We start from the raw sequence: 45,327 nt of genomic DNA, 5'->3' as shown, positions 1-45,327 counted from the left end.
CATGGTCATGGAGACCGACATCTCGTCCAGCGGGATGCCGTCGAAGAGGATCTTCATGTCCTCCACGGAATCGATGGCCACCCCCGCCTTGCCGACGTCGCCGACGACGCGCGGATGGTCGGAGTCATAGCCGCGGTGCGTGGCCAGATCGAAGGCGACCGAGAGCCCCTTCTGCCCGGCGGCCAGGTTGGCGCGGTAGAAGGCGTTGGAGGCCTCGGCGGTGGAAAAGCCGGCGTACTGGCGCAGGGTCCAGGGCCGCCCGGCGTACATCGTGGCCCGCGGGCCGCGGGTGAAGGGCGCGAAGCCCGGCAGGCTCCCGACCGTTTCCAGCCCCTCCAGGTCTTCCGCCGTGTAGAGCGGCTTGACGGCGATGCCCTCCGGCGTCTCCCAGGTCAGGGACTCCGCCGCGGCGCCCTTCAGCTCCTTCGCCGCCAGGGCCTGCCAGTCCGCCAGGGTCTTCTCCGGCCAATCGCTCATCGTCTCCGCCCTCGTCTCATCGCCGGCCAAGCCGGCGCAGGCTGGCCATTTCGCAGGTGCAGTATAAGCGGACGAACGGTCTGGGGCAAAGAAGACAAGCTGGCGTCCGCGCTCTGGGGTTGGACCGAACGAAGGTCACGCGGCAAAGGCGAACCGGTCTTTCTGTGGACCCGACCAACGGATTGACCGTTTCACCGCCACTTTTCCGGAGTTCCTCAATGATCAATCTCACGACCCGACCCGCCGTCAAAGCGGCGCTCTTCGCCATGGCCGCCATGGTTGCGACAGGGGGCCTCGTCACTGTCAGCGAAGCTGGCTCTCCCCAAAAACCCAGCAACCCTGCGGCCATTCAGCAACAAGACAGCAAGCCCGCTACTCCGGGTCTGAGAGGAAACGGCACCAGCGCAAGCCCCGCCGCCAAGAAGTCACAACAGGAGAGGGAAGACGAAATTTGGCTCAAGGCCTGCTTGCTTTCCGACGGCGGAATCAGCACCAACCCCGACGGTTCCACCAGCTGCACCAAGGCGGACGGAACCCGGGTCTGGTGACCTCAGCGGACCGTTTGCCGACTGCAGAAACCCGATCCCTCTTCCCACCGTGGGGAGAGGGATCTCTCATTTGTCACTCTGGGCCGTCGCCCCGCCCCAGCAGCGCCGAAACGGCGCCGTAGGTGGCGACACCGTAGGGGACGAGGTAGGTCAGCAGGGCCTTCATCAGGTCGAGGCCCTGGCCGGCGATGAGGCGGTCGCCCTGGTTGATCGCCACCAGCGCAGTGCCAACGACCAGCGCCACGGTCACCGAGCGGCGCACTACGGCCGGGCGAAGGGCAACGGCAAGCCATCGTTTCGTCATTCCTTGGTCCCCTTTGCTGCCAACATAGCGCAGTCCCCCTCACCCTCCCACTTCGTGGGCGGTATCTCCCCCTCACCTTCCCGCTGTCGCGGGTCCCTCCCTCTCCCGCGAGGGGAGAGGGTTAACTCGGCAGGTCGCCCTTCTTCATTTCCGCAAGACAGATCAAGCGGGCTTCGGATAGGTCTTGGGGCGCGCCCAGAGGCCACGAACCAGAGGCCGATGCCGAGAGAGCGCCCAAGAGAACCGCGAGCGAGGGAGCCCGCCCATGAGCCAAAGAGAGACCACACAGCAGGCCTGGCTGGGCCGCTTCGTCCGGGTGAGCGACTACATCACCGCGCATCTGGAGGAGGACCTGGACCTGGACCGCCTGGCCGAGGTGGCCTGCCTCTCGCCCTACCACTTCCACCGCTGCTGGCACGCCTTCACCGGCGAGACCCTGGCCCAGATGGTGACGCGCCTGCGCCTGCACCACGCCGCCAACGCGCTCATCAAGGACGACGACCCTGTGGAGGCCGTGGCCCGCGCGGCGGGCTACGGCTCGGCCGCCGCCTTCACCCGGGCCTTCTCCCGCGCCTTCGGGCGCAGCCCGGCGGTCTACCGCACCGAAGGGCGGCTCGACCCGCCCATCACCCTCAGCCCCCCGAAAGAAGGAAACTCCGCAATGCATGACGTCCGTATCGAAGAGGTGGAGCCGGTCACCCTGGCCGCGATCCGCCACGTCGGCCCCTACCTGGAGGTCGAGAAGCCCTTTAACCAGGTCTTCGCCTGGGCCATGGGCGCCGGCCAGATGGGGCCCGAGACCCGAGTCATCGGCATCTACCACGACGACCCGGGTGCGGTGGCGGAAGAGGACCTGCGCTCCGACGTCGGCATCTCGGTGGAACCCGGCACGGCGGTGAAGGAGCCGATCCACCTGGTGGACGTGCCCGGCGGGCGCCATGCCATCCTGCGCTTCAAAGGTGCCTATGCCGAACTGCTCGGCGCCTACAACTGGTTCTTCGGCACCTGGCTGCCGCAGAGCGGCGAGGAGCCGGGGGACGCCCCCTGCATGGAGTATTATCTCACCAACCCCCGCGAGGTGGCGCCCGCGGACAACATCACCGAGATCCACATGCCCCTGAAGGGATGCCAATGAAGGGCTGTCGCTGAAGGGATGACGTGCGGTTTCGGCAGATCGCGGTCAGGCGCGGCGCCAGTCCATGGTGAGAGCGAAGGCCACCAGCAGAGCCGCGGCGGCCACCAGGCTGGGCAGCAGGAAGGACTGGCCGAAGCCATAGGCATAGCCGGCGAAGCTGGGGCCGATCATCTGGCCGAGGCCGAAGGCCGCCGTCATCAGGGCGATGGAGCGGCGCGGGTCGCCGGCGGTGAGGCTGCGGGCGTAGACCAGGCCCAGGGCGGTGATGCCCATGAAGGTCCCGCCCAGCAGTGCCGCGGCCAGCAGCACCGATAGAGCGCCGCTGCCGAGGACGGAGAGCGCCACGCCCAGACCCTCCGCCAGGCAGGCCAGCGCGAAGCCGCGGGCCTTGCCGAGGCGCCCGGCCACCCAGGTCCAGAAGGCCACCGAGGGCACGGCAGCAAGACCCACGGTCAGCCAGACATAGGGCTCCAGCCAGCGGATCTCCGGCGTCAGGCGCACCAGGGTGGAGAGGAAGGTCGCGGTGATGACGTAGCCGAACCCGAAGAGCCCATAGGCGACGATAAGGGCGACCAGCCTGCGGCGGTCGCCGTCCTGCGCGGCCCCGCGTGGCGGCGATGAGGCGCCCTCCGGCTCCGGCGGGATCAGCTTGACCGCCGCGGCCAAGGCGAGCAGGGAGACCGCACCGCTGGCCAGCCAGAGGTCGCGCCAGTCGCTGCCCTGGGCGGCCAGAACGGCGACCAGCACGGCGGAGAGCGCGATGCCGCAGCCGACGCCGGCGAAGTGCAGCGCGGAGAACCCGGGTTTCCCCGCCGCGGCGAGACGGTCCAGAACCAGCGCCGAAGAGAACACGAGGACGAAGGCGCTGGCCACGCCGCCGGCGAAGCGCAGCACCAGGAACAGGACCAGCGATGTCTCGGCAGCCATGGCAGCGGTGGTTAGCGCTGAGACTGCCAGCGCCGCCAGAAACCAGCGCCGCCGCCCGCCGGGCAGTGCCGCCTTGGCGGCGGCCAGGGCGCCCAGCAGATAGCCGAGGAAGTTGGCCGAGGCGACGATGCCCGCCTGCGCCTGGCTGAGCCCCAGGCTCTCCACCATGAAGGGCAGGATCGGCGTGTAGACGAAGCGCCCGATGCCCATGGCAGCGGCCAGCGCGATACAGCCGCCCAGCGCCACCGCCGCCGCCCCCTGTGCCGGTATCGTCCCGCTGTCGCTGGTCATGGTTGCAAGGCTAGCACGCGGCGCTAGCGGCCGACGTGCAAATCCCGCCGGGCAGCTTCCCGCAGGCGGGAGCGCCGGCTTGGGGCGCCACAACCGTCAGGGCGCCGTGATCGTGCCCACCACCTCCGGCCGGTCGCTGCCGTTGGGCCGCAGGACGAGACCGCCGCCCGCGTCCGCCGCTTCGAGCCCGATGATGTTGAAGGCATGGGTATGGCCGACCAGCACCAGCGGCGGACCCTCGCCGGGCGCCTCCAAGGCAACGATGAAGCGGCGCAGCCCGTCGTAGACCGCATCCTTGTCGCCCATGCGCCAGTGGAAATAGTTCAGGGCGGGCTCTTCGGTGACTGTGCCGAGATCCAGCAGTTCGGCAGTCTGCAGAGCCCGGCAGTACTGGCTGCTGAGCAGGCGCAGTTCGGTAATCCCGGCGGCAAGGAAGCGTTGCTTAAGCTCCGCCGCCTGCTTGCGGCCGGCCGCGCCGACCTGCCGCTGTGTCCGGCAATCCGCCAGGTCGAGGTCGTCGGAGTCGCTGCCGCCCGCCTTCACATGACGCAGCAGCACCACGTAGCCGCCAGCTTTCAGTTTTGAAAGATCGAAGTCCGCGGCATCGGCCGGCGCGGAAACCATGACAAACGACGACACCAGAAGCAGCGCTGCCAGGACGTGCCCAAAGAAACCAGTCCCCATATCCCCCTCACTCCAGTCGTGAGCGCCTGCTCGTCAGGAGCGCCTGTCTGGCCCTTTTAGCGCCAATCCCGCAGCAGCGCCACCGCCTGACCTAAAGGCGCACCCGGCAATAGGCGACCGGCTGCTCGAAGCCCTTGAGCTGAGTGGTCTCGTGAACGCAATCCTGATCCTGGAGCAAGGCCGCGACCGCACCCTCCTCGCTGACCGACTGCGAAACGACCAGGTCGCCGCCTTCGCTCTTGCCCTGCAGGCGCGCGGCCATGTTGACCGTGCTGCCGAAGTAGTCGAGGCGGCCGTTCAGGGTGACGGCGATGCAGGGACCTTCGTGCACGCCCAGCTTGATGACCACCGGCATCTCCTCGCGGGCATTGCCCCCTTCGCGCGCGTTAAAATCCGCGACCTCGTGCTGGACAGCAAGCGCGGCTGCAACCGCATCGGCCGGCGTGGCGAAGGCGGCCATGACCGCATCGCCGATGGTTTTCACCACCGCGCCGTTGTGGCGCCGTACGATGGCGCCGAGAAAGGCAAAGTGGTCGCGCACCAGGTGATAGGCCGCGGCATCGCCGATACGCCCGTAGAGCTCCGTCGAACGCCTGAGGTCGGTGAACAGAAGGGAAATGCGCGCGACAGCCACCTCGTCGCCGGGCCGCAGGACCTGATCGGAGAAGAGGTCGCGGAAGGCCTGCAGCGCCGTCACCCGGTCAGCGGTCAGGGCATCGCGCACCCAGCGCCGTTCCTCCACGATCACGGTGAGCGGCCGGGCGGTGCGGTTGTGCAGAACAGTTCTTCCTGCCTGTCCCGCCGGGGTCGCGGTGATGCTGTCGTTGTCGAGGGTCACTTCCGGTAAAGCCGATTCCTCCGCGAGATCGACAATGCATTCCGGCCCCGGCTCCAGTGTGCGCAAGGCATAGCGGCCCGGCGGCAGATCGCAGGGTTCGGCCAGGTTTTCGCCCGGTGCCAGGGTCCGCTGCAGCCAGATGTGCGGCGTCGACATCGGCCCGAAGAGGCAGTGCTCGCCGCTGCCCAGCGGGCGGACCGCCGCTGCCGGCTGGAAGCTGAGTTCGACGTTGCGCGAGAAGTCGCGCTCATAGTCGATGTTGCAGCTGTCGCAGTGTGCGCCCTGCGGCAGGCCATCCAGCGCTTCCACCGCCGCCTTGGGAATGCGGCAGCGCGGGCAGAGCAGATCCCAGCGCATGTCGAGCAGGCCGGCGCGCACCGCCTCCAGGCAGAGCTCGATGGCGGCGCGCTCCTCCACCTGCCAGCGCCGGGCCAGCGCCAGCGGCCTGAGATGAACGAGGTCGGCCTCCTGCGCCGTCAGCAGATGCTCGGCCAGGCGCGCGGCGAGGCCATGGCCATGGGGTCCGGCCTCAATGGCGGCGACCAGCTCCGCCACCTTGGTCCGGACAGCCGGGTCGGGTGTCGGTGCCGTGAAGGTGAAGGGCTCGACCGACAGGCCCCCGGCGAAGCGGTCGGCGTCGGCGGCCAATCCGGCGAAGGTCTTGGCGGTCGATTCGAAGAACCCGGTTTTCAGCATCAGCCGGCCCAGCAGGTTGGCCGGGGTCGCGGTCAGCGTGTAGTCGCCGCGGCAGCCCCTGCCATCCGGTCCGGGCGAGAGCTCCAGGCGCGCCGTCAGGTCCTTCAGGGGGCCGTTCAGGAACTCGCGGCGATGCTCGAACCAACGCCCGGCCACCCAGTTCACCGGGATCTCGCGCCAGGCGATCGTGAAAGGACCGCGCTTCATGCGGCCCTCGTAGAGCACAGACCCGTCCGGCTGCGCCGTCTCGCTGACCTCGTAACGGGGCAGGCCGGCAGCCTCGTTGAAGCGCACGGTATCTGCCAGCAGCGGCCAGATGGCCTCTGCCGGGTTCTCGAACTCCCAGTGAAAGGTACGGCTCTGCGGCTGTGCCATCCCTTCGGTCCTCCGGGTGGCAGGGCCGTGCGAGGCCCGGCTCTACCAGCGCATGAACGGCATGACCGCGCTCGGCGCGGCGGGCGCGTCGGCGATCATGGCAGCGTAACGGTCGGGATCGATGATCCCCTCCTTATCTACGCCCAATTCCTCGCCATGGATGCCGGCAGCGACGAAAATACAGTCGATACCCGCCGCCGCTGCGCCGGCCACATCCGTCCGCAGGGAATCGCCGATGGCGGCAATCCGCTCCGGGGCGATACCGGGAAGCAGGTCGAAGCAGGTCAGGTAAACCTCCGGATGCGGCTTGCCGTGCCAGCGCACCTCGCCGCCGCGCTGCTCGAACGCGAGCGCGATGGCCCCGGCGCAGATCTCCCGCTTGCCGCCGCGGACGACCACCAGATCCGGATTGGTGCAGATCATCGGCAGGCCGAGCCCAAGGGCCTGGCCGATGAAATCGTCATAGGTCTCGACGCTGTCGAGGGGACTGAGGTTCCCGGTGTTGAGGATGAAGTCGGCCTGCTCCAGGCTTTCGACGAAGTCCAGATCCAGCCCCTCGCGCATGCCGTGGTCGCGCTCCGGCCCCAGGTGGTAGCAGCGCCGCCCCAGCGCCCGGTACCAGGGATCGCGCCGCTGGCTCAGGTGCTGCCAGGCATCCTCGCCGGAGGACATCAGGGCATCGGGCAGCTTGGGGTCGATCCCCAGTTCCGCGTTGCGCGCAACGATGACATCCACCCGCCGCGGCGCGTTGGAGAGGATGACCGAGCGCTTGCCGGCGGCCTTCAGCGCCTTCAGGGCCGCCACCGCGTCCGGGAAAGCGGCGATCCCGTCGTGCATGACGCCCCAGAGATCGACGATGAAGGCGTCATAGCGGTCGGCCAGGGCGGCAAGACCCGGGTAGAAGGACGGATGGGACATGAAAGCTCCGCGAGGCCACTAAGGCGTGTCGGCGCCCTTCTGCCACAGCGCGGGGCCCATGCAAAGGGTATTGGGCGCAAAAGAGGTTGGGCGCAAAGAGGATTGGGTGGGCTTTAGGCCGCCGGGCGGGCGAGACGCGGCTCGCCGAAGAGGTAGCCCTGGGCGCAGTCGATGCCGAGGTCGAGCACCTCCACCAGGGCATCCTCGTCCTCCACCTTCTCGGCGACCAGACGGATGCCGTAGTCCTTGAGACCGGCCTGCAGCCGCTCGCCCTTCTCGGGCTCGGCGAGCAGCGCTTCGGCGCGGACCTTGACGAAGTGAAACTCCCGCGCCGCCAGAGCGGCCGGATCGATGTCCAGGTCGATGACGCCGTCCAGCGAGAAGCGGCAGCCGAGATCGGCGAGGCGCTTCAGATAGATGCCGGCGCTGGCGTCCCAGGCGTTGTAGTCGGTCTGTGGGAACTCGAAGATCAGGTTGCGGGTCAGTTCGCGGTTGCTCTCCAGAAAGTCGACGAAATCGGCGAAGAAAACGTCGTCGCCCAGGGTCAGACTGGAGATGTTGCAGAAGAAGTCGAGCTTCTCGTTGCGCCGCTGGATCTTGCGGATGAGCTGGATGCAGCGGATCAGCAGCATGTTGTCGATCGCCGCCACCAGGCCCTCGCGCTCAGCGAGATTGATGTACTGCTCCGGCAGGATCATGAATCCGTCGGTGGTGCGCAGGCGCGAGAAGCACTCGTAGTAGCGGCGCTTGCGCTGCGGCAGCAGGACGATGGGCTGCAACACCAGATCGATGCGGTCGTCGCGCAGCGCCTGGCGCGCCACCTCCAGCACTGCCGCCTCGTCGAGGCCGAGCGCGACCGGCGGCAGGACACCGGCTTTCTTTTCTGCTTCGTTGGCGTTGGCGGGGGCGGGGGCCGGCGCAGGCGCCACCGCGTCTTCGCTGTTCGCGCGGCTTTCTGCCGGACGCGGCCGCAAGGGATGCGGCTTTGCAGGCGGTGCCGCAGTCAGTTGCTTCACCGCCGGTCCATTCGCTGCCTGCGACGCCTGGGATGCGGCAGACGGCTCTTCCGCTTCCGCAGCCTGCCGAGGCGCCTTGGAGGACTTGGCGAGCCGGGTGATCAGCGACTGCAGCACCTTGACCTCGGCAATCACCTCGTCGACCGACTTGCCGGACTTGCTGACGCCGCCTGCAGACTCCAGGGCTTCGCGCAATACCGCCAGCTCCCGGCGGGTCCAGCTCAGTTCTTCCAGGGCGTCGCCCTGGGCAACCCGCAGGGAGAGCAGCTTCTGCGCAAGAAAGGTTTCCCGGCCCAGGCGGGCGTAAACCTCGTGCAGCAGACCGCCGGCCAGGAGCACCGCCAGGGCGAGGCCGATGGCGCTGCGGGCATCAATCAGCGGATGCCAGCCGGGGCCGTAAAGCAGCACCGCCGCCGCAGCCGCGCCGTAGCAGAGGAAGATCGCCAGGTGCCTAAGCATCGCGGCGACCCGGCATCGCCGCGCACCGCCGCCAGGCGCGCAGGTTCGTGGAGAGGATAGGCCGATCCATGGCGCCTACTCTGCCGGGCCAGTCTTGAAAGAGGGTTAACGGAGTCTTGCGGCCTGCGACCGGCGGTGCCGTCCACCAAACCGCGGCAGGGGCGCTTGACGGACGCGCCCCCGCGCAGCAGAAAGCTTTCTGGCCCCGGCGAGAGCCCGGAAGGCCTACCAGGAAGCAAGGACACGGACGATGACGGTTACCCTCTATCACAATCCGCGCTGCAGCAAATCGCGCCAGACCCTGGCCCTGCTCCAGGAGCACGGCGTCGAGCCCCGGATCGTGGAATACCTGAAGACGCCGCCGGACGCGGGAACCCTGGATGCCATCCTGAAGCAGTTGGAGATGGAGCCGCGCGATCTCATGCGGCGCAAGGAAGCCCCTTACAAGGAGCTCAATCTGCAGGACGAGGGCCTCAGCCGCAGCGCGCTGATTGCGGCCATGGTGGAACACCCGATCCTGATCGAACGGCCGATCGTCACCAAGGGATCGAAGGCGGCCCTGGGCCGGCCGCCGGAAAGCGTTCTCGAGATCCTTTAGCCCGCCGATGAAAGCAGGGAACAGCGGCGATATGCTTCGAGACGTTCGCTACGCTCACTCCTCAGCATGAGGGTCGGCTGTTTCACCCTTTCGATCCTCATCCTGAGGAGCGTGCCTGAGGCGCGCGTCTCGAAGGATGGCGGTCGCTAAGCCCCTTCCTTCAGCAGCATCCTAGCCGCTGTAGCGGTGGTCGGCGCCCACGGCGGCGGCCAGGGACTCGAAACCGTCGTCCCGCAGCAGGCGGGCGAGTTCCCGCTTGATGCGCGTCACCAGGGCGGGCCCCTGATAGATCAGCGCTGTGTAGAGCTGCACCAGGGAGGCCCCGGCGCGGATCTTGCGGTAGGCATCGGCGCCGGAGGCGATGCCGCCGACCCCGATCAGCGGCAGCCTGCCTTCGGTCAGGCGGTAGAGATCCGACAGCACGGCGGTGGAGGCGGCGAACAGCGGCTGGCCGGAAAGGCCGCCGCCCTCGGCCCTGGCAGAGCCGCGCAGACTGTCCGGTCTTTCGATGGTGGTGTTGGTGGCGATGATCCCGGCAACCCCGGCGGCAAGGCAGACGGCCGCGATGTCCTGCTTGTCTTCCTCGGTGAGGTCCGGCGCGATCTTCAACAGCAGCGGCGGGGCCGGTGACGGCAGGGCGGCTGTGACACGGCCCAGCAGGTCCTCCAGTTCGCCGCGCCCCTGCAGAGCCCGCAGGCCCGGCGTGTTGGGCGAGGAGACGTTGACCACCAGATAGTCGGCCAGCGGTGCGAGGGCTGCGGCACCCTGGGCATAGTCACCTGCCGCATCGGCGCTGTCTCTGTTCTTGCCCAGGTTGATGCCGACGAGGCCCTGTCGCTCTCCCTTCGATGAGCCTGCCCGATAGGCTCTCAGCCGCTGCGCTGCCGCCTCGAGTCCGCCGCTGTTGAAGCCGAGCCGGTTGATCACCGCCGCGTCGTCGGGCAGGCGAAAGATCCGCGGCTTGGGATTGCCGCCTTGCGGGCGCGGCGTGATGCTGCCCACCTCGACGAAGCCGAAGCCGAGCGCGAGCATCGGCGCCATGACCTCGGCGTCCTTGTCGAACCCCGCGGAGAGACCCACCGGATTGGAAAAGGCGCGTCCCCAGATCCGGGTTGCCAGCAGCGGGTCGTCGGGCTCCGTGACGCGCGGCGCCAGGCCCGCGGCCAGGGCCTTCAGAGTGAGGCTGTGCGCGGTCTCCGGGTCCAGAAGCCTGAGTCCGGGGCCGATCAGCCGATCAAAGAGAAAAGACGCCACGACGCGGTCGTCCTTACCCTAGTCCACCAGCGGTGGAAAGCGATGACGGCCGTCGGTCCCCAAAGGCAGGTCGTCGACTCGGCGGACCGCCGCAAGAGGAAGCGGGCCATAGAGGTGCGGAAACAGCGCGCCTCCGCGCGAGGGCTCCCACTTCAACGCGGCGCCGAGCGCGCCCACATCGACAGCCAGCAGGAGCAAGCCGTCCTGCCCGGCGCGATGCTTGGCCGCGGACGTCTCGACCTGGGCCGCGGTGGAGAAGTGGATAAAGCCGTCGGCGCGGTCCTGGGAGGAGCCGTCGTAGTGCCCGCGCTCCTGCGCCTCGGCCCATTCGTCCTTGCGGCAGATATGAAAGATTACGGTGTCCTGCATGGCCGCCAAGGTAGTGACACAACCGCAGCTTGACCAGCCTCGCCTGAAGCGGGTCTCCAGGCCGCAATAACTTGCCAGTTTGACTACAGTTAAGACTATGTTCTTGCTGCATTAGGCGTCGATTTATAAGACAATGTTCCCATGCTCCAGCATCACAGTGTATGGCATGCGATCGACCGCCTTGCGGCGCGCTATGGCCTTTCACCCTCGGGCCTTGCCCGGCAAGCCGGCTTGGATCCGACCACCTTCAACAAGAGCAAACGGATCACCAAGGAGGGCAAGCAACGCTGGCCGAGCACGGAGTCGCTGGCAAAGGTCCTGAATGCGACCGGAGCGTCGCTCAGCGAGTTCGTCGGCCTGATCGAGGCGCAGGACGGATCTGCGGGCCAGCGCCGGCTGCCCAAGCTGCGCTTCGCGCAGGCGGCCCAACCCGGGTACTTCGACGCCGCCGGGCGCCCGCTGCGCACACAGTGGGAGGAGACCAGCTTTCCCGACATCGCCGACCCCCATGCCTATGCCCTGGAGGTGACCGGCGACGGTCTGCAGCCTGTCTACCGCCATGGCGACCTGGTGATCGTCTCGCCGGATGCCCGGGTCTCCCCGGGCGACCGCGTGGTTGTCAGAACCCAGCAGGGCGAGATGCTGATCGCCGAGTTGCAGGCGCGCAGCGAACAGGAACTGCTGCTGAGATCGCTCGGTCGCGAACAGGCCACCCGCGGTCTGGCCGCCGGCCAGGTGCAGTGGGTCTCCCGCATCGCCTGGTCGAAGTATTAGCCGGGTCGAAGCATTAGCCGGGCCGCGGCCCCAGACGGGATCCGCAAGGCATCGCCTGGCGGGCAAAAGCTTGGCGGGCAAAAACTTGGCGGGCAAAAACTTGGCGGGCAAGATCCGCCAAGACGCGGCCCTGCCGTCTGTGCTTTCCCTAATCCTGCCGAGCCGCTAGAGCAGATCCGGGTTGGATGGAATCGCGGAAGCCATCCATCAAGCCCGGTGAATCGGCTCCAACTGTTGGAAACAGAGCGGAATCACATGTTCAGACGCAAACACGAAAGTGTTTCCGTCTGAACATGATCCGCTCTAGGCTGCGCCGCAACCGCCGTCGCGTACCCAAATCAGTCGCGTACCGGGAGCAACAGAGGGAACCTTCAAGGCATGACACATCCCAAGGCCGTGCACTTTCTGGATGGCGAATGGGTCGAGGGCAATCCGCCCATCATGGGGCCGATGACCCATGCGGCCTGGATGGCCTCGGTTGTCTTCGACGGGGCCCGCGCTTTCGAAGGCGTGACCCCCGACCTGGACCTTCACTGCGAGCGTCTGGTGCAGTCCGCCGAGCGCTTCGGCCTGGGGTTCGTGCACAGCGCCGGCGAGATGCAGGAGATCGCTCAGGACGGTCTGGCAAAGTTCGACAAGGACGCAGCGCTTTATCTGAGACCGATGCTCTGGGCCGACGAAGGCTTCGTCGACTGCGATCCCGAGAGCACGCGCTTCTGCTTCACGATCTATGAGGCACCGCTGCCGCCGGGGGACGGCTTCTCCGTCTGCCTGTCGAGCTTCCGCCGGCCGATGCAGTCCATGGCGCCGACCGACGCCAAGGCCTCCTGCCTCTATCCCAATTCTGCACGGGCCCTGCGCGAAGCGAGCAAGCGGGGTTTCGAGAACGCCGTCGTGCTCGATGCCCTCGGCAACGTCGCGGAGCTGGCGACCGCCAACATCTGGATCGCCAAGGACGGCGCGGCGATCACCCCGACGCCCAACGGAACCTTTCTGAACGGCATCACCAAGCAGCGCGTGGCGAAGCTGTTGGAGCAGGCCGGCATCAAGGTCCATGAAGCCCAGGTGACCTGGCGCGACGTCATGGAGGCCGACGAGGTTTTTTCGACAGGGAACTACGGCAAGGTGCTGCCCATCACCCAGGTCGAAGACCGCAGCCTTCAGCCCGGCCCGGTCTTCAGCACAGCGCGCGAAGCCTATTGGTCCTGGGCGCACGGCAGCTGATGGCGCCGCAGCGGAGCCGCTGCACAAAACTACGTCTGCGGCCGGAAGGGCAAAGCCTGGGAGAAGATCTTTGTGGGGCGAGGTTACTTGGCGCGCAACCGGTAGCCGGCGCCGCGCACGGTCTGAAGTTCGGCGCCGTGCGTGCCAAGCTTGCGGCGCAGCCGCCCGACATAGACGTCGACGATGTTGGTCAGAGGGTCTTCGCTGGCGCCCCAGACGGAATTCAGAATGCGCTCGCGCGAGAAGACGCGGCCGGGCTTTGAGAGAAAGAGCTTCAGAATCTCGCGCTCTTTCGCGGTGAGATCCATCGGCGCCCCCTCGACGGTGGCTTCAAGGGTTTCCAGATCCAGCGCGATGACACCGGCCTGCAGCACCGCCGCCGAAGAGTCCTTGACGAACTGGCGGGAACGGCGGGCCAGCGCCTCGATGCGGGCGATCAGTTCGTCGAACTCGAAAGGCTTTACCATGTAATCGTCTGCGCCAATGCGCAGGCCCTCGACTCTTTCATCGAGGGCATCCAAGGCGGAGAGGATCAGGATGGGTGTCAGGTCTTTGCGCGCGCGGAGCTTGCGGCAGAAGTCCTGGCCCGGCAGGCCGGGCAGCATCAGATCCAGGACGATAACGTCGAAGCCTTCCTGCATCGTCAGTTCAAGACCCATGTCCGCATCGGCGGCATGCATGACGGTCCAGCCTTCCGCACGCAGACCGCGGAGAACGAAGTCGGCAACACGCGCCTCGTCTTCAACCAAGAGTATGTTCATCGGCAAAGCCCCCTCCCCGACATGCCTGCACAGAATGCCGGCCCGTCCGACAGTCTGTGGCCTCTGAAGTGCATGTCCTTGCTCCCTGTGTTTCGCGTCAACCTTCGTCAGTAGGACAACGAAACGCGGCGGCACCTATTCCTCCAAAGCTGTGACAAGATTGGGGCGGCGGAGAGAAAACTGCGCGGACTCTCCGCGGAAAGATCAGTGCCGGCAATACGGCACGGCGAGCAGCGGGCCGAAGATGCCCGCTGCACAACAAGACACAAAAGACAGACCTACCGCGTTCTCGAAAACCGGGTCAGCAGGCCACCGCGGCCAGCATCGGCTGGCTCGGAAGCGTGAAGCGCGCCTGGACACCCAGGCCGGGCTGACTTGTCAAGGCAATGCGACCACCATGCGCCTCGACGATGGCTTTGGCCATGGGCAGCCCAAGTCCGGCACCGCTGTCGTAACGGATCGCCGCGTTGGAGCCGCGGAAAAAGCGTTCGAAGACGTGTGCAAGTTCCTGGTCGGTCAGGCCCGGACCGTCATCCGACACGGTCACCGCATAGCCGTCCGGCGTCCGATCGAGCCTGACGCAAATCTCTTCCCCGCCGTAGCGCAGGGCGTTCTCGAGCAGGATGGTCATCACCTGGTGAATGCGGTTGGGGTCGGCACTCAGCTGCGCGGAGCCGACGGCAGATTCGAAGTGCACGGCCTTTACGATGTCGTCTCCATGGGCATCATCGAGAGCGCGACTGGCAATCACCGCGCGCTCGACCACCTCGGAGAGGTCCATCTCGCACGGCTGAATGCGAATCTCTCCGCTTTCCTGCCGCGCAACGAAGAGCAGGTCGTCGACGATCCTTGCGGTATGGTCGGCCGCCTCACGCGTGCGCATCAGAACTTCGCGGTACTCCTCCACGTCGCGGCGCGCGCCGCGCAGGGCCACGTCCGCCTCGCCGCGTATGATGGTCAGCGGCGTGCGCAGTTCGTGGCTGACATCGGCGAGCAGGCGCTTGCGGTTGGCTTCGGTCTGGCGCAGCGTCTGCAGAAGTTTCTCGAGTTGCGCGGTACGGCGCGAGACTTCCCGTTCCAGTTCGCCATGCGAAGCCGCCAGCAGGTCCTGACGCTCGGCCACCTTCGCGATCATGTGGTTGAAGGCCTGTGCGACACGGTCCAGTTCCGTGTCGCCGGGCACCTCGATGCGATGATCCATGTCGCCGCGTCCGACAGCCTCGGCCCCGGCCAGCAGGCGCTGCAGCGGACGCGTCAGTCCGCTGCGCAGCAGGTAGGTGCCGAAGACCGCGGTGAAGGCCGCAAACAGCGCAGCAACCACGGCGGTGCGTTGAAAGCCGGCAACCGCTGCACGCATCTCGGCCTCCGCTTCCTCGACCTCCTCCTGCTCTTCGGCGAGCGCTTCGGCAATCTTCGCCCGCAGTTCGGCGTCGATACGCTCGTCCAGGATTGCCGCCAGGCGCGCTGTGTACTCCGCTGTACCGGGTTCGAGTGTCGACGACTTCAGGCGGGCGAAGTCGCGCAGGATGTAGTCGATCTTGCGCTCGATCCGGGCAAGGAGTTCGAGTTCTTCGATCTCCTCCTCCCCGACCATCTGCACCTCTGTCCCGATCAGGCTGCGCAGCTCACTGATGTTGTTGCGGATCTTGGACATCAGCAAAGCCTCGCCAGCGCCACCATCGCGGTCGCCGATCAGCAGGGCGTCGCCGTACTGCTTGAACAGCTGGTAGGTGTGGCTTGACAGCGAGAGATACTGTTCGTGCACTTGGTGGGCCAGGCGCGACCGTTCCAACAGGAACTCGGCCGTGCGCGCCGACCAGTAGGCCACCCCGGCGCTGAGCAGCGCCATGGCCAGGAGGCCGCCGATAGCGAGGTTCAGTTTGGTCAGGTAACGCAAGGCCGCTTCCGAAACATGTTAAGCCGCCCAGCGCGGCGCGAAGAAACGCGCTGCCGGACCGGAGCCGGAGAAAACTTCCTCAGGCGGCCCAACCTCGACGACGCGGCCGTCTTCGACGAACCAGATCTCGTCCATGCGCCGCGCCAGCGCCAGGTTGTGGGTGATCATCAGCGTCGTCGCGTCGCACTTGCGGACCAGACGCTCAACCAGGGCCGGGCCGTCCACGTCCAGCGCGTCGTCCGGCTCATCCAGCAACATCAGGCGCGACCCCGACAGGGCCGCCCGCGTCAGCAGAACACGGCGGATCTCGCCGGCGGAGAGATTGCGGCCACCTTCGGCAAGGCGCCCGTCGAGTCCGCCGAGGCGCTCCATGACGTCACCCAGCCCGAAGGCTTCGGCCTTGGCCGCAACGGCATCGTCGCCCAGCTGTTCGGCGGAACCCATGGTGAGGGCGCGCCGCAGACTGCCGGCGAGAATGGGCGAGCGGGTGCCCACCAGGGCGATCATGCGGCGGCGTTCGGCGGCACTCAGGCTGCTGGGCGCGCGGCCGCCCAGACTGACCTTGCCTTTCTCCGGCTGCTCCAACCCGGCGGCCAGACTCAGCAGGGTCGACTTGCCGGCGCCGTTGCCACCGACAATGGCGATCTTGCGCCGGGCCGGCGCCTCGATCTCGACGTCCTTCAAGGCACCGGCGGAAACCCCGGTAAAGCGGAGCGGCTGCGGCGCATCGGCCAGCGGCTTGCGCGCGGCCTTGTGCCGGCGTTTCAGTGTCGGTGCGGCGAGCAGCGCATCGCACTTGTCGCGCGCGGCAACCCAGGCGCGGTGCCGGTCCCAGACACCGGCAAGATCGCGCATCGGCTGGATGATCAGGCCGACTGCGGCCATCGCGCCGGCGGCCTCGGGCGCGGCAACGCCGAGGGTCAGCGCCGCGGCAAAGAGACTGGCAGCGGCAATGCCGGAAACCGCGTCGGGCACGGCACGCAGCAGCGCAGCGCCACGGGCCCGCGCCAGGGCGGAGGCGATCAGTTTTTCGGTACGGCGCAGAAGGTGTGCCTTCTCGGTGCGGATGCGGCCCAGCAGGCGCAGCTCCGGCGCGTGGGGGATGCGCTCGCTCATGTCGGCGGCAAGCCGCGCCCGGCGCGCCCGCAGGCGCTTGTGCGCGGGGCCCAGGCGCGGACCGGCCAGGGCCATGACGGCAAGACCGACGGCGATGGGAACGGCCGCGGCGACGCCGAGCCGCGGGTCGAGCAGGAAAAGCACTGCGGTCGCTGCAGGCAGTACGATGCTTGCAGAGATCAGGCGGGCAATCCCCAGGCTGACCCAGCCGCGCACGGCCGCCAGGTCGCCGACGAAGCGCATCGCAAGGCCGCCGCTGCGACGGTCGGCGACGTCGCGCGCAGACATCTCGGTCAGATGCGCAAAAAGCTTCAGACGCAGCGAGGCGGCGTAGTTCTGCCCGACCCGCTCGGCGACAACCCGTTCGAAGACTCGGAAGAGCGCGATGGCAAGCCCGGCTGCGGCGACCATCGCCAGGGCCAGAACCGGCAGGCTGACGGCGTCGTCGCGGAAGGCGGCAAAGACGTCCCGCGTTGCGAAAGCGGCCATGCCGGCAGCGCCCGCCTGCCCCAGGGCCAGGACCGCAACCAGAGCAATGCTCCGGCCGCGGCCCTCGCCCGCCACGCGCGGAAGGCGGCTCATGCGGCGACTCCGACTTCCGAAATCGCGACAGCGGGCTGCGTCGCATCGCGACCCTCGACCAGCCGGCCCAACAGGGCGTTGGCCTGTGCCGGGTCGGCAAGCTCGTCGCGGGTGACCACGGAAACACCGGTAGCAGTCTCGGCCTCGGCGGCACCCAGCGGCGAGCAGCTCACCATGCCGGTGACGGCTGCCGGCTCGATCCCCATGCCGCGCAGCGCCGCACAGCCGCCGGCAGCGGCCAGCGCGTCGGGCGCGGCGAAGACGACACCGGCGAAGCTGTCGCGCACATGCGGCTGCTTCAGCAGATCAGCTGTCTCCTTCTGAAACACGCCGTCGGCCAGTTCGACCACCGCGACCTCGCAGCCGTGGCGGGCCGCGTGGGCCAGCAGCGTATCGAGGCCGGCTTCGATCCGGGCCAGCGGCTGGCGGTAGGTGGAGACCATGCCGGCATCGGTGAAGTCGGCGACATAGGCCGCGCCGGTATCGACGAAGGCGTTGAAGTCGCCGAATGCGCCGGTGCCCGTCGCCTTGATGGCGGCGACTTCGTAGCCTGCCCGGCTGAGGCCGTGGGCAAGACGCGCAACGGCGGTGGTCTTGCCGGAGTTCATGGAGGCGCCGACGACGCCGATCACCGTCATGCCCTGCGGGCGCTCCGCCTCGTGCAGCGCATAGCTTGCGAGGTTGATGACCTTGCCGGAACCATGGGTCAGGAGGCCGAGCGGGACAACCCGGGTCGGTGCCGACATGCGGGCATGGCGATGACGCATGCGGCCCAGGACACCGCCGCCAGCCAGCATATCGGCACCTTCGGGGTCGAGTTCCGCCAGGCCTTCGAACTGATCGGGCGCGTAGCGGTCGCCGCAGGCCAGCACCACGAGGTCGCCGACGTAGAGTTCGGAGGCACGGCCTTCGGCCAACTGGATCTTCTTGTGGGAACCGATGCGCTCCACACGGCCGAGCACCAGGTCGCCGGAGGTGGCCTCGGCCAGGTTCTCGCTGAGACGCACGGCATCCTTGCGGCGTACGCGGCGGGTAGAGAAGGCCCACTTTGCACGGGCCAGAACTTCGGGGGTGATGGGCGTCAGGGCGGTCATAGTGTGAACTCCTCGTGAATACCGTTTGTCGCTGTTGTCTTGTGCGACATGATGACTGCTGTCGTTAAAGGGCACCTGTCGCCCCCATGAATGATCGCGCAACGCGAAATGAACGGGTCATGAAGCTGCTGCGGCCTCAAAGTCCGGCCTGCAGCATCACCTCGCGACCGGAGAACCCGGACCCTGCCGCTGACCCGCGGACCACTGCGGCGTCGACAGGACCGGTTCCTGGAACAACAACGCCGTCGAGACCCCCGTATTCCACGCAATCGCGAAAATCATGGCCGCAGCCCGGCAAAGCCTTGAAGGTCACCTGGGGCGCAATGCCGCGAGCGGCGGCGGCCGCCGTGATCGCCTCGGCCCAGCGCTGCGCGCGCGTCAGGCGGTCCCTGCCCTGCTGGCGGTCGATCTCCGCGCCGCTGCGGGTGTTGGCATCCTGCAGGTTGTCTTCGGCGCCGACACAGACCTGAATGGGGAGTCTCAGAAACTGGTCGAGACCGGCGGCCAAGCGCGGCCCCCAATCGTTGCGCCGGCCGGCCCGCGCGGAGAGGCCATAGGGAAAGGCCGCGGTGTCCGGGAAGGTGTACCAGCCGGCCGACGACAGCGTGAGTCGCGCGACGAGCTGCGGATACAGCATGGCAAAGCGGTGGGCAAACTGGGCGCCGCCCGAGAAACCCGCCAGTTCAAAGCGGCGCGTATTCCAGATGCCGGTCAGGCGCAGGTCGCTCATCAGGGCGAGGAGTGCATGGTCTGCCCGGCCACTGCGCACCACCTGCTGATAGCGCGGCCAGCTACGCGCGTCGAAGATCGGCGCAATCACCGGCCTTCCAAGAGCCGCGGCACGCGCAGCGTAGGACGCGGCCTGATCCTTGGCCCGGCGCTGGATCCCGTGGACGGCCACCAGCGGCGTTGCCTTGGGGTCCATCTCAGCCGGCAGGGCCAGCCAGCAGGCCAGCGCCCCGCGGCCCTTTGCAGGACGTTTCACGAGCGTGAAGTCAGCGGCCCGCTTCGCGGCTTCGGTTTGGGCGCCACCGCCTTTGGAAACATTGCGCAACATCGTTTTCTTCCTTGGTAACGTATTGTTCCTCGAGTCAGTTTGTCCCTCGAGTCAGGCAACCTTGCTGAGGACCGCTTCGGCCTTCGCAGCAGGCAGCAGATCGAAGATCATGTGGATGCGGTCCTGATCGCCGTCGTTGAAGGCTTCGTGGACCTGCTTGTTGTCGAACCACCAGAGTTCGCCTTCCTGCATCCGCACCTCTTCATTGCCGGCCTTGAGCCAGGACCCTGTGGCGGACCGCAGCACCAGGTGGTAGCGATTGCGCACCTTGTAGTAATCGCCGCGATCGATATGCGGATAGACCCGGCGCCCCGCCGGCAGGCAGACGATCTTGGCGCGGCTGAGCAGGCTGTACTCCGCGCGGGCGATGTCCGTCAGGAACTGGCGCGCGAGGGGATAGCGCTTCGATCCGGTCGTCCAGCGGCTTTCGTGCACATCGCGGCGCTTGCGCTCGCCGATGGCGGACTTGCGCAGCCCGCGCAGCGGAATGGAAAGGGCTTCGCGCTGAACCTTGATCTTGTCCTGCCGGCCGGTCGCGGCATCCCAGGCGTCATCGATGGCGGCAATCTCGGCCAGGAACGGGGCTGGATCGACGTCGGATGTAATGCAACGAAAGTACTTCATCACGCTCTCCTCTTCAGGGCCGCAGGAACCGGCCGGGGGCCGGACTTCTCTGCCGAGTTGCTGTTTCCAGTCAGGGGGCGCTGTCCGTGGCGCCGGGACCGTTGTTCGTCTGCCAAGTAGATGGCCACGTCCGGCGACATGACAACTAACTCTTTGTTTCTTAATATTTTTATTGGTTAACGTTCATGCCCCGTTTGACTGGGTTTCATGTCGTTTTCAGCTCGTTTTCATCTTCGCGGAGTCTGGGCCGCTCAATCGACCCGGACCCAGGCCTCCTCAACGCCGTTGCGGAAATGCCTTTCGCGATAAGCGATGGGTCCTTCGCCGGGGGCATACCAGGTCGTGCGCAGCCGCCGGCTGTCGTCGCACTCCACCACATAGGCCGGCGTGGCCGCATGGCCGCGGCGCACGACTTCCACCGCGTCGGTCACCGTGCAGCGGGTCTCACGGGTATAGCTGCGGCCGGTGTGGGAGACGGCACTGCGCTGATAGCGGCCCGTGCTGCCGATCTGCAGCGGATAGAGCGAGTCCAGCTCGCGCACCTGGGCCTGGGCGGTGTGCCAGTTCTTGGAGTCTCCACAATTGGCCCAGCTGTCAGACGGCGAGAACCAGTCGCTGGAGCGGGTCCAGACGCAGCCGTCGCTCTGGCTGACACGCACGCCGTTGCCATAGGGGCGCACGGTGAAGCTCTTGGCGCCGTCACCGGTCAGGCTGGAGACGGTGATGTTCTCGCTGCCGCCGAAGTCGGGGCGGGCGACGGTCTCGATCGGACCGCTCAGCGTCTGCGTCTCAGGCCGAGTCGGATCGAGCAGGGAGGTCACGGAGGAGAACGACGGCAGCTCAAATCCATCCGTCGAACAGGCTGCCAGCGGCAGAGTGACCAGCAAGGAACAAAGGCGTTTCATCGGTTTATCTCCTGGTTTTCGGCCGACCCCATCGGCCATGTTCACCAGGAGAACGCGCCGGCCAGAGGAATATTCCGGCTGCCGATCCGATTTTCGGTTAATTCATTTTATTCAAATTTATCAATATCTTGAGAGAAATCCTCGGCACCGGCGAAGCGGCGGCGCGCTGTGGCCGGCCCAAAAGATAAAGGCCGGGGACCTGCCTGCGGCAGGCCCCCGGCCCTGGCGATGCTGCTGCGTTCAGGCCCGACGACTACGCAAAGGTGCTTCGAGGGGCCTTAACGGCAGGCAGTCATCGCCAGCCACGATCCAGAAGCTCGGTTTCCTCTGCCGGCGCAATGGCAGGCTTCGCCCCCAGCGCGTCCAACATCGCCTCCAGGGCGTCAGCGCCCGGTCCGGATGCCGGCACGAAGCCGTCCGGCCCGACCTCGCCTTTCGGCGCGGTGACGACGATCTCCACGTCCCAGCGCTGATCGCCGGTCCGGCAGGCAATCCCGAACGCCAGTTCCACCGCGTCCTCGGGAATGACTTCGAACTCGCGGCAGATCCGATCGGAGCCGTCGTAGAACGTGAGCATAGGTTGAATACCCTCATTCGATATCCGCCCGCTCGGCAAGGCCTCCAGGGCCTGATGCAGCGGACCCTCGACAGGCGCCGTGCCCACCATGGCGACCTGATCCGCAGGCTGCGGCCCACCGGGAATCATCACGGAGGTGGCGGAAACGCCAATCACCAGCGCGATGCTGGCAGCCAGGGCCATGCCGACCCACGGCCGGCGCGCCTTGCGCACCTGGGCCAGGTCCACAACCTGGCCAGGCTCCGCCGCCCCCCGGTCAGGGCTGCCGGTAGGGCCCAGTCCAGAAGAACCCAGTATCGTAGCCCTCAGGTCGGCGGAGACCGGTTCACGCATCGGCTCCTCAAAGGCCTCGCGCAGCAGCCGGCTGGCCTGTCTCACCTCTTCGGCATAGGCCCTCAGCGACTCGTCCTGTGCCAGGGCGGCGGCGACCGTCGCGGCCTCCGCCGGGTCCAGGCTGCCGTCCACATAGGCGGCAATCTGCTCTTCGCTCACCTTTTCCGGCATCATTCACTCTCCTTCAGCAACGGCAGGAGCTTGGACCTGGCGCGGGCCAGACGGCTCATTACGGTGCCCAGGGGTGTCTCCAGGGCCTCAGCGGCGGCCTTGTAGGAGTACCCCTCGATTGCCACAAGGGCGAGAACCGCCCGCTGATCCTCGGGCAGCTGGGCCATGGCCGCGCGCACCCGCTCCAGGGTCAGGCGGTCTTCCGCCGCCCGGGCACCGACTCCGTGGTCGGAGATCCGGTCCAGCGCGTCGGGATCGCCCAGTTCGCCCCGCCGCCCGCGGCTGCGGACCCGGTCGATCCAGGTGGTCTGGACGATACGGAACATCCAGCTGTCCAGCCGGGTCCCGGGCTTGAACTGGTCCAGTCTGTCCAGGGCCTTGACGCAAGCGGCCTGCACGAGATCCTCTCCTTCATCCTGCGATCCTGTGATCGCATAGGCAAAACGGCGTAAACGCGGCACCAGAGCGACCATCTCGACTTTGATATCTTCGTACATGGACGGGCGCTCGGCCTCTTTTCGGTTGGACAACGTCGGGCGAGAGTGAATATTCCAAAGGGGTAGGGAATTTTTTTTGCCCTGTGACGTTGTGCCTTTGGAAAGCGCTGTCTTCAAGGATTTCTGCCAATGCGCCTGATGGCCCTGCTGCTGGCTCTGTTTCTATTCTCCGCCGTGACCTTGCAGCCCGGCGGCGACAGCTACCTGTGGTCGGTCGCCAAGGCGGATGACGACGACGATAACGACAATGACAACGATAACGACAACGACAACGATAATGGCGGCGGCAACGATAACGGCGGCGGCAACGATAACGGTGGCGGCAACGATAACGGCGGCGGCCGCGACGGCGGCGACGACGATGATGATGATGACGATGACGACGATGACGACGATGATGACGACGACGATGATGACGATGACGACGATGATGATGACGACGACGATGACGACGATGATGAGGACGATGAGGACGAGGATGATGACGATCGCGGCCGCGATGACCGCGAGGACATCATCAACAACGAGATCGTCGGAGTCGGGCTGGACCCTCTTGATATCGCAGCGCTGAGCATCGTCGGCTTTCGCGTCGACTCCCAGTTTCCGCTGGACTCGCTCGGGATCACCGTTTCCAACCTAGACGTCCCCGCCGGCCTCGGCATGGAAGAGGCCCTCGAACTTGCGCAGAACACCCGCCCCGACGCAGTCTTTGACTTCAACCATGTCTATGCCAGCAACACCGGGGCCGGAACGGCCGCGGGCTGCGGCGCGGAGTGCTGGGGCTCGCGCCTCGTCGGCCTTGAACTGCCGACGGCGGCAACCTGCGCGGCGGGGCGGCAGATCGGCATCATCGACACCGGCATCGACGTCAGCCATCCGGCCTTGCGCGATGCCGCCATCACGACCCGCAGCTTCCTGCCCGAAAGACGCGAGGCGGCACCGAAGGATCACGGCACAGCCATCGCCACGCTGCTCGTCGGCCGAGTGGCGCCGGACACACCCGGCCTCACCCCAGGGGCAGAGCTTCTGGCCGCCGACGTGTTCTATCTGCGCCGCGGCGGTGAGATCCGAAGCGATGCCATTGCCATTCTGCGCGGTCTGGACTGGGCCATCGAGTCCGGTGCCGAAGTCATCGCGCTCAGCCTGAGCGGGCAGGCCAACCGTGTCCTCGCCGAGGGCATTCGAAGCGCCGCCCGGCGTGTCAACTTCGTTGCCGCTGCAGGCAACGGCGGGCCCGGCGCGGCGCCGGCGTTTCCCGGTGCCCTGGGCGAAGTCATGGCGGTCACCGCCATCGATGCCCGCAAACGGCCCTACCGCCAGGCCAATCGCGGCGCCTATGTCGAGCTTGCCGCCCCGGGCGTGGATGTCTGGTCCGCCGGGGCAGAGGGTGGCTATGCCGCCTGGAGCGGAACAAGCTTTGCCGTGCCCTTCGTGACAGCCGCCCTGCTGCATGCCCGCGGCCTCTCCGGCAACGACCCCTTGCGCGCCCGCGAACTGCTGACCGAAAGCGCGGAAGATCTGGGGGCGGTTGGACGGGACGACATCTTCGGCTGGGGCCTGCTGCGCACGCCCCAGGGTCGCTGCCCCTGAAGGAATATGGTCCGAGGAAGGGCGGCCGCCTGCCTATGACAGCGCCGAGGCTTCCCCGAAGCGCTCGGCGAGGCGGGCCATAGCCTCTACGTAAGGCCCTGGCCCGTAGCTGATCCGCGCCACCCCGAGCGCGGCGACTTCGGAGAGGCTGGGCGCCCCCTCCAGCATCATGATGTTGACCGGCAGCTCCGCCTGGTCGCAAAGCTGCTTGATCAGGCCCGGGTCCACCAGGGCCGGCGCGAAGAAGCCGCTGGCCCCGGCCTCGGCGTAGGCGGCGGCGCGCTCGACCGCCTCGGCGAGCAAGGCCTCGTGCTTGCTGCGGTCCCGCTCCTTGAGAAAAAGATCGGTTCTGGCGTTGATGAAAAGCGGCACGCCGGCGGCGTCCGCCGCAGCGCGCAGGGCCGCGATCCGCTCCGCCTGAAACGCCGGCGCATGCAACCCCGCGCCGGCGACCACCTGGTCTTCGAAGTTGATGCCGATCGCCCCGGCGTCCAGGAGGCGGGAAAGATTCGCTGCTGCTTCTGACGGCGCCTGCGCGTAAGCGCCCTCGAAATCCACCGTGACCGGCAGGTCGACCGTCGCCGTGATGCGCGAGACGAGCGTGAGCACGAGATCAAGCGGGATCGCCTCGCCGTCGCCGTAGCCCTGCGCGGCGGCGACCGACCAGCTTCCGGTCGCGACCGCTTTCGCACCGGCCTTTGCAATGGTCTTGGCGCCCCCGGCATCCCAGATGTTGTAGAGCACCAAGGGATCGCCCGGCTGATGCAGGGCGGCGAAGGTTTTGGCTTTCTCTGCTTGAGTCATCGTCTCCTCGTTTCTTCTCAGCATCGGGTCGGGGTATCCGGATCTGGAGTCAGGCCGCCCTTCGCAGCTTGCGCCTGAGGGAAGAGGGCGGACGGCCGTAAAGATCGGCAAAGGCCGCGTTGAAGCGCCGCAGACTGCCGAAGCCCGCCTGTTCGGCCACCGCTGGCATCGGCAGCGCGGTCTCATCCAGCAACCGCTTGGCGCGCTGAAGGCGCAGGGTCTTCGCCACCTGCAGCGGCGAAGCGGCGAGGTGGCGCTTGAACAGCCGGGCGAGATGACGCGGCCCGATGCCGAGACGCCCTGCGAGTTCGGCGACACTGCCCTGGTCGAGGGCGCCGTGTTCGATGAGCCTCAGGGCGCGCTCGACCGTCGCCTCGGTCCCTTTCCAGGCGGCGGAGAAGGGCGCGGTCTCCGGCCGGCAGCGCAGACAGGGGCGGTAACCGGCCTGCTCCGCAGCGGCGGCGCTAGGGTAGAAGCTGATGTTGCGGGTGAGCGGCTGGCGCACCCGGCAGACCGGGCGGCAGTAGACCATGGTGGTCCTGACCGCGACGAAGAACAGCCCGTCGAAGGCCGGGTCGCGGCGCAGACGGGCGGCGTTGCAGGTTTCGAAGTCCAGCGGCGGTACCAGCATGGACCTGACCTATCACGTCACCCGCGCTACGGCGAGACGTGACACAGGATCAGGTCCGAAAGCGGCCAGCCGCAGCCCGCCTCCGGCGTCAGCTCGCAGCGCTTGCAGGCCGCATTCGGCCACCGGCGTTTCCCTGCTGGCGGCGCACGAGACGGGCGTAGAGGCCGCCGCGGGCCATCAGGTCTTCATGGCGCCCGGATTCCACCACCCGTCCGGCCTCCATCGCGACAATGCGGTCGGCCCTGCGCACGGTGGAGAGGCGATGGGCGATCACGATCGTCGTACGCCCCTGCTGCAGGCGGTCGAGAGCACCCCGCACCAGCTTCTCGTTCACGGCATCCAGGTGGGAGGTCGCCTCGTCCAGGATCAGCAACGGCGCGTCTTTCAAGAACGCTCGGGCGATGGCCACCCGCTGGCGCTGCCCCCCGGAGAGGCTGGCGCCGCGCTCGCCCACCGGCGTCTCCAGCCCCTGCGGCAGGGACTCGATCAACTCGCCCAGGGCCGCGTGCCCGATCGCCGCCGTCAGATCCTCGGCGCTGGCATCCGGACGCGCGATGCGGATGTTGGCCTCCAGGCTGTCGTTGAAGAGGTAGGTGTCCTGCGCCACCAGCGCGACCCGTTCGCGCAATTCGTCGAGTCTGTAGTGATCGAGGTCATGGCCGTCCAGCCGGATGACGCCGCCATCGGGGTCCCAGAAGCGCATGAGCAGTTGGGCCGTGGTGGTCTTGCCCGCGCCGGAGGGACCGACCAGGGCAACGGTCTCCCCCGGACGGGCGTCAAAGGAGACTTCGGCCAGGGCCGGCACCGCGGCGCCCGGATAGCGAAAGGCGACGCGCTCAACGGACAGGGTCACACCGGCGCTGCGGTTCGCAGGCGCCGACACCCCGGGGCCGTCGTCCACCACCGGCTTCTCGCGTTGGACGGCATAGATGCGCCGGGTCGCCCCCAGGGTATCGGCAAGCTGGCGGCCGATCTGGGCGATCTCCGACACCGGTAGAAAGGCGGCCAGCGCCAGCAGGGTCAGCAGCGGCAGCAGCCCCGCATCCAGCGCGCCGGCCGAGACCTGCAGCGCGCCCACGGTGACTACGGCGAGACCGCCGAGCCCCGTCAAGACCTCCAGCAGGGAGTTCTGCGCCGTCAGCTCCCGGAAGAACGGCATACGCAGCGCGACGTGGCGGTCGGTCAGGCGGTCGAGCGCCTCAGCGCGGGTGTCTTCCTGCCGGTTGGCGACGACCTCGCCCAGGCCCTGCACGGAGTCGACTGCATGGGCCGCCAGCTCGCCCGCCGCCTCACGGGCCTGGGAGCCCAGCCGGTCGACCCGGCGGCGCAGCAGCCAGGGGCTGAGCCCGACCGCCAGCAGGAAGGGCAGCAGCGCCGCGGCCAGCCAGGGGTCGGCCCAGGCGAGCGTCGCCAGCACCAGCGCCGGTACCAAGACCGCGACGAAAGCCGGCGCCACCGTGTGGGCGAAGAAGTACTCCACCAGTTCGATATCCTGGGTGGCGATCCCCATCAGGTCGCCGGTGCGCCGCCGCACCAGATAGGCGGGCGCCAGCTTGTCCAGCTTGTCGAAGAGGGCCATGCGCATTTGTGCAAGGAGTCGGAAGGCGACGTCATGGGCGAGCCAGGATTCCGCCCAGTGCAGAATGCCGGCGAGCGGCGCGGTGATGAAGAGCCAGGGCAGCAGCTGCGTAAAGTCGCGGCCCTCCTTCAGCGCCAGAACGATCAGCGCCGAGATAACACCGACGCCGATGAAGGCGAGCACTCGCAGCACACCGAAGACGAAGGTGGCGGTCATCTTGCCCTTCCAGGGGGCGATCATGGCGAAGAGGATCCGCACCAGCCGGGCCCAGCCGAGCCCCTCTGCCGCGACGATGCCTTCGGTCAGCGCCGCCGATGCGGGGAGCGGCTGAGACGCCGTGGGCGCCGTCGTAGCTAGCGCCCGCCGGGGCGGTGTTTCGTCGAGGGCGTGATCGTCAGCCGCCTGACCGGCGTCGCGCACCTGTTCGGCCATCAGCGCCGCATAGATGCCGCCCCCGGCCATCAGGGCATCGTGGCCGCCCTCCTCGACCACCCGGCCCCCGTCCACCACCAGGATGCGGTCGCAGCCGATGACACTGGAGAGACGGTGGGCCAGGACCAGGGTGGTGCGGCCCTGCATGAGGCGGTCCAGCGCCTCCTGAATCACCGCCTCGTTCTCGGAGTCGACGGCGGAGAGCGCCTCGTCCAGGATCAGGATCGGCGCATCGCGCAGCACGGCGCGGGCGATGGCAACGCGCTGGCGCTGACCGCCGGAAAGCTTGATCCCTTTCTCGCCGATGGGCGTGTCGTAGCCCTGCGGCAGAGCGGCAATAAAGTCGTGGATGTTGGCCACCTTGGCCGCGGCGACGACGGCCTCCTCATCCGCATCCGGACGGCCGAGGCGGATGTTCTCGCCGACCGTGCCATGGAAGAGAAAGGCGTCCTGCTGCACCACGGCAATGCGGCTGCGAATGGCTTCGAAAGGCAGGCCGCGCAGGTCCTTGCCGCCGATCCGCACAGCGCCTTCGTCCGGATCGAAGAAGCGCAGCAGCAGGCGGACGATGGTCGACTTGCCGACGCCGGAGGGTCCGACCACGCCGACCCGCTCGCCCGGCTCTACCGTGAAGCCAAGGCCACGATGCACCACGCGCCGCGAACCGGGATAGGCGAAGGTGACGTCCTCGAAGGCAATGCCCGGCGCCAGAGTCTCGACCGCCCGTGGCGGCGCGTCGGCCACCGGTGGTCTGGCATCGAAGAGCCGGTAGAGGCCCTGCGCCGCCGAGAGACCGACCATGCCTTCATGCAGCACCGTGCGCAGGTCCCGCATGGGCCGGAAGATCTCCACCCCCATCATCAGGATCATCAGCAGGGCGGTCAGTTCCATCGCCCCGGCCTCGACCCGGTAGGCGCCGAGCGCCAGGGCCGCCGCGGCACCAACAGCAATGGCCGTGTCGGTGATGCCGCGCGACAGCGTGTTGGTGCCCAGCACCCACATGGTCGTGCGAAACAGGTAGTCCGCCTTTTCCGCCAGTACCCCGGCGCGTTCGCGCGAGCGGCCGAAGGCCTTCAGGGTCGCAAGCCCCTGGATCGAGTCCAGCAGTTCGGCGGCGAAATCGCCGTAGGCCCCCTGGCGGTCCTTGGCGTTGCGCCAGTCGCGCTTCTGCCAGGCCGCCGGCGCGAAAAGGGCAATCAGCGCGAAAGCCAGCAGAACGGCGGCCACCGGAAGATCGAGAAAGGCGACGAAGACGAAAATCAGCACCGGCGTCAGCAGGGAGACCAGAAGCTGCGGCAGGTATTTGCCGAAGTAGGTCTCAAGCTGCTCCACACCGTCGATCATGGTGAGGGTCACGTCGCCGGAGCGCTGCACCCCGGCATAGGCCGGCCCCAGGTCGCAGAGCTTTTCGAAGAGGGCACGGCGCAGGCGCTTCTGCACCCGGGCCGCGGTTTCATGAGCAACCATGGCCCGCCACTGCTCGAACCAGCCGCGCAGCACCATCACCACGGCCACGATCACGACCGGAAGCACCAGATCGGCCAGGGTGGCCCCGGCGAAGACCTGGGCGATCAGCCATCCCAGCAGGGCCAGGCGGGCAACCCCCAGCCCGACCGCGACCAGACCGATGGCCACGGCGTAGGCGATGCGGCCGCGCAGCCCCTTGGTGAAGGTCCAGAGACGGGGTTCCAGATGCATCGGCTTCACTCCTGTGCCCGGTTACGCCGGCCCGATTGGCGGGACAATCCATCTTATTGCAGAACGTTTTCGTACGTCTCTAGACGAATTCGAAGAATCACTGTAAATATTTGTACAGATGCCGGCACAGAAAGAAGGGACTCACCAGGCATGATCGGCGATTGGGACAACCTCCGGGTCTTCGTGGCCCTGGCCGAAGAGGGCAGCCTGACGGCGGCCGCCAAGCGCCTGCAGGTCAGCCACCCCACCGTCGCGCGGCGCATCAAGGCGCTGGAGGACGCGGTCGGCGCCAAGCTGTTCGACCGACTGCCGGACCGCTTCCAGCCGACGGAAACCGCGCTCGAGCTGCTGCACGACGCCAAGGAGATGGAGCGCGCCTCCCAGTCCATCGACCGCCGCGCGGCCGGGCTGTCGGGCTCCCATCTCGGCACCGTGCGCATCTCGGTGGACGAAACCATGGCCGCCTTCATGACCCGCCATCTGCAGAGCCTGCGGGAAAACCATCAGTGCATCGAGTTCGAGATCTCGGTGACCCACATCTCGGCCAACCTCTCCAAGCGGGAAGCCGACCTGCTGATCCGCTTCCACGTGCCGGACCTGGCCAGCATCGTCGGGCGCAAGCTCGCCACCTTTGCCTATGCGGTCTACGGGACGGCGGACTTCGCGCGGCAGGTCGACGGCAGCGACGAGACCCTGCGCAGCCTGCCCTGGGTCGGCTTCGACAGCGAACACATCTACATGCCCGGCCAGACCTGGCAGGCGGACTTCCTGGGCGAGCGGCGCCCGGCGGTGCGCACCAACAACGGCATCGTGCTGGCCAACGCCATCCGCGGCGGCAACGGGATCGGCGTCCTGCCCTGCTTCCTGGGCGACGCCGACCCCGCCCTTACCCGGCTCACCCCGATCCTGGAGGATGCCCGCGTCGACCACTGGCTGCTGGTCCACGCCGACCTGCGCAACGTCCCGCGCATCCGCATCGTCATGGACGCCCTCGCCCGCCTCTTCGCGGATTGCCGCAAAGAGATCGAAGGGGACCTGGAAAACTCCACAGTGGTGCCTTTGGCGCGACAGGCCCGGTCGAGCGCATAGGGCGTTCACGCCCAAACAGACTCGTCTGATGTCACAGGCCTCAACGCGCTGCTTAGTGGAGCCGAAAACCAGCTCTTCGCAAGCATATGTAGCGGATGCGCAAGAAGCGGCCAGCAGAGCTTTGTGTGCGTGTCGCTTCCTTGGTCAACTTGGGCGCACATGGATTCGCCGAGACCTCTTGCCGCTAGCACCCAAATTACCGATTCCTGAGCTTCGGTGGTGGCGTCCTGGGCACCTTCTTGCGCCCTTCGGGCCAGTTTACCGTCACGGACACCTTCTTGGGTTCGTTCTCACCTGCGATCTTCCAGAAGGCCGCAGTACCATCGACCTTGGACGTATCGCCTATTGGTTTCGCTACGTTAGCAAACACGTGCGCCTGAGCCATCAGCTTTCCACGACCTTCGACATACTCCGACTTTAGAGTCATGCCTTTCCAACGCGGCTTCAATGGCTTTCCATCGTTGCCTACTCTTACCTCGAGACCCGTTACGCCAGTTGCAGCCAGATGCTCAATGATAAACCCCGGCATGTATTCAGTACCATCCTCTATGCCGTACGGCGTCACTTCTCCGGTACCGACCGGCAGCAAGTGGCCAACAACACACTCTGGACTAATGTACTCACTATTCTGCGCTGCATCGCTGTTCGCGCTAGAGATCTGACGCATAACGTCAACATGGTCTTGCTGACGGTCCCGAATCAGAGAACGTAGATGAGAGCGAGTATCCTTCTCTAAGGCGTCGCGCATACCGAAGACGAACAGATGCGGTTCCTTTGGCTTGAGGCCGGTTCTAACAAGTCTACGCCTAGGCCCGTTCGACAGTAGTCCGCCAAACTTCTCAAAACTCGAAAGACAAATGGCAAAAGGGCGCTTCCCATGAAAGCCGCATATACAGATCGTCAGTTTTCTATCGCGATCCGAGAAATCACGCAGCCATGTGTCACTACTGGTCAGACGATCCACGAAGTCGTCAACGCTTTCGTCCCAATTGCCTGCATTGACGTTCTTCACAATCCAGCGATCCACCTTAAATCCACTCGATGTTTGGGCGATGCCAGAGAACGAGACAAGTGCGTTCCAATCATAGCGCCCGACCGGAATAAGCTTCTGGACCGTTACATCGGTGATGCTTCTTTTCTCACGTCGATAGGTCAGGCGAAAATCGCCGCTCAGATAAACAGCCTGCCGCGATGTCAGTAGGAGATTCAGCGTCACGTTCGTTTGTCCGGCATAGTCAAACTCTGAACAGCAGAGTTGGTTCGTTGTCTCATCAGTCCTCGCAGATCAATGACACATGAACCGAAATCCGTCGGCGAGCCACTCAATGCAATTTGCCGTTCCTGAGCCCAATGCAGTTTCTAGATCTCCAGAATCCACCTTGGTTGAGACTGAGGCTGATAGTGGCATTCCTCCTCGTCTGCGATCTTGTGTGGAAGGGGCGCTGGTTAGGAGATCAATCCCCAGGCCACAGGGCCAATGTCGCCAGAGCTGCGCGCCTACTGCCGATAGCGTTTGGGTGGCTGGGGGTTGTTGGCGGGGTTGGTGTCGTGCTTGGAGAGATGGGTGACGATGGCGCCGCCGACGAGCGGCTGCAGGTCGCTTTCCAGGGCCTCGGCCAGATCGCGGGCGTAGACCTCCGCCCCGCCGACATAGAGGGTGAAGGCCTTGATGTACTTGGCTTCCTTGGCCGGGTTCTCGATGGTCGCCTTGGTCCAGGCGTAGAGCGGATAGTTCTCGGTGCCCTTCGCCTCGGCCTCGGCCACGTAGCCGGCAAAGGCGTCGAACTGGCAACTGAGCTTGGCGTCGTGCTTGCGCAGGACCGCGGCCAGCGGCGCCAGCGCCGGGTCGTCCGGATCGCGCCGCGCCACGGGCGCAACCGCATCGTCGAGCGTGATGCGGATCTGATAGTCCCAGGTTTCGCTCACCGCGAACCTCCTCTGTGCAAGTGCCGCGGACCGCGGCTTCTTTCTCCTATTTCGGCGCCTGCCCGGTCACAGTCAATACCCGCGGGGCGCAGTCAACAGAGGCGCAGTCAACAGAGGCGCAGTCAACAGAGGCGCAGCCTAGGCCTACGCCGCGGCGACGCCTCCGGTAAAGCAGGCCCAGTCATGGGGCCAGGGCGCGCGCGCAAGCGACCTCGGCGCTTGTGGCTGCCGTGGTTCAGCCGCTGGAATGACACCAGATGTCGGCCCCTTGTACTTCCACGTCGCAGAGCCGCCAGGAGCGGCCTTCAATCAAGCACGAGCCCTATGTTATTCTTCCCTTTGGCACAAGAATTATGGACTGCCGGTCTCCCCTGCCTGGGCGGCACTGAGCCGACGGCGGGACTGACCAAAAACTTCGGTGCAACCGTTCCATAGAAGTGTTTCTCGGCGGCGGAGCTGCGCGATGCGTCATTGGTTCTCTGCAGTTTGCCTAGTCGTTTCAGTGCTCGCCAGCACTCCGGGCGCGGCACAGCAGGAGTCCCCTGAAGCCTGCTTCTGCCTTGCGGATGGTTCCGATCAGATTCAATACGTTTGTGAGCGCCAGGAATTCGGGACCTACCACTTGTGGAGGGCCCTCTGTCACTACGTCCTGCCGGATGGAAGCCTCGAGGCGGCACCAGCAATTCTCATCATTTCGGAATGGAAGGTGGTTCGACGCGAGCACCCTGGTTGCGCATGCGAGCTTACAGCGTCGAAGGAGGACGACGCGAGCCGCGGAAGGTAGCCGGGAAACGGCGCCGGAGCCGGGTTCGTCATCCAACGCGTTCGGACCGGTTTCGTCACGCTCGGGCTCGTCCCGCGCACCTGTGCCCGGTTTCGGCGCGGAGCAATGCCGTCGGTTCTTGTATGGCCGATAGATGGACCCTCGGAACAAGTCCGAGGGTGACGATCAAGACGACAACGCAGTTCTATACTAAGGCCAGTCAGTTCCCTTGAACCACACGGATCAACCAAGCGCCCAACACTTCGTCTTCGTCCGGATCGTCATATCCCTCGACGTAAACGACCTCGGTCCCGGCCAAATCGATATCGCCGTCAACCACCAACTCTTTGTGTCCGCTTCCCTCGAAAGGAGCGGGCTCGAAAGCTTCCTCGGTCTTTGCCAAGCAAACATAGACATACGGTGGCGCTGGATTCTGTCGCCCCAGAAGCCACTCTTCGTCAATGCACAAGAAGGGCTCGGAAACAGAGAGCGTGGCCACGAACTTGCGCTGCTCCGACCAGTGCTTCAAGAGATCCAGGCCGAGCTGAACGCCCAGTTCAATCGTCGTTGGGTCAAGGGCATGAGGGTCGTAGTCGTGGCCCGCGTACTCAAGAACGTGTCGGTCGGCGTAGTAAACCTGATCATCGTCCCTGACGAAGTGGTTGACGGTATCCATGAGATCATTCTCAGCCAAAGCCCGTTGTTTCAGCTTCTCGTAGTCCATCACCCGCCTCGGCTGCTTTCGATCGCCCTTCCCAATCGAACACGGGATAGCGCGTAACCAACCTTCCGGCTCACGATCCCGTCAGGCTCTGGCCTTCCAGCGCCTGGTCGATCAGCGCCAGGCTTTCCTGCAGGCCGTAGAGCGCCATGAAGGAGCCCATGCGCGGGCCCTGGTCCTGGCCCAGCAGGATCTCATAGAGCGCCTTGAACCAGTCGCGCAGGTTCTCGAAGCCGTGCTCCTTGCCGACGGCGTAGACCTCGGCCTGGATGGTCTCGCCGTCCGCCTCCCCGTCCGCCTCTGCCGGCAGCGCGCGCAGCCGCCCGGCCAGATCGGCCAGGGCCTTGCGCTCCTTGTCGTCGGGCGCGCGGTAGCGCTTGGAGGGCTTCACGAAGTCCTTGTAGTAGCGCAGCGCAAAGCCGACCAGATGATCGAGGAAGGCATCGCTCTCCGGCGAGGCTTCCGGCGCGTAGCGGGAGATGAAGCCCCAAAGCACCGCCGGGTCCTCGGTGTTGCAGACGCTGGCCAGGTTCAGAAGCATGGCGAAGCTGAGCTTGGTGCCAGGCAGCGGCGGCTGGCCGCCGTGGATATGCCAGACCGGGTTTTCCAGGCGCTTCTCGTCCTGGCCGTTGTAGGACTGCAGGTGCGAGAGATAGTCGTCGACCGCGCGCGGGATGACGTCGAAGTAGAGCCGCTTGGCCGCCCGCGGCTTCTGGAACATGAACAGCGAGAGCGATTCCTGCGGGCCGTAGGTCAACCACTCCTCGGCCGAGAGGCCATTGCCCTTGGACTTGGAGATCTTCTTCGCTTCTTCGTCGAGGAAGAGCTCGTAGGTGAAGCCCTCCGGCGGGCGGGCGCCGAGGATGCGGCAGATCTGGCCGCCCAGCTTCACCGAGTCGATCAGGTCCTTGCCGGACATCTCGTAATCGACGTCCAGCGCGTACCAGCGCATCGCCCAGTCCGCCTTCCATTGCAGCTTGCAGCGCCCGCCGGTCACCGGCGTCTCCACCCTACTGCCGTCCTCGTCCTGATAGACGATGGTGCCGGATTCCGGGTCGGTCTCCAGCACCGGCACCTGCAGCACCCGTCCGGTTTTGGTGCAGATCGGCAGGAAGGGGCTGTAGGTCTCGCGCCGCTCCGGCCCCAGGGTGGGCAGCACCACGTTCTTCACCTTGTCGTAGTGGCGCAGCACCTGCAGCAGCGCCGAGTCGAAGCGGCCGGCGGTGTAGAGCTCGGTCGAGGACTGGAAGTCGTAGTCGAAGCCGAAGGCATCGAGGAAGCCGCGCAGGCGCGCGTTGTTGTGGTGCCCGAAGCTTTCGTGGGTGCCGAAGGGATCGGGGATCCGGGTCAGCGGCTTGCCCAGGTGTTCGGCCACCATCTCCTTGTTGGGGATGTTGTCCGGCACCTTGCGCAGGCCGTCCATGTCGTCCGAAAAACAGAACAGCTTGGTCGGAATGTCGCTCAGGCGCTGAAAGGCCTGGCGCACCATGGTGGTGCGCGCCACCTCGCCGAAGGTGCCGATGTGGGGCAGGCCCGAGGGACCGTATCCGGTCTCGAAGAGGGCATAGCCCTTTTCCGGCGTCTTGCCGCCCAGGCGCTTCACCACACGCCGTGCCTCTTCGAAGGGCCAGGCGCGCGCGCCCTCGGCCAGTTCCCGCTCGTTTGCCATGAGATGTCTCGTCTAACCTGAACGCCGGATGGCGCTGCCGGGGCAAGCGCCTTTCGCTCCGGAACCTAGGCGGCAGTCAGGCGGGCGTCAACGCTGCTCCCGCTGCGGCCAGAGCAGCCTGCGCAGGAAGCCCCGGTCCTGGGCGCGCTCGAGAAAGGCCGCCTTCTGCTCCGGCGAGAGCGTGGCGAGATAGCCGTGCAGGTCCTCGGTGGTGTCCAGCACCACCGTGCCCATGCGCGCGCGGCGCTCTTCCATCTGCTGCAGCAGGCCGTCCCGGTCGAAGACCGGCTTGGCGAGTTCCGTCAGCAGCAGGGCGCGAAAGCTGCCGCCGTTGCCGCCGGCGGCCTCGCGCCGCTCGGCGGTGCGCTGGCGCAGCGCTTCGAGGCCGGCGACCTGCGCGGCGCTGAGGTCCAGGTCCTCGGCGGCGGCCGCCACCGGGTCCGCCACGGCGGCATCGGAAGGCTCAGGCGCCCCCATGAGCTGGGGATAGAGCAGACCTGCCAGAAAAAAGAGGTTCACAGCCACCGAGGCAGCCAGCAGGAACCACAGAGGTTTCTTGCCCATGACCGCCCCTAGATGAAGTCATCGAAGGTGAGAGGGCCGGGACCCCGCTCATCGGCCTGGACGCTGGCCTCCTGCAGCAGGATGCGCTCGGACTGGTAGCGGCCCAGCTCGAAGGCGCCGGCGCAGGCCAGAACCACCGTGAGCACGGCAAAGGCCGGCACTGCCGGGCGCAGCCAGCCGGCGAAGACGCCGCTCCATGGCGGAACCGCGGTTTTGCGTTCGGCCCCACTTTTGCTTTGGGCCTCACTTTTGCGTTGGGAGGACGCCCGCAAGGCCTTGGCGCGGGCGACCATGGAGGCCGGCGGCGCTTCCAGTGACGTCTCGGGACTCTCCGCCAGAGCCTGGCGCAGGTCGAACAGTTGGTCGAGCAGCACCGGGTCCGCCATCATGCGGGCTTCCAGGGCTTCGGCCTCCGGCCCGTCCAGCCGGCCGTCCAGATAGGCGGCCAACAGCATGGGATCGGGTTCCGGAAGCTCTATCGAACCGGGGCTGTCTCCGGAATCCGCTGCAGAATTCGCTGCCGGCCAGGATTCGCGGGCCTTCTGCCAGAGCTGGGCGCCCTCTTTTGTTGCGCCCTCATCTGTTGGGCCGTTTTTCGTTCTTTCGTCCGTCATGGTTTCAGTCTTTTCTTCCCCTTACAGGTCACACCCCTGACCTATGTCCGTTATACGGGCAATCCCGGGCCGTTATCCCCCATCGCGCCCCTCCGCCATGTCGATTTCCGCCTGAAAATGCGCCCTCAGCTTCACCAATGCCTTGTGGTGCATGGAGCGCACCGTCTGCGGGTCGACCCCCATCACCGCACCGGCCTCCGCCGGGGTCATGTCGCGGCGATAGAGCAGCTCCAGAACCAGGGCCTGGCGCGGCGAGATCACCCCCTCGGGGATCTTCACCCGCTCCGGCAGTACCGGGTCCACCGACAGCACCGTCTCCGGCTGCGCCTCCAGGTCTTCCGTGCGCCTCTTCAGCCGGCGCAGATGGTCGATGGCCGCGGAGTTCGCCACCACCGTCAGCCAGGTTGTCATCTTGGCCCGGCCGGCATCGTAGCGGCGCAGCAGGGCGAAGTCGTTGCGGCAGAGGCGCAGGAAAACGTCCTGCGCCACGTCCTCCGCGTCGGCATTGCGCCCGGCAGCGATCAAACGCCGACGCACCGCGGCGAAGATCACCCCGGCATGACGCTCCACGAAGCGGTTCCAGGCCTGCTTGTCCCCCGCCAGCAGGGCGGAAAGATCCGCCCCTTCGTCAGCCACGCAGCTCTGCTTGGCCGCCCCCACGCGGCCCCGATCGATCCCTCACCATGGCGCCAGCATAGCGCAAGCGCCACCGCGAGGCATCGTGGTAAGGCCAAGGCACCAAGGCCGGCTCCCAAGAGCGGGGCGCCAAGAGCGGACAAATGCCACACGCCGCATGGCGCCGCCGCCCGGCGGCGGCTATAGTCCGGCGCATGGGTTCCCCCTCCGTTCCACCCCAGGCAAAGGCCGATTCTGCACCGGCTCCGGCACCGCTGAGGCTGCCGGCGGCCCCGGTTCTGCTGGCCGCACCCGGCCGCGTGGTCTGGATCGACCGGGACGGCGAAGTCCTGAGCCTTTCCGCCGCCGAGGCGGCACGGCGCGCCCGCAGCGACCCTCCGATCGTCTGCCATGGACCGGGGCTGGCGCGGCGCCTGGCCTGCGATCCCTTTCCCGCCTTTGACCTGCTGGAACTCTATGCCTTCGTACGGCCCGCCAGCTTCTGCCCGCCCAGCCCCTACGGCCTGGCCGCGGTGCTGGGATTTCCGAAGCCGGGCGAGCCCGAGGCAGCCGCGGCACTGCTGCCGCAGGCAGCCGCGGCCCTGCTGCAGGAACTGGCGGCGCGCGGCACCTCTTCTTCCAGCGGGGACCGGGACGCCCCCGGCATCGCCTGGACCATGGCCCAGGCCGGCTGGCCCTGGGGGCCTTTCGTCGTCGCCGCGCTGGGCTATGGCGAGGGGGGCAGCACCCTGCCCCGGCGCAGTCTGGGTCTGCGGGTCTGGGAACGCCTGCCGGACTGGGAGGAACGGGCGCCACGCGGGGCGCCGGGCAGCCGGCCGGTGCTGCCGGAGGAAAGCCGCGCCCGTCTGGCCGAGGTTCTGAGCCAGATGACCGCGGCGGAGGCCGAGCCGCGCCCGCAGCAGGCCGACTATGCCGCCGCGGTGAGCGCCGCCTTTGCGCCCCGCATCACCGAGGGCGAACCCCAGGTGGTGCTGGCCGAGGCCGGCACCGGCACCGGCAAGACCCTGGGCTACCTGGCGCCGGCCAGCCTCTGGGCCGAGCGCAACGATGCGGCCGCCTGGATTTCCACCTACACCCGCAACCTGCAGGGCCAGGTGGACGAGGAACTGGCAGCGCTCTATCCGGAGCCGCGCGAGAAGGCCGCCAAGGTGGTGATCCGCAAGGGGCGGGAAAACTACCTCTGTCTGTTGAACCTTGCCGAGGCGGTGGGCCAGCTTCCGGGACGCCCGCAGGATGCGGTGGTCCTCGGCCTCATGGCGCGCTGGGCGCTGCGGACGCGCAACGGCGACATGGTGGGCGGCGACTTTCCCGGCTGGTTCGTCGACCTCTTCGGGCCGGCGCGCACTCTGGGGCTCGCAGACCGCCGCGGCGAGTGCATCTATTCCGCCTGCCAGCACTACAAGAAATGCTTCATCGAGCGTTCGGTGCGCAGCGCCCGCCAGGCCGACATCGTCATTGCCAACCACGCTCTGGTGATGATCCAGGCCGCCATGGGCGGCGGCGACGACGGACAACTGCCCAGCCGCTATGTCTTCGACGAAGGCCATCACCTCTTCGAGGCGGCGGACAGCGCCTTTGCCGCCCATCTGAGCGGCCTCGAGACGCGCGAGCTGCGCCGCTGGCTGCTGGGCGCCGAGGGCGGACGCAGAGGCGCCGGCGGGGCCAGCCGGATGCGCGGCCTGCGCCGCCGGCTGGAGGATCTGCTGGGCGCCGACGAGGCGGCCGTGAACGCCCTTGAGCGGGCGCTTGCGGCTGCAAAGGTGCTGGCCGGGGAAGGCTGGCGGCAGAGAGTCGAAGAACAGCGGCCGCAGGGCGCCTGCGAGGCTTTTCTGGCCGTGGCCGCGCAACAGGTTCTCGCCCGTGCCAGTGGCCGGGATCAGCCCTACAGCCTGGAGGCACCGGCACAGCCGCCTCTCGAAGGCCTGCTGACCGCCGCCGAGAGCCTGGCCGCCGATCTGGGTGACCTTGCCGCGCCCCTGAAGGAGCTGCGGCGCCTCTTGCTGGCGCGCCTGGACGACGAGTCCGAATCCCTGGACAGCGACAGCCGGCGCCGCATCGAGGCCGCAGCCCGCGGACTGGAGAGCCGCGCCCTGCTGCCGCTGGCGGCCTGGCGCGACATGCTGCGCGCACTGGCCGCGGATACGCCGCCGGAGTTCTGCGACTGGCTGGCCATCGAGCGCATCGACGGGCGCACCCTCGACATCGGCCTCTACCGACACTGGATTGACCCCAGCCGCCCCCTTGCCGAGAGTCTCGACCGCTCCGCCCACGGCCTGCTCATCACCTCTGCCACCCTGGCCGACCAGAGCTTCGCCGAAGCGAGCCGCAGCGAAGCCGAGACCGGCAGCGCCGAGGAGCCGCCGGTCTGGCGCGCCGCCGACGCGCGCCTGGGCATCGCCCATATGGCCGCCCGGGTCTCGCGGGTCAGCCTGCCGTCGCCCTTCGACTACGCCCGCCAGACCCGCGTCTTCATTGTCCACGACCTGAAACGCGGCGACCTGACCCAGTTGGCCGCAGCCTACCGCGCGCTCTTTCTCGCTGCCGGCGGCGGGGCGCTGGGCCTCTTCACCGCCATCGCGCGTCTGCGCGCCGTACAGAGTCGCCTCGCCCCCGCGTTGGCCGAGGCGGGGCTGCCGCTTTACAGCCAGCACGTCGACGGCCTGGATACCGGAACGCTCGTCGACATCTTCCGCGCCGAGGAGGAGTCCTGTCTGCTCGGCACCGACGCGGTGCGCGACGGCGTCGACGTGCCGGGCCGCTCGCTGCGGCTCATCGCCTTCGACCGCGTGCCCTGGCCCAGGCCGGACATCATCCACAAGGCGCGCCGCAGCGTCTTCGGCGGGCGCGCCTATGATGAACAGCTCACGCGCCTGAAGCTGCGCCAGGCTTACGGGCGCCTGATCCGACGCGCCGACGACCACGGCGTCTTCGTACTGCTCGACCCGCTGCCCTCGCGCCTCCTGGACGCCTTTCCGGAAACGGTCACCGCCGCACGCGTCGGGCTTGCGGAGGCGGTGGCGGGGGTGAAGGACTTCCTCGGAACCTGACGGCCAGGTCAGGGCAATCACACCGGCTTGCCGTAGACCCTGATGACGTCCAGGAACTCGTGCAGGTCGTTCTGTTTCGCGCTGTCCACCATCATCAGCATGGTGACGCTCTCGCCGTCGGCGGAGAGCGGGAGGATGATGCGCGCGTAGGAGCGCTGCTTGATGTTGGTCTGCAGGGCCAGGACGTGGGCCAGCGGGCCGCGGCTTTCCACCGCGGCGCAGTATTGCTCGTAGACCATCTGACCGTAAGCCGGCGGGCTGAGGTCGCGCGGACGCAGGCTGGTCAGGTTGTAGCCATGGACATCGCAGATACCTGTCCCGCTTAAACGGTAAAGGAAGTCAAGGCCGCCACCTTGCGCCCGCAAGACGTCGGCCAGCATGACCCGCGGCAGCAGCTCCGTGATCTCGGTCGGATCAATATCTTCGCGCCTTGGCGCAAAGCGCGCGCAGCACTTGCCGCGCCAGTAAACCAGCGCCTGCACCAGGTCCGGATAGAGCGCCAAACCGCTGTCCAGGTCCAACCCGGCGGCACGAATGTCCTTCAGGACCTCTTCCATCGGTCGATTGTCGGACCCTCTGGGCCGTCGCACAAGGCGTCAAGCGGGGAGCCGCCTTGACGGAGCCATGGTCAGCGCATATATTTCTGTCATGACAGAAATTACAGAAAATCAAGTAGGGCTGCCGCCGGCCGTCGAGCGTTTTATCCTGCATTGGGGCGACATGGGCGGCCAGTGGGGCGTCAACCGTTCGGTGGCCCAGATCCATGCGCTGCTCTATCTCAGCGAGCGTCCCCTGCCCGCCGAAGAGATCGCCCAGCAGCTGGGCATCGCGCGTTCCAATGTCTCCACGTCCTTGAAGGAACTGCTGGGCTGGCGCCTGATCGAGCGGGTTCCGATGCCGGGCGACCGCCGCGACCACTTCCGGGCCGAGGCGGATATCTGGGAAATCGTCACCCGCATTTCCCAGGTCCGCAAAGAACGTGAGATCGATCCGGCTGCCCAGGTGTTGCGCCGCTGTCTGGAAGATGCGGAGGGCGACCCTCGGATCAGTCCTCTCGCGATGAAACGGCTTGCGGCAATGATGGAGTTCATCGAGATGGTCGACCGCTGGTACGGCCAGATGATCCGGCTTCCGAAAACTCAGGCGATGACTCTGCTGAAGATGGGCAACCGCATCGTCAGCTACCTGGTGCCGGGTGAGAGGAACAGCGCTGCGAAAGGCAGGAAAGGATAAAAAATTTGTCGCGTAAATTCTGTCATATCAGAAACAACTGAAAGAGCAGATGGCGATGAGAGAAGCGTGCAGCCAGGAACCGGGCGTTAAGGCGGTCCAGCCTGGGGCTGCGTTGCCTGGGGCCGTGTCGCCTGGGGCGGCGTTGCAGGACCACGCAACGCGACGGCCGGCGGCGCCTGAACCGCTGGGAGACCTTCGCTACCGCACTTTGATGGGCACGCAAGCCTGGGAGGGGTTGTCCCCTGACGTGCGCCGCCGCTTCAGCCATCGCCTTGCCGGCGGCAAGAGCGTGGTCTACAGCGGCCAGATCCTCGAAACCCGTCTCAACCTGTTCGGCCGGCTGTTGGTGACGGCGGCACGATTGATCGGTGCGCCCTTCCCTCTGCGCTGCTACGCCGCCGGGGAACCGACAGTCGTGACAGTGACCGAGGACAGAACAAGCCAGGGGCAGTTCTGGACCCGGCTCTACGGTTGGGCCGGCGGCTTCCCGCAGATCGTGCACAGCTCCAAGCGTTTTGCGGGACCGACGGGATTGGAAGAATATGTCGGCCGCGGGGTCGGCGTGGCTCTCAGTCTGCATGCCGTCGAGGGCGCATTGGTGTTTCGCAGCGCCGGCTATTTCTTCTCGGTCTTCGGGCTGCGTCTCTTCCTGCCGAAACAGCTCAGCCCGGGCGCGCTGGAGGCGATCCACCGCGACCTCGGCGCCCATCGCTTTCACTTTACGCTGACCCTCACCCATCCCTGGCTCGGATGCCTGCTGCATCAGACCGCCTTGTTTCACGACTCCAATGACGTCCCGTCGGGGGGCGGGGAGGAGGGACACAGATGATTGCGGATCCCCTGCTCTACACCCTGATCGCCATTCAGATGGCCCTCGGCCTTGCCGATACGGTCTTTCACCACGAGCTCACGCAGCGGCTTGCCTGGCGCACGACGCAGGCGCTGGAACTGCGTCTGCACGGCCTGCGCAACCTTCTCTATGCGCTCCTGTTTCTGGTCTTCGCCTGGCTGGAGCCGCACGGGTTGTGGGCGCTCGCCGTAATCGCAATCCTTGCGGCTGAGATCATCATCACACTCTGGGACTTCATCGAGGAGGACCGCAGCCGCAGTCTGCCGGCAACGGAGCGTGTTCTGCACACCGTCATGGCTGTGAACTTCGGCGCCATTCTGGTCCTGCTGCTGCCCCCCCTGGTTGCCTGGGCCGCATCGCCCAGCGGCCTGCACCCTGCTTCACACGGGCTCTTGAGCGTAGTCCTGAGCGTGGCGGTGCCAGGACTGCTCGTCTTCGCGCTGCGCGACCTGGTGGCTGCGCGCAAGCTGCAGCGCATGAAAGCCACCGCGGAAGACCACCTGCCGGCCGCGCCCGGACCCCGGCGGCACTTCCTGGTAACCGGCGCGACAGGATTCATCGGCAGCCGCCTGGTCGCGGCCTTGGTTGCCGGCGGACACCGGGTGACGATCCTGACCCGCAACGCCCGCCGGGCCGCCAAACTGCCGACGCCGCTGACAGTGGTCACCGACCTCGCCGAGATCGATTCATCCGAGCGCATCGACGCGATCGTCCATCTCGCAGGGGAACCTGTTGCCTCCGGCCTTTGGACCGACGTCAAGAAACGCCGCATCCTGCAGTCCCGTATCGAAGGCACGCGCAGCGTTGTCGGACTGGTTGCGCGCCTGCATCGCAAGCCCGAGGTCCTGGTGAGCGCCTCGGCCATCGGCTGGTACGGCCTGCGGGGGGACGAGGTGCTCAGCGAGAGCGACGACAACCGCCCCTGCTTTACGCAGGAGGTTTGCTCCGCCTGGGAGCGTGAAGCCCTGAAGGCGAGAGCGCACGGCCTGCGGGTGGTGCGCCTGCGCATCGGCCTCGTGCTCGGGCACCAGGGCGGCCTGTTGGCCAGCCTGCTGCCCTCTTTCGAGTTTGGGCTTGGCGCCCGACTCGGCGACGGCCGCCAGTGGATGTCGTGGATCGAACGCGACGATCTCGTGCGTCTGATCCTGCACGCGATCGATGATCGCAGCCTGGCCGGTGTTGTGAACGGGACGGCACCCAACCCCGTGCGCAATCGGGAGTTCACCAAGGCCCTGGGCCGCACGCTTCGGCGGCCGACCGTTCTGAGCGCACCGGCACGCCCGCTGACGCTGTTCCTGGGCGATTTCGCACGAGAGGTGTTGCTCGCCGGCCAGCGGGTCATCCCCGCAAAGGCGCAGGCGCACGGCTTCCGCTTCCACTATCCGCATCTGGAGGATGCCCTGCGCAAGGCCCTCGCCCTGCCAGCGGCGGGCGAAGCTCCCCGGCAGCACCCCCTGCACGACGCCAAGCCGCAGCAGGGCGGCTGAACTGCGGCGGCTGAGCTGCGGCGGCTGAGCTACGGCGGTTGATCGGCCGCGGCGTCAGCTATCCGATCCCCAGGTAGACAAAGAGCGCGGAGAGCGTCGCCAGCGAGACGACGGTGGAGATCATGATGACGGCGGTGGAGCGCTGGATGTAGATGCCGTATTGCTGGGCAAGGACGAAGACCAGGGCGCCGGTGGGCAGGGCCGACTGGATGAGGGCCCCCGCCGCCCAGATCGGATCCATGGTGAAGACCTGGAAGGCAAGCCACCAGGTCACCAGGGGCTGCACGGCAAGCTTCAGCAGCACCAGCCAGCCGACCTCCGTCATGCCGGCGGTGAAGGACTTGCCGACCATGAAGAGGCCGATGGCGAAGAGCGCGCAGGGGCCGGCGGCGGCGCCCAGGATATCGCAGAAGGTGGCCAGGGCCTGGGGAATCGGCAGGCCGAGGGCGGACACGCCGAGGCCGAGCGCGGCGGAGATCACCAGCGGCGAGCGCAGGATGCCGCCCAGCACGCCGCGCAGAACCGTCACCGCCCCCTTGCCCTGGTGCACGTCCAGTTCCAGGAGCGCGATGCCGAGGGCCATGATCACCGCGCCGTTCAAAATGGTGGTGATGATGGCCGGCAGCATTCCGGCTTCCCCGAAGGCCAGCATCAGGAGCGGGATGCCCATGTAGCCGGTGTTCGAGAAGATGGCCGAGAGGCCGCCCAGCCCAAGAGCGCCCAGGCGGTTGGGAAAGGCAAAGCGCGCCACCACGAAGGCGAGGACGAAGGTGAAGGCCACGCCGCCGCCGTAGGCCGCCAGGAACGGCAGGTTGAAGACCTGATCCAGGGACACCCGGGCCATGGAGATGAAGAACAGGGCCGGCAGGGCGATGAAGTAGACGAAGCGGTTCAACGCCTCGCTGCTCTCGTTCCCGAGAATGCGGAACCGCCCGGCCAGATAGCCGGCGAGCATGATACCGAAGACCGGAAAGACAACGTTCAGGATGGGCCCCATGGCGCGGACCTTGCCGCTGCGCCCGGGGCTTGCCAAGCGCTAAAACCGCCAGTCTGCCCCGCAGGCGTTGCAGGCTTGACCTCGCCGCTGCCGCCTGACTAGTCTTCGCCGCCGCCGGAGCCGGTTCGTCTGAACCGGTATCGGTTCGCCGCAAAAGTCCGTTCCGCCTCAGAACGCCGTCATCCCGGTTCCGCACAGCAGAGAGCAAGAAGCGAAGCGCAATGTCCGATCATCACACGGCCCTCGTCTACACCATGGTTCTCGTCTCCGCCGCAGACCGGGATATGACCGACTCTGAACTGCTGACCATCGGCGATACGGTGAAACACCTGCCGGTCTTTTCAGACTATGATCTGAACGAGCTGCCGAAAGCGGCCCAGGCCTGCGCCGAGATGCTGGGGCAGGAGAATGGCCTGGAGGCGGTCCTGGGCTTCATCACCGGGCACCTGCCGAGCAAGCTTTCCGAGACGGCCTATGCCATCGCCCTGGACGTGGC

At 66.8% G+C, this 45,327-nt stretch carries 42 protein-coding genes; 12 read left to right on the top strand and 30 right to left on the bottom strand.

Annotated elements, in window-relative coordinates; genetic code table 11:
- The coding region (locus Q0982_RS21480; RefSeq protein WP_299399593.1) for a methylmalonyl-CoA mutase family protein at positions 1 to 477 on the bottom strand (477 nt) is incomplete at its 3' end.
- Between the two features lie 218 nt (positions 478 to 695).
- Between Q0982_RS21480 and Q0982_RS21475 the strand changes: the two genes are divergently transcribed.
- The gene (locus Q0982_RS21475; protein ID WP_299399590.1) at positions 696 to 1,025 is read left to right on the top strand and encodes a hypothetical protein; all 330 of its coding nucleotides are present in this window, start codon (positions 696 to 698) and stop codon (positions 1,023 to 1,025) included.
- A gap of 73 nt (positions 1,026 to 1,098) precedes the next feature.
- Here the strand turns inward: Q0982_RS21475 and nrtS are convergent, their stop codons facing one another.
- A complete protein-coding gene (nrtS, locus tag Q0982_RS21470; protein ID WP_299399588.1) occupies positions 1,099 to 1,329 on the bottom strand; it encodes a nitrate/nitrite transporter NrtS in 231 nt (76 codons plus the stop codon).
- 265 nt (positions 1,330 to 1,594) lie between these two features.
- On the opposite strand from nrtS, the gene Q0982_RS21465 reads away from it, so the two are divergent.
- On the top strand, positions 1,595 to 2,464 hold the full coding sequence (locus tag Q0982_RS21465; RefSeq protein WP_299399585.1) for a GyrI-like domain-containing protein: 870 nt from the start codon (positions 1,595 to 1,597) through the stop codon (positions 2,462 to 2,464).
- 45 nt (positions 2,465 to 2,509) lie between these two features.
- Here the strand turns inward: Q0982_RS21465 and Q0982_RS21460 are convergent, their stop codons facing one another.
- The 5 genes from Q0982_RS21460 to Q0982_RS21440 all read right to left on the bottom strand — a co-directional run bounded on the left by Q0982_RS21460 (position 2,510) and on the right by Q0982_RS21440 (position 8,668).
- Complete coding sequence (locus Q0982_RS21460) at positions 2,510 to 3,682, bottom strand: YbfB/YjiJ family MFS transporter (protein ID WP_299399582.1); 1,173 nt, start codon at positions 3,680 to 3,682, stop codon at positions 2,510 to 2,512.
- A gap of 96 nt (positions 3,683 to 3,778) precedes the next feature.
- On the bottom strand, positions 3,779 to 4,366 hold the full coding sequence (locus Q0982_RS21455; protein ID WP_299399579.1) for a histidine phosphatase family protein: 588 nt from the start codon (positions 4,364 to 4,366) through the stop codon (positions 3,779 to 3,781).
- Between the two features lie 91 nt (positions 4,367 to 4,457).
- A complete protein-coding gene (locus Q0982_RS21450; RefSeq protein WP_299399576.1) occupies positions 4,458 to 6,275 on the bottom strand; it encodes an adenylate/guanylate cyclase domain-containing protein in 1,818 nt (605 codons plus the stop codon).
- Positions 6,276 to 6,317: 42 nt separating this feature from the next.
- Positions 6,318 to 7,193, bottom strand: coding sequence for a TIGR01459 family HAD-type hydrolase (locus Q0982_RS21445; RefSeq protein ID WP_299399573.1), 876 nt, complete (start codon positions 7,191 to 7,193; stop codon positions 6,318 to 6,320).
- 113 nt (positions 7,194 to 7,306) lie between these two features.
- Positions 7,307 to 8,668: an EAL domain-containing protein gene (locus tag Q0982_RS21440; protein WP_299399571.1), complete on the bottom strand. Its 1,362-nt coding sequence runs from the start codon at positions 8,666 to 8,668 to the stop codon at positions 7,307 to 7,309.
- A gap of 250 nt (positions 8,669 to 8,918) precedes the next feature.
- Here Q0982_RS21440 and arsC point away from each other — a divergent pair, with 250 nt between their 5' ends.
- A complete protein-coding gene (arsC, locus tag Q0982_RS21435; RefSeq protein ID WP_299399569.1) occupies positions 8,919 to 9,266 on the top strand; it encodes an arsenate reductase (glutaredoxin) in 348 nt (115 codons plus the stop codon).
- Between the two features lie 171 nt (positions 9,267 to 9,437).
- Here arsC and Q0982_RS21430 read toward each other — a convergent pair whose 3' ends face one another.
- Positions 9,438 to 10,520 carry a quinone-dependent dihydroorotate dehydrogenase gene (locus Q0982_RS21430; RefSeq protein ID WP_299399567.1) on the bottom strand — a complete coding sequence of 361 codons (1,083 nt, stop codon included), beginning with the start codon at positions 10,518 to 10,520 and terminating at the stop codon, positions 9,438 to 9,440.
- 18 nt (positions 10,521 to 10,538) lie between these two features.
- A complete protein-coding gene (locus Q0982_RS21425; RefSeq protein WP_299399564.1) occupies positions 10,539 to 10,889 on the bottom strand; it encodes a DUF952 domain-containing protein in 351 nt (116 codons plus the stop codon).
- Positions 10,890 to 11,030: 141 nt separating this feature from the next.
- On the opposite strand from Q0982_RS21425, the gene Q0982_RS21420 reads away from it, so the two are divergent.
- Positions 11,031 to 11,663: a helix-turn-helix transcriptional regulator gene (locus Q0982_RS21420; RefSeq protein WP_299399562.1), complete on the top strand. Its 633-nt coding sequence runs from the start codon at positions 11,031 to 11,033 to the stop codon at positions 11,661 to 11,663.
- A gap of 378 nt (positions 11,664 to 12,041) precedes the next feature.
- On the top strand, positions 12,042 to 12,887 hold the full coding sequence (locus Q0982_RS21415) for a branched-chain amino acid aminotransferase (protein ID WP_299399561.1): 846 nt from the start codon (positions 12,042 to 12,044) through the stop codon (positions 12,885 to 12,887).
- 83 nt (positions 12,888 to 12,970) lie between these two features.
- On the opposite strand, the gene Q0982_RS21410 is transcribed toward Q0982_RS21415, so the two are convergent.
- The 9 genes from Q0982_RS21410 to Q0982_RS21370 all read right to left on the bottom strand — a co-directional run bounded on the left by Q0982_RS21410 (position 12,971) and on the right by Q0982_RS21370 (position 22,501).
- Positions 12,971 to 13,648 carry a response regulator transcription factor gene (locus tag Q0982_RS21410; RefSeq protein WP_299399558.1) on the bottom strand — a complete coding sequence of 226 codons (678 nt, stop codon included), beginning with the start codon at positions 13,646 to 13,648 and terminating at the stop codon, positions 12,971 to 12,973.
- 301 nt (positions 13,649 to 13,949) lie between these two features.
- Positions 13,950 to 15,545, bottom strand: a complete 1,596-nt coding sequence (locus Q0982_RS21405; protein ID WP_299399555.1) for an ATP-binding protein — start codon at positions 15,543 to 15,545, stop codon at positions 13,950 to 13,952.
- 18 nt (positions 15,546 to 15,563) lie between these two features.
- Positions 15,564 to 17,243, bottom strand: coding sequence for an ABC transporter ATP-binding protein (locus Q0982_RS21400; protein ID WP_299399553.1), 1,680 nt, complete (start codon positions 17,241 to 17,243; stop codon positions 15,564 to 15,566).
- A complete protein-coding gene (locus Q0982_RS21395; RefSeq protein WP_299399550.1) occupies positions 17,240 to 18,337 on the bottom strand; it encodes a hypothetical protein in 1,098 nt (365 codons plus the stop codon). The genes Q0982_RS21400 and Q0982_RS21395 overlap by 4 nt, the downstream gene beginning before the upstream one ends.
- Positions 18,338 to 18,473: 136 nt before the next feature.
- Complete coding sequence (locus Q0982_RS21390; RefSeq protein WP_299399547.1) at positions 18,474 to 19,394, bottom strand: alpha/beta fold hydrolase; 921 nt, start codon at positions 19,392 to 19,394, stop codon at positions 18,474 to 18,476.
- Positions 19,395 to 19,445: 51 nt separating this feature from the next.
- Positions 19,446 to 20,018: an aspartyl/asparaginyl beta-hydroxylase domain-containing protein gene (locus tag Q0982_RS21385; RefSeq protein ID WP_299399545.1), complete on the bottom strand. Its 573-nt coding sequence runs from the start codon at positions 20,016 to 20,018 to the stop codon at positions 19,446 to 19,448.
- A gap of 251 nt (positions 20,019 to 20,269) precedes the next feature.
- Complete coding sequence (locus Q0982_RS21380; RefSeq protein ID WP_299399544.1) at positions 20,270 to 20,923, bottom strand: hypothetical protein; 654 nt, start codon at positions 20,921 to 20,923, stop codon at positions 20,270 to 20,272.
- Between the two features lie 292 nt (positions 20,924 to 21,215).
- Entirely contained in the window at positions 21,216 to 22,007 is a 792-nt protein-coding gene (locus Q0982_RS21375; protein ID WP_299399541.1) for a hypothetical protein, read from the bottom strand.
- Positions 22,004 to 22,501, bottom strand: a complete 498-nt coding sequence (locus Q0982_RS21370; RefSeq protein WP_299399537.1) for an RNA polymerase sigma factor — start codon at positions 22,499 to 22,501, stop codon at positions 22,004 to 22,006. Before Q0982_RS21370 ends, Q0982_RS21375 begins: the two co-directional genes overlap by 4 nt.
- A gap of 129 nt (positions 22,502 to 22,630) precedes the next feature.
- Between Q0982_RS21370 and Q0982_RS21365 the strand changes: the two genes are divergently transcribed.
- Entirely contained in the window at positions 22,631 to 24,091 is a 1,461-nt protein-coding gene (locus tag Q0982_RS21365; protein ID WP_299399534.1) for a S8 family serine peptidase, read from the top strand.
- 33 nt (positions 24,092 to 24,124) lie between these two features.
- On the opposite strand, the gene Q0982_RS21360 is transcribed toward Q0982_RS21365, so the two are convergent.
- The 3 genes from Q0982_RS21360 to Q0982_RS21350 all read right to left on the bottom strand — a co-directional run bounded on the left by Q0982_RS21360 (position 24,125) and on the right by Q0982_RS21350 (position 29,235).
- Positions 24,125 to 24,895: an isocitrate lyase/phosphoenolpyruvate mutase family protein gene (locus Q0982_RS21360; protein WP_299399530.1), complete on the bottom strand. Its 771-nt coding sequence runs from the start codon at positions 24,893 to 24,895 to the stop codon at positions 24,125 to 24,127.
- Between the two features lie 49 nt (positions 24,896 to 24,944).
- Positions 24,945 to 25,526, bottom strand: coding sequence for a bifunctional transcriptional activator/DNA repair enzyme AdaA (locus Q0982_RS21355; RefSeq protein ID WP_299399527.1), 582 nt, complete (start codon positions 25,524 to 25,526; stop codon positions 24,945 to 24,947).
- Between the two features lie 88 nt (positions 25,527 to 25,614).
- Positions 25,615 to 29,235 carry an ABC transporter ATP-binding protein gene (locus Q0982_RS21350; RefSeq protein WP_299399525.1) on the bottom strand — a complete coding sequence of 1,207 codons (3,621 nt, stop codon included), beginning with the start codon at positions 29,233 to 29,235 and terminating at the stop codon, positions 25,615 to 25,617.
- 150 nt (positions 29,236 to 29,385) lie between these two features.
- Here Q0982_RS21350 and Q0982_RS21345 point away from each other — a divergent pair, with 150 nt between their 5' ends.
- Positions 29,386 to 30,324 carry a LysR family transcriptional regulator gene (locus Q0982_RS21345; protein ID WP_299399524.1) on the top strand — a complete coding sequence of 313 codons (939 nt, stop codon included), beginning with the start codon at positions 29,386 to 29,388 and terminating at the stop codon, positions 30,322 to 30,324.
- 196 nt (positions 30,325 to 30,520) lie between these two features.
- Here Q0982_RS21345 and Q0982_RS21340 read toward each other — a convergent pair whose 3' ends face one another.
- The 7 genes from Q0982_RS21340 to Q0982_RS21310 all read right to left on the bottom strand — a co-directional run bounded on the left by Q0982_RS21340 (position 30,521) and on the right by Q0982_RS21310 (position 37,217).
- Positions 30,521 to 31,540 (bottom strand): hypothetical protein, encoded by a 1,020-nt coding sequence (locus Q0982_RS21340; RefSeq protein WP_299399521.1) that lies wholly within the window; start codon positions 31,538 to 31,540, stop codon positions 30,521 to 30,523.
- Positions 31,541 to 31,821: 281 nt separating this feature from the next.
- The gene (locus Q0982_RS21335; protein WP_299399518.1) at positions 31,822 to 32,250 is read right to left on the bottom strand and encodes a hypothetical protein; all 429 of its coding nucleotides are present in this window, start codon (positions 32,248 to 32,250) and stop codon (positions 31,822 to 31,824) included.
- A 983-nt stretch (positions 32,251 to 33,233) separates the two neighbouring features.
- Entirely contained in the window at positions 33,234 to 33,737 is a 504-nt protein-coding gene (locus Q0982_RS21330; protein WP_299399516.1) for a hypothetical protein, read from the bottom strand.
- Positions 33,738 to 33,807: 70 nt separating this feature from the next.
- Entirely contained in the window at positions 33,808 to 35,403 is a 1,596-nt protein-coding gene (locus Q0982_RS21325; protein WP_299399513.1) for a lysine--tRNA ligase, read from the bottom strand.
- Positions 35,404 to 35,490: 87 nt separating this feature from the next.
- A complete protein-coding gene (locus tag Q0982_RS21320) occupies positions 35,491 to 35,967 on the bottom strand; it encodes a periplasmic heavy metal sensor (RefSeq protein WP_299399510.1) in 477 nt (158 codons plus the stop codon).
- 8 nt (positions 35,968 to 35,975) lie between these two features.
- Positions 35,976 to 36,422, bottom strand: a complete 447-nt coding sequence (locus Q0982_RS21315) for a hypothetical protein (RefSeq protein ID WP_299399507.1) — start codon at positions 36,420 to 36,422, stop codon at positions 35,976 to 35,978.
- Positions 36,423 to 36,653: 231 nt separating this feature from the next.
- Positions 36,654 to 37,217, bottom strand: a complete 564-nt coding sequence (locus tag Q0982_RS21310; protein WP_299399504.1) for an RNA polymerase sigma factor — start codon at positions 37,215 to 37,217, stop codon at positions 36,654 to 36,656.
- 143 nt (positions 37,218 to 37,360) lie between these two features.
- On the opposite strand from Q0982_RS21310, the gene Q0982_RS21305 reads away from it, so the two are divergent.
- The gene (locus tag Q0982_RS21305; protein WP_299399501.1) at positions 37,361 to 40,264 is read left to right on the top strand and encodes an ATP-dependent DNA helicase; all 2,904 of its coding nucleotides are present in this window, start codon (positions 37,361 to 37,363) and stop codon (positions 40,262 to 40,264) included.
- Positions 40,265 to 40,281: 17 nt separating this feature from the next.
- Here Q0982_RS21305 and Q0982_RS21300 read toward each other — a convergent pair whose 3' ends face one another.
- Entirely contained in the window at positions 40,282 to 40,821 is a 540-nt protein-coding gene (locus Q0982_RS21300) for a PAS domain-containing protein (RefSeq protein ID WP_299399498.1), read from the bottom strand.
- A gap of 67 nt (positions 40,822 to 40,888) precedes the next feature.
- Between Q0982_RS21300 and Q0982_RS21295 the strand changes: the two genes are divergently transcribed.
- The 3 genes from Q0982_RS21295 to Q0982_RS21285 all read left to right on the top strand — a co-directional run bounded on the left by Q0982_RS21295 (position 40,889) and on the right by Q0982_RS21285 (position 43,834).
- Entirely contained in the window at positions 40,889 to 41,497 is a 609-nt protein-coding gene (locus tag Q0982_RS21295; protein ID WP_322097083.1) for a MarR family transcriptional regulator, read from the top strand.
- Positions 41,498 to 41,744: 247 nt separating this feature from the next.
- On the top strand, positions 41,745 to 42,326 hold the full coding sequence (locus tag Q0982_RS21290) for a DUF4166 domain-containing protein (RefSeq protein WP_299399495.1): 582 nt from the start codon (positions 41,745 to 41,747) through the stop codon (positions 42,324 to 42,326).
- A complete protein-coding gene (locus Q0982_RS21285) occupies positions 42,323 to 43,834 on the top strand; it encodes a TIGR01777 family oxidoreductase (protein ID WP_299399492.1) in 1,512 nt (503 codons plus the stop codon). The genes Q0982_RS21290 and Q0982_RS21285 overlap by 4 nt, the downstream gene beginning before the upstream one ends.
- A 58-nt stretch (positions 43,835 to 43,892) precedes the next feature.
- Here the strand turns inward: Q0982_RS21285 and Q0982_RS21280 are convergent, their stop codons facing one another.
- Positions 43,893 to 44,867 (bottom strand): AEC family transporter, encoded by a 975-nt coding sequence (locus Q0982_RS21280; protein ID WP_299399489.1) that lies wholly within the window; start codon positions 44,865 to 44,867, stop codon positions 43,893 to 43,895.
- 185 nt (positions 44,868 to 45,052) lie between these two features.
- On the opposite strand from Q0982_RS21280, the gene Q0982_RS21275 reads away from it, so the two are divergent.
- A partial coding sequence (locus tag Q0982_RS21275; RefSeq protein WP_299399486.1) for a tellurite resistance TerB family protein occupies positions 45,053 to 45,327 on the top strand: 275 nt, incomplete at its 3' end.

Origin of the sequence: Pelagibius sp. (genome assembly GCF_028281305.1) — a bacterium.
Lineage (GTDB): Bacteria > Pseudomonadota > Alphaproteobacteria > Kiloniellales > Kiloniellaceae > Pelagibius.
The sequence above is the reverse complement of the archived record's forward strand: the minus strand, read 5'-3'. Positions and strand labels throughout refer to the sequence as shown.

Bases quoted from the DNA above. Each gene is read 5' to 3' on its own strand.
- Q0982_RS21475 (WP_299399590.1), top strand. From the start codon at position 696: ATGATCAATCTCACGACCCGACCCGCCGTCAAAGCGGCGCTCTTCGCC.
- nrtS (WP_299399588.1), bottom strand. From the start codon at position 1,329: ATGACGAAACGATGGCTTGCCGTTGCCCTTCGCCCGGCCGTAGTGCGC.
- Q0982_RS21465 (WP_299399585.1), top strand. From the start codon at position 1,595: ATGAGCCAAAGAGAGACCACACAGCAGGCCTGGCTGGGCCGCTTCGTC.
- Q0982_RS21460 (WP_299399582.1), bottom strand. From the start codon at position 3,682: ATGACCAGCGACAGCGGGACGATACCGGCACAGGGGGCGGCGGCGGTG.
- Q0982_RS21455 (WP_299399579.1), bottom strand. From the start codon at position 4,366: ATGGGGACTGGTTTCTTTGGGCACGTCCTGGCAGCGCTGCTTCTGGTG.
- Q0982_RS21450 (WP_299399576.1), bottom strand. From the start codon at position 6,275: ATGGCACAGCCGCAGAGCCGTACCTTTCACTGGGAGTTCGAGAACCCG.
- Q0982_RS21445 (WP_299399573.1), bottom strand. From the start codon at position 7,193: ATGTCCCATCCGTCCTTCTACCCGGGTCTTGCCGCCCTGGCCGACCGC.
- Q0982_RS21440 (WP_299399571.1), bottom strand. From the start codon at position 8,668: ATGCTTAGGCACCTGGCGATCTTCCTCTGCTACGGCGCGGCTGCGGCG.
- arsC (WP_299399569.1), top strand. From the start codon at position 8,919: ATGACGGTTACCCTCTATCACAATCCGCGCTGCAGCAAATCGCGCCAG.
- Q0982_RS21425 (WP_299399564.1), bottom strand. From the start codon at position 10,889: ATGCAGGACACCGTAATCTTTCATATCTGCCGCAAGGACGAATGGGCC.
- Q0982_RS21420 (WP_299399562.1), top strand. From the start codon at position 11,031: ATGCTCCAGCATCACAGTGTATGGCATGCGATCGACCGCCTTGCGGCG.
- Q0982_RS21415 (WP_299399561.1), top strand. From the start codon at position 12,042: ATGACACATCCCAAGGCCGTGCACTTTCTGGATGGCGAATGGGTCGAG.
- Q0982_RS21410 (WP_299399558.1), bottom strand. From the start codon at position 13,648: ATGAACATACTCTTGGTTGAAGACGAGGCGCGTGTTGCCGACTTCGTT.
- Q0982_RS21400 (WP_299399553.1), bottom strand. From the start codon at position 17,243: ATGAGCCGCCTTCCGCGCGTGGCGGGCGAGGGCCGCGGCCGGAGCATT.
- Q0982_RS21395 (WP_299399550.1), bottom strand. From the start codon at position 18,337: ATGACCGCCCTGACGCCCATCACCCCCGAAGTTCTGGCCCGTGCAAAG.
- Q0982_RS21390 (WP_299399547.1), bottom strand. From the start codon at position 19,394: ATGTTGCGCAATGTTTCCAAAGGCGGTGGCGCCCAAACCGAAGCCGCG.
- Q0982_RS21385 (WP_299399545.1), bottom strand. From the start codon at position 20,018: ATGAAGTACTTTCGTTGCATTACATCCGACGTCGATCCAGCCCCGTTC.
- Q0982_RS21380 (WP_299399544.1), bottom strand. From the start codon at position 20,923: ATGAAACGCCTTTGTTCCTTGCTGGTCACTCTGCCGCTGGCAGCCTGT.
- Q0982_RS21375 (WP_299399541.1), bottom strand. From the start codon at position 22,007: ATGATGCCGGAAAAGGTGAGCGAAGAGCAGATTGCCGCCTATGTGGAC.
- Q0982_RS21370 (WP_299399537.1), bottom strand. From the start codon at position 22,501: ATGTACGAAGATATCAAAGTCGAGATGGTCGCTCTGGTGCCGCGTTTA.
- Q0982_RS21365 (WP_299399534.1), top strand. From the start codon at position 22,631: ATGCGCCTGATGGCCCTGCTGCTGGCTCTGTTTCTATTCTCCGCCGTG.
- Q0982_RS21360 (WP_299399530.1), bottom strand. From the start codon at position 24,895: ATGACTCAAGCAGAGAAAGCCAAAACCTTCGCCGCCCTGCATCAGCCG.
- Q0982_RS21355 (WP_299399527.1), bottom strand. From the start codon at position 25,526: ATGCTGGTACCGCCGCTGGACTTCGAAACCTGCAACGCCGCCCGTCTG.
- Q0982_RS21350 (WP_299399525.1), bottom strand. From the start codon at position 29,235: ATGCATCTGGAACCCCGTCTCTGGACCTTCACCAAGGGGCTGCGCGGC.
- Q0982_RS21345 (WP_299399524.1), top strand. From the start codon at position 29,386: ATGATCGGCGATTGGGACAACCTCCGGGTCTTCGTGGCCCTGGCCGAA.
- Q0982_RS21330 (WP_299399516.1), bottom strand. From the start codon at position 33,737: ATGGACTACGAGAAGCTGAAACAACGGGCTTTGGCTGAGAATGATCTC.
- Q0982_RS21325 (WP_299399513.1), bottom strand. From the start codon at position 35,403: ATGGCAAACGAGCGGGAACTGGCCGAGGGCGCGCGCGCCTGGCCCTTC.
- Q0982_RS21320 (WP_299399510.1), bottom strand. From the start codon at position 35,967: ATGGGCAAGAAACCTCTGTGGTTCCTGCTGGCTGCCTCGGTGGCTGTG.
- Q0982_RS21315 (WP_299399507.1), bottom strand. From the start codon at position 36,422: ATGCTGTTGGCCGCCTATCTGGACGGCCGGCTGGACGGGCCGGAGGCC.
- Q0982_RS21305 (WP_299399501.1), top strand. From the start codon at position 37,361: ATGCCACACGCCGCATGGCGCCGCCGCCCGGCGGCGGCTATAGTCCGG.
- Q0982_RS21300 (WP_299399498.1), bottom strand. From the start codon at position 40,821: ATGGAAGAGGTCCTGAAGGACATTCGTGCCGCCGGGTTGGACCTGGAC.
- Q0982_RS21295 (WP_322097083.1), top strand. From the start codon at position 40,889: ATGGTCAGCGCATATATTTCTGTCATGACAGAAATTACAGAAAATCAA.
- Q0982_RS21285 (WP_299399492.1), top strand. From the start codon at position 42,323: ATGATTGCGGATCCCCTGCTCTACACCCTGATCGCCATTCAGATGGCC.